Origin of the sequence: Streptomyces sioyaensis (assembly GCF_004122735.1) — a bacterium.
GTDB classification, from domain to species: Bacteria; Actinomycetota; Actinomycetes; order Streptomycetales; family Streptomycetaceae; genus Streptomyces; species Streptomyces sioyaensis.
Genome location: NZ_SDIF01000014.1, coordinates 1 through 57671 on the forward strand (window position 1 = coordinate 1; position 57671 = coordinate 57671).

A 57671-nucleotide genomic window follows, 5' to 3' on the forward strand; every position below is an offset into this window, starting at 1 on the left:
GTGCGGGAACGCGGCTCGGGTAGGGGGCTGGAGCGCGGCTCGGGTGGCGGGCGGAGGCCTTCGGAGGGCAGAGCCCGGTGCCGTGGCGGGACGGGGGCAGCGGGCCGGCCCGAGGGCAGGTCCGGTCCGGTTTGGGAGGCCGTAGACCCTGCTGGTAGCCTGGTCCACTGCGCTTCGTGCCCTCTTTCGTACGGGGCGCAACTCGAAACTCCAACGAACCTGAAAAGGCTCTTTCGTGGCGAACATCAAGTCCCAGATGAAGCGGATCAAGACCAACGAGAAGGCTCGTCAGCGCAACAAGGCTGTCAAGTCCACTCTGAAGACCGCGATCCGTCGCACCCGCGAGGCCGTGGAGGCCGGTGACCTGCAGAAGGCCGCCACCGCCCAGGCCGAGGCTGCCAAGAAGCTCGACAAGGCCGTCAGCAAGGGTGTCATCCACAAGAACGCCGCCGCCAACAAGAAGTCGGCGCTGGCGAAGAAGGTCGCGACCCTCAAGGGCTGACCTCCCCCCGGACGAAGCTCACCGGCCTGACCAGGCCTGGATCTTCATCCACCCGCAGCATCTGCAGTACCCCTGCCGACAGGGACCCAGCGGCCCCTCTCTCCGCTCCCTGACCGGTGCACCACCGCGCCGCACACGGCCTGCGTTCGCCACGCGGGTGCGGCGCACCCGGCTCGCCCGGCGTCCACCGCCGACGAAGCCACTTTCGCTTGAGACGAAGGCCCCGCCTCCCCCTTCCCCAGGGATGAGGCGGGGCTTTTGTCGTGGGGTGAGGGGTGTGGGAACCGGATGGTGGGATCCGGGTGGTGGGAGCCGGGGGTGGGGGTTGCATTTCGGGGTTGCGTTACGGGGTGTGCTGGGGGGCGGTGTTGCGAGACTGCATTGAGGGCCTTTGCCATGAGGGAAATTCTGTGCGGGATTTGTCGCGGCAGATTCCCGATACCAGGGTTTCCTGCGTGGGCATGTGTGCGGGAGGTTCGTATGAGGGCCATGAGGTAAGGGATCTGCCGTGGGGTTTCCGTTATTACGGCGCTCGCGCATCCGGGATATGGGGTATCGGACGAATTCGGCCCGTCCGAGGCATGCGGGTATCCGGGTATCGATGCATCCGGTGCGTCCGAGGTATGCGGGTGTCCGGGTATCCGATGCATCCGGCGCGTCCAGCCTGTCCGAGGTATCCGGGCGGCGGTGGTGGCGTGGGGTTGCGGGCGGAGATGGGGCGGCCGGTATTCGTCGGCTCGGCGGCCGTCGGAAAAATCTGCTTCGCAGAGTCGGTTCTGTTTTCGGTGATGTCCGCTAATCTTCGGCCATGTCCATATCGGGGGAACAAAACAATCCATACTCCCAGCCACCGCCCCATCCCTACGGTCAGGTGCCCGCGCCACAGAATCCGGTGCCCCCGCCGCAGAATCCGTACGCACAACAGCCCGCGCCACAAGGGCAGGGCGGCGGATACGGCTATCCGGCAGCCGGCATACCCTCCCCTCCTCCGGGGCCACCTGGCACACCCGTCGGGCCACTCGGCACATCCGTAGGGGCGCCCGGCGCTCCTGAAAGTGCGGGCCGCGCCAAGACCAGCTGGCTCTGGGCGATCGGCGGCGCTGTCGCCGCCTCCGCGATCTGGGCCTCCGTGCTGTTCGCCACCGGCAGCTTCTCCGACGAGCCCCGCCCCGACCTGGCGGGGTACGGCTATCGCGGCGATCTGTGTGCGGACACCTCGCTGGCCCCGTTCGAGAACGCCCACTTCAAGACCAAGGCGAGCACGTCCTCCAAGGACGCCAACCCGCAGCACAGCGGCGCCCAGCTGAACACCATGGACACCATGTCGTGCAACGTCTCGCTGGAACCGGAGAATGCCAGCAGCTCCGACTACTCCTCGACCTGGATGTACAACACCGTCACGCTGCACAAGAAGACCGACCCGGCACCTGAGTTCGCCGACGGCTACCTCTCGTACGAGAAGCAGGAGACCTCGACCCGCTACACGGTCGAGAACGTGCCGGGCATCGGTGACGAGGCCTACCTCGTGACCCGGAAGGACGACGGCAGCTCAAGCAACAGCTCGTATGTGATCCTCGCCGTCCGGGACGGCTGGGTGACGTTCCAGTCGACGTGGTCGAGTTATGCGTCGAGCAGCAGCACGGCCAGGCAGCCGACCTCCACCGAGGTGGCGACGATGCTGAAGACCAGCGCGACGGAGACGCTCAAGCGGCTGCAGAACACGCGGTCGCGGTAAGCAGTCGCCATAAGCGGTAAGCAGTCGCGGGGAGGATCGCCGGAAGGATCACCGGTAGGGGGCGCGAGAACGCGAGAAGGGGCCCGGCGGGCCGGCGGCGGCACGCGACGGCCCGCCGCGGCCCTCGGCTCGTCGCGGCCCCTCAGCTCGTCGGGTGCCGCCCCTGCCGCGCCCCCTGCCGTCCGTGGCGCCCGTACGCCCGGCCCACGGTGCGTGGCCGTACCTCCGCCGCAACGCGCCGCGCGCCACCGCTTCTTCAGCGTGAACGGGCCGCCCGGGCGATCACCACGACGGCCTTCTCCAGGGCGTACGCCGGATCGTCCCCGCCGCCCTTGACGCCCGCATCGGCCGCCGCCACCGCGCGCAGCGCCGTGGCCACGCCGTCCGCCGACCAGCCGCGCATCTGCTGGCGCACCCGGTCGATCTTCCAGGGCGGCATGCCCAGTTCGCGGGCGAGGTCGCCGGGGCGAGCGCCGCGCGGGGCGGAGGCCAGCTTGCCGATGGCGCGGACGCCCTGAGCGAGCGCGCTGGTGATCATGACGGGGGCGACGCCGGTGGAGATCGCCCAGCGCAGTGCCTCCAGCGCCTCGGCGGCCCGGCCCTCGACGGCACGGTCCGCGACGGTGAAGCTCGACGCCTCGGCCCGGCCCGTGTAGTAGCGCGCGACGACGGCCTCGTCGATCATGCCCTCGATATCGGCGACCAGCTGCGAACAGGCCGACGCCAGCTCCCGGAGATCGCTGCCGATCGCCTCGACCAGTGACTGGCAGGCCTCGGGCGTCGCCGAACGTCCGACCGCGCGGAACTCGCCCCGGACGAAGGCCAGCCGGTCGGCCGGCTTGGTCATCTTGGGGCAGGCGATCTCCCGCGCGCCGGCCTTACGGGCGGCGTCCAGCAGGCCCTTTCCCTTGGCGCCGCCGGCATGCAGCAGCACCAGGGTGATCTCCTCGGCGGGCGCGCCGAGATACGCCTTGACGTCCTTGATCGTGTCCGCGGACAGATCCTGGGCGGCTCGCACCACAACGACCTTGCGCTCGGCGAACAGGGAGGGGCTGGTCAGCTCGGCGAGGGTGCCGGGCTGCAGCTGGTCGGGGGTGAGGTCGCGCACATCGGTGTCCGCGTCGGCCGCCCGGGCAGCCACCACCACCTGCTGCACGGCGCGGTCGAGCAGCAGGTCTTCCTGGCCCACCGCGATCGTGACGGGGGCGAGCGGGTCGTCGTGAGCTGTCTTCCTGGCCATCGCGGTCCAGCATCCCACGCCCCACTGACAACCGGCCTCGGACCGCCCTCCCCCTGCCGGTTCGGACCGCCCTCCCCTGTCGGACAATGGCCAGGTGAACGATGCTTCCCCACACCCACGACACGTACGGCACGTGCTGGTACTGCCCGACCGCGACGCAGCGGAGGAGGTGTCCGAAGCCCTCACGGAGCGCTTCGGTCTCGCCGAGGAGCCGCAGCTCGTACGGGACGCCCTGGCCGGTGAGGACGACGCCGAGGACGCGCAGTGGCTGGTGGTGGTCGAAGACCCGGACGCCGTCCACGACCCGGCGCAGCTGCACGACCTCGCGGCGGAGCACGAGGGCTGGCGCGAGGCCGAGTGACCTCCGGAGCCGGGTATCCGGAGCCGGAGCCGGGTGTGGGGCGGCGGAGCCGGGTGTGCGGCGGCTGGCGGGGTGCCCAGTAGCGCGTGACGTCGCCCGGTGTCGAGCCTCAGGCCTCGGTGCCGGGCCCGGACGCCCCCGCCCCACCGACCACCGGCTCTCGCTCCATCACGATCCCGAAGTACTCGCGGTAGGCGGCGAGGACCTCGCCCGCACCCACCTCGCGCTCCTCGCGTATGCCGTCCGCCCCGGTGAACACGAGCGTACGACCGGAGAGGGTGACCCGCCCGGTCTCCGTCAGCCGGGAGCACACCAGGGACTGGGTGAAGTGCGACCGGGGCGAGGTCCGGTTCCACCAGCAGCCCACCTCGAAGTCCGCCAAGGCACGCGGGCGTTGCTCGATGCGGTACTGCGGGGAGCCGTCCCTGAGCACATCGAGATCCCCCTCCGCCGTCTCCTCGATCCGGAACACCCCGCCCGGGTCACTCTGCTCGGCACGGCTGTCCCAGCGGAGCGGGAAGTGGCTGTGCCGGCCGAAGCCGACGTCAGCGAGCCACGGCCCGTCCGGCGTCGAGACGCGCAGGACGAGGTGGTCATACGGGATCCCGGGCCCCTCGGGGCCGAACACGCGGGCGGACAGCATTTCGACCTCGTAGCCGAGTGCCCGCAGCAGCATGGCGAAGGCGCCGTTGAGCTCGTAACAGAAGCCGCCGCGCCGGGCACCGACGATCTTGTCCAGCAGCGGCTGTTCCGCGAGCTCGATCTCCTCGCCGAGGTGGAGGGAGAGGTTCTCGAAGGGGACGGTGCGCAGATGACGGAGGTGCAGCGCACGCAGCGCGTCGGCATCGGGGGAAGCGGGGCGGGCGGCGCCCATCCGGTCGAGGTAGGCATCGGCAGCAGCGGCATCCATCAGGTGTCTGTCCTCTCCGGAGCGGACCAGCGGCGGGCCCGTCCTCTTGCGGCGGACTTCCCTGACTGTCCGAGCCTACGCGGCCGGCCCGGCACCCACCGGCCGGACCGGCACGGGGCCTTCGGGAGCCGGCTGGACCCACGCGGGGTGTGCGGGCATGAGCCGGGCCCGTCCGGGGTGTCCGGACATGAGCCGGGCTCGCGCGGCTTCTCCGGTCCCTGGCTGGGCCGGCACGGCTTCTCCGGCCCGCGGCCGGGCCCGCGCGGGGGCTCCAAGCAGAAGCCGGACCCGCGAGGCCAGCCCGGTCCCCGGCCGGGCCCGCGCGGGGGCTCCGGCCCGTGGCCTGCGGCGCCAGGGTTCGATGGCCGCTCACCGTCGTGGACAGCCTGGCCGTGGTGCCCAGGATCGCCAGGGACCCGTCGGTGTCCGTACGCAGCACCCGTACGCCCTGGGCGCGCAACGCCGTGAGGGTGCCGACGGCCGGATGGCCGTACGGATTGCCGGCACCGCAGGAGATCAGTGCCAGACGGGGTGCCAACCGGCGTATCAGCAGCGGGTCCTGATGGGCGGAGCCATGGTGCGCCACCTTCAGGACATCGACCGCTCCCAGCTCCGGATGAGCCGCCCACAGCGCTCGTTGTGCAGGTGGTTCGAGGTCGCCGAGGAGCAGGATGGTCAGCCCTCGCGTATGGACGAGCAGGGTGACGCTGGCGTCGTTCGGGCCGTCGAGGGCTGCGGAACCGTTGCGGCCGTCGAGGCCGGCCGTCTGTCTGTCGGGGGCAGCCGGGCCGCCTGGGCCGGGGAGGTCAGGGGGAACGGGTGGCCACAGGACCTCCCAGCTGAGCGGCCCAAGGTGACGCCGCTCCCCCGCTGCCGCGCGGACGATCGGGACCCCGGCCGCGGCAGCCGTGGTGCGCACGAACTGCGCCTGGCCGGGCGGATCTTCCAGAGTCGTGGTCTCGATCGCGCCGACCGAGCGGCCGCGGAGCGCCCCCGGGAGCCCGTCCACATGGTCTGCGTGAAAGTGCGTCAGGACGAGCAGCGGGATGCGGCGGACGCCCAGGTCCGTGAGACAGCGGTCGATGGCACGGGGCTCCGGTCCGGTGTCCACCACCAGCGCCGTACCGTCCCCGGCAGCCAGCACGAGGCCGTCGCCCTGCCCCACGTCGCAGACCACCGCTCGCCAGCCGGGCGGCGGCCAGCCGGTGATGATGCGGGTGAACGGAGCCGGACGGCAGACCGCCAGGAGCACCGCCAGCGCACACACCGCGCAGAGCCAGGGACGGCGCAGCAACCGGCGGCCCACCGGGACCAGGACCACCAGCACGACCGCCAGCATCAGCCCACCGGCCCAGCCACCCGGCCACTCGAACTCCGCTCCCGGCAACGCCGCGCCCGCACGGGCCACCCCGGCGATCCACCCGGCGGGCCAGCCCGCGCACCACGCCAGCGCCCGGGCGACCGGCAACGCGACGGGGGCGGCAGCGAGCGCGGCGAAACCCAGCACCGTCGCAGGGCCCACGGCGAGTTCGGCCAGCAGATTGCAGGGCACGGCCACCAGCCCCACACGGGCCGCCAGCACGGCGACAACGGGTGCGCAGACCGCCTGGGCGGCGGCCGCTGCGGCGATCACCTCGGCGCCCCGGGGCGGCACCCGGCGCCGTTGCAGTGCGATGCTCCAGCGCGGTGCGAGCAGCAAGAGCGCGCCGGTCGCCAGAACGGACAGCAGAAAGCCGTAGCTGCGGGCGAGCCACGGGTCGTACAGCACCAGCAGCAGGACCGCGGCTGCGAGCGCGGGCAGGAGTGAGCGACGGCGGCCGGTGCCGATCGCGAGCAGTGTGATCAGCCCGCAGGCGGCGGCCCGCAGCACGCTCGGATCCGGACGGCACACCACGACGAAGGCCAGGGCGAGCGCGCCTCCGACCACTGCCGTGCCGCGCAACGACAGCCCCAGGCGCGGCGCCAGCCCACGGCGCTCGGCACGCGTCGCGAGGTGGGGCGGCCCGATCAACAGGGCCAGCACAATCGTCAGATTGCTGCCCGAAACGGCGAGCAGATGCGTCAGATCGGTGGCGCGGAAGGCGTCGTCGAGATCCGGCGGCACGCGCGAGGTGTCCCCCACGACGAGCCCCGGCAACAGCGCACGGGCATCGGGGCGCAGCCCGTCGCTGGCCTCGCGCAAGCCCTCCCGCAGGCTTCCCGCCAGCCGCCCCAGGACAGTCGGCGCACCGACCTTGACCGGCGGAGCATCAGCGGTCACCCGCAGCACGGCCGCAACCTGATCGGCCGGGGACAGCGGCGGCGCGGCGCGTGCCACCACCCGGATACGGGCCGAGGGCAGCAGCCCACGCCATGCCGACCACAGGCCCTCCCGGGCGGCGTCGCGGTGTGCCGGGCCCGGCTCGCGCGGGGTGGCGTCCGAGCCCGGTGGGGTGGTTTCCGAGCCCGCCGGCCTGGCGTCCGCGGCCCTCGCAGTGGCGGTCGAGTCCGGTGGGGTGACGTCCGTAGTCCTCGAAGTGACGGAATCCCGCGCGGCACTGTGGCGCTCCGCCCGGTCCGGCCCGCCGCCACCGCCACCCCCGCCGTCCCCTCCGCGCTGCTGTACGAGAACCAGGGCCGGCGTGCGGACCGCGGTGACCTTGCCGTTCGGCGCCGTGACGCGCACGGCCTCGGCCGTGAACACCAGTACCGGGGGCGTCCGTTGGGATCCCCGCACCTTGGGGCGGGTCGGCCGAGGGTCGCCGGTCACCTCCAGCTCGACCGTGACCTGCGCAAACTGCTCCGCCAGGGCCGGCAGCGGCCCGCGCCGCACATCCGATGCGTGCAACGCCGCGGATGCGGCCCCCGCCCCGGCGCACAACAGCACCGCCGCCAGGGCGACCAGCGTCCCCGCCGGTCGAACGCCGCAAGAGCGGGCACGGGGCACCGTCGTTCCTCGCCCGTCGTTGTCGGCCCGCGGCGTCACGCCGTCCCCCTCGGCCGCCCCCGGGCCACGCCCCGCCCCGTACCGCACCACGGCCACCCACCACACGCACACCGCGAGCAGCACGGCCGCGGCCACAGCCACCGCCACTCCCCCGCCGGGAACGCCCAGGCTGATCGCCGCAGCCGCCCAGGCCGCCAGCGCGGGCGCGACCAGCCGCAGATCGACCGGGCCGTCTTGATGCGGGTCCGAGGAACCGTGCCGCGATACGGCCCGGGCGTGCACGGTGGCGCGCGAACCGGTCATGGCTCCACCAAGGGGCGCAGATCGGCGAATCGGCGATCACCGATGCCGGTCACCTGGCGGAGCTGTTCCACCGACGTGAATCCACCGTGCTGGGTGCGGAATTCGATGATGTGGCGGGCCAGCACGGGTCCCACTCCGGGGAGGGAGTCGAGCTGCTGCTCGGTCGCCGAGCCCAGACTGACCGGACCGCCTGGACCGCCTCCGGCACTCGGTAACCCACTTCCCGAGCCGCCGGCCCCCGCGCCAGTGGGACCGGACCCGCCACCGGCGCCAGCACCAGCCCCGCCACCAGGTGCACCCACCACGATCTGCTCGCCATCGGTCAGCCGACGGGCCCGGTTGAGCCCACGGATGCTCGCCCCGCGCAGCACTCCGCCCGCGGCCTGCAGCGCGTCCATCACCCGCGCCCCCGGCGGCATCCGGTGAACTCCGGGATGCCGCACCTTGCCCGTCACATCGACGACCAGCTGCCGGCCCGCCTCCCCCGGCGGACCATTCGCCACCGCGGCGGCAGACGAGGACGGCAGCGACGACGAGCGCGAGGCGGGGCCGGGTGCGCCCGCGGACCGGTCGGCCGCCGGGGCCCGGACCGGCTCGGGGCGTCCGGTCCAGAAGTGCTGCACGGCGAATCCCACGGCCACCACCAGCACAAGGACCAGGGCGGCGAGCGCCTTCGGGTCGGCGCCGCACCGTAACTGCACCCAGAGCGGGAGCCGTTCGCGCACGGCAAGCCACAGCCGCTCACGGCGGCGGGCGTCCGGCGGACCGTGCTCCGGAGGCGGAGGTCCGGCCCCGGAGCCCACCCCCGTATTGCCGAAGATCGCCGCAGCCCGAGCCCGCACCCGCTCGCGTTCCCCCTCACGCCCCTGCGCCGCACCCGATGGCCTCGAAGCGCCGGAGCCCTCCGGAAGAACCGCCGCAGGGAACGAAGCCGAAGAGCCCGAGGAAGCCAACGAGACTGACGAGGACGAACGTGCCGACGAAGACGAATCCGCAGGCCACATGGAGTGAGACGAGTTCATACCGACCGACGCTAAGCACTCGGCGCGGATCTCGCCGAGCTGCCTCACATCCGGTGGACAGCGCCCCAGTTGTGGACAACTCCGTCACCCACGGGGCACTCCGCCGCACCTCTCAGCGCGGCGACACCACAACCCCCAGCAGCCCCGGCCCCGTATGCGCGCCGATCACCGCGCCGACCTCGCTCACATGCAGCTCGTGGAGCCCGGGCACCCGCTCCCGCAGCCGCTGGGCCAGCGCGTCCGCGCGCTCCGCCGCGGCGAGATGGTGCACCGCGATATCGACCTGGCCCTCGCCCGCCCGCTCCGCGGCGATCTCCTCCAGCCGGGCGATGGCCTTGGAGGCCGTACGGACCTTCTCCAGCAGTTCGATCCGCCCGTCGGCCAGTTGAAGGAGCGGTTTGACGGCAAGTGCGGAGCCGAGCAGCGCCTGGGTCGCGCCGATCCGGCCGCCGCGGCGCAGATAGTCGAGGGTGTCGACGTAGAAGTATGCGGAGGTGCCGGCGGCGCGCTTCTCCGCGGCGGCCACCGCGTCGTCCGCGTCCCCGCCGGCCTCGGCCGTCTCCGCGGCGGCGAGGGCGCAGAAGCCCAGGGCCATCGCGACCATCCCGGTGTCCACGACGTGGACCGGTACCGGCGCCTCCTTCGCCGCGAGCACCGCCGCGTCATAGGTGCCGGAGAACTCGGAGGAGAGGTGGAGCGAGACGATGGCGTCCGCGCCGGCGGCCGCGACCGTGCGGTAGGTCTCCGCGAACATCGTGGGGCTGGGCCGGGAGGTCGTCACCGGCCGGCGCTTCTGGAGCGCCTCCGCGACGGATCTCGCGGAGATCTCGGTGCCCTCTTCCAGGGCCTGGTCCCCCAGGACGACGGTCAGCGGCACGGCCGTGATGTGGTGGCGTTCGAGAGCCGTCCGCGGCAAGTAGGCCGTGGAATCGGTGACGATCGCGACATGGCGGGACATGAATGGGAGGTTATCCGGGGATCCGGACGGCGCACAGTGCGGGCCCCTCCCCAAGATCTTCCAGGTTTCCCCAAAGCTCTGCCAAGAGCCCGCCCCCGCCCCCTCCCTCCCCCTCCTCGCTCCTCATATGCCTGCCTGGAGCCTCATGTCGTCGTGCCCTCCGTCCGGGGGGCCTTCTGCCACGGGTAGGTCGGCTGGGTGCGGGGGTCCCGGGTGGTGATCGCCGGCGGGTCCTCGGGGGCCGGGCGCCGGGAGTCGCCGTTTCCGGCCGCCGCCGGCCCGCCCCCGGGCCCCTGCGGCCGTCCTTCCGGCCCCGGACGTCCCCGTACGGGTTCCCGCAGCGGGTCCGCGGCGCCGGCCTCCTCGGCCCGGGTCCAGTGCCGCAGCGCTCCTGATTCGACATCGATCTGGTCGCTGAGCGATGCCAGATCGTCGTCCGCGAATTTGCGGGCACGGTCCCGCGCGGCCCAGCGCAGCGATTCCGCGGAGTGCGTGATCCGCTCCGTGCGCTCGCGGAGCTCCGGAAGGCGGGCGGCAATGGTGGCCCGGTCGGGCTCACGTTCGAGCCGCTTGAGGTCGTCGTCGAGCTCATGGCCATGGGCGCTCAGCCGCTCGAAGAGGCCGATCGCCTCGCCGAGGGAGGGATCGTCCGCCGAGCCGGAGTGCAGCACGTCCTGGGTGGCGCGCATGGAGGTGCGCAGCGAGAGCCGCAGCTGGGCGAGCTCCCCGACCACGCCGGGCTGGGCGAGCTGCCGGGCACGCAGACCGGTGTCCTCGACGGTTCTGCGGGCCTGGGCGACCGTACGGTCCACGCCGCGCTTGGCCGCCTGCACAGCCTTGACCGCCACGAACACCCCGGCCACGACGAACAGCACGAAGAGCAGCCCCAGGACGGCGACGACAGCTTCCATGGGCTCTCCCCGGACGTATCGGCGGCGCCGGCCGTGCCCGCGCCCTCTCCCTCCACGGTAAACGGCTCGGGCAGGTCACGGGTTCCTGACGAACCCCCAACCTGCCCGTAGGGGAAACCCCTGTGGTCGCCGCTGCCGGGTGCCCGGAGCGGCCCCGGGCACCCGTCGGCGACTACGCCGGGACGATGTTCACCAGCTTCGGCGCCCGGACGATGACCTTCCGGATGCCCGCGCCGTTCAGCGCCGCCACGACGGCCGGCTCCGCCAGGGCCGTCGCCTCCAGGTCCGCGTCGGAGATCGACGGGGCGACCTCCAGGCGGGCCTTGACCTTGCCCTTGATCTGAACGACGCAGGTCACGGTCTCGTCGACGACGTACGCCGGGTCGGCCACCGGGAAGTCGGCGTGCACCACGGTGTCGGTGTGGCCCAGCTTGCGCCACAGCTCCTCGGCGATGTGCGGCGCCAGCGGGGCGACCAGCAGCACCAGCCGCTCCGCGACCGTGCGCGGGACCGGTCCGCCCGTCTTGGTCAGGTGGTTGTTCAGCTCGGTCACCTTGGCGATGGCGGTGTTGAAGCGCAGGTTCGCCATGTCCTGGGTGACGCCGTCGATCGCCTTGTGCAGGGCACGCAGCGTGGCCTCGTCCGGCTCCGCGTCGACGACGGTGACCTCACCGGTCGCCTCGTCGACGACATTGCGCCACAGGCGCTGGAGCAGGCGGTACTGGCCGACGACGGCCCGGGTGTCCCACGGCCGCGAGACGTCCAGCGGGCCCATCGCCATCTCGTACAGGCGCAGGGTGTCCGCGCCGTACTCGACGCAGATCTCGTCGGGGGTGACGGCGTTCTTCAGGGACTTGCCCATCTTGCCCAGGACGCGGCTGACCTTCTCGCCCTGGTAGTAGTAGCCGCCGTCGCGCTCCTCGACCTCGGCGGCCGGGACGGCGATACCGCGGCTGTCCCGGTAGACGAAGGCCTGGATCATGCCCTGGTTGTACAGCTTGTGGAAGGGCTCCGAAGACGACACATGGCCCAGGTCGTGCAGCACCTTGGACCAGAAGCGGGCGTACAGCAGGTGCAGTACGGCGTGCTCCGCGCCGCCCACGTACAGGTCGACGCCCCCGGCCGGCTGGCCCTCGCGCGGCCCCATCCAATACTGCTCGATGTCCGGGGCGACCAGCGCCTCGGTGTTGTGGGGGTCCGCGTAGCGCATCTCGTACCAGCACGAACCCGCCCAGTTGGGCATGGTGTTGGTCTCGCGGCGGTAGCGCTTGATGCCGTTGCCGTCGCCCAGGTCCAGGTCGACGTGGACCCATTCCTCGTTGCGGGACAGCGGGGTCTCCGGCTGGGTGTCGGCGTCGTCCGGGTCGAAGGTGCGCGGGGAGTAGTCCTCGACCTCCGGCAGCTCCAGCGGCAGCATCGAGGCGGGCAGGGCGTGTGCGACGCCGTCCTCGTCGTAGACGATCGGGAAGGGCTCGCCCCAGTAGCGCTGGCGGCTGAACAGCCAGTCCCGCAGCCGGAAGTTGACCGTGCCCTCGCCGATGCCCCGGTCGGCCAGCCACTCGGTGATCTTCGCCTTGGCCTCGGTCACGCCCAGACCGTCCAGCGAGATGTCCGCGCCGGTCGAGTTGATGATCTTCGCCGCGTACGAGGCGAAGGCGTCGTCCCAGGTCGAGGGGTCGGTGCCGCGGTCGTCCGACGGCTCGACGACGCAGCGCATCGGCAGCTCGAAGGCGCGGGCGAAGGCGAAGTCACGGCTGTCGTGCGCGGGCACGGCCATGATCGCGCCGGTGCCGTAGCCCATCAGGACGTAGTCGGCGATGAAGACCGGGACCTGCTCGCCGCTGGCCGGGTTGGTCGCGAAGGCGCCGGTGAAGACGCCGGTCTTGACCTTGGCCTCGGCCTGCCGCTCGACGTCCGACTTGGCGGCGGCCTGCTTGCGGTAGGCGGCGACGGCGTCGGCCGGGGTGGCGTGCCCGCCGGTCCATACGTCGTGGGTGCCCTCGGGCCAGGCGTCGGGGACGATCGAGCCGTTGCCGTTCCCGGCGCCGGCGACCAGCGGGTGCTCGGGCGCCAGCACCATGTACGTCGCGCCGAACAGGGTGTCCTGGCGGGTGGTGAAGACGGTGATCTTCTCCTCGCCCACGGGGAAGTCGGCCCGGGCGCCCTCGGAGCGGCCGATCCAGTTGCGCTGCTGGAGCTTGATGGCCTCCGGCCAGTCCAGCGCGTCCAGGTCGTTCAGCAGCCGATCGGCGTAGGCGGTGATGCGCATGTTCCACTGGCGCAGCTTGGCCTTGAAGACGGGGTAGTTGCCGCGCTCGGAACGGCCCTCGGCGGTGACCTCCTCATTGGCCAGCACCGTGCCCAGCCCGGGACACCAGTTGACCGGCGCGTCCGAGGCGTACGCCAGGCGGTACTCGCCCAGGATGTTGGCGCGTTCGAGGGGGCTCAGCCCGGCCCACGGCCGGCCGTCGGGGGTCTGCCGGGTGCCGGCCTCGAACTGGGCGACCAGGGTGTCGATCGGGCGGGCGGCGTCCGCCTCCGGGTCGTACCAGGAGTTGAAGATCTCCAGGAAGATCCACTGGGTCCACTTGTAGTACCCCGGGTCGATCGTCTCGACCGAACGGCGCTGGTCGTGGCCCAGGCCCAGGCGGCGCAGCTGGCGCCGCATGTTCACGATGTTGGCCTCGGTGGAGACCCGCGGGTGGGTGCCGGTCTGCACCGCGTACTGCTCGGCGGGCAGCCCGAAGGCGTCGAAGCCCAGGGTGTGCAGCACGTTGTGGCCCGTCATGCGCTGGTGACGGGCGTAGACGTCGGTGGCGATGAACCCCAGGGGGTGGCCGACGTGCAGGCCGGCGCCCGACGGGTAGGGGAACATGTCCATGATGAATCGCTTGGGGCGGGCCACCACCTCGGCATCGCCGGCCAGCTCACCGCTGGGGTTCGGGGCCTCGTAGGTCCCGTGCTCCTCCCAGTAGGCCTGCCAGCGTGCCTCGATGTCGGCGGCCAGCGCGGCCGTATAGCGGTGCGGCGCTGCCACCTCGGCAGCGGTGGTCGTCTCGCTCATCGTCCTCAAAGCTCCATCGATCGTCTCTGCCTGCGGAAACGCGCCAGATCTCCGGCACGCCGGAAACAAAAAGACCCCTCGCACAGGAGGGGACGCCGCGCCGATTCCGACGGGATCTGTGATCCGTCAGGTACTGATCAGCGCGGCCCGCTAAGCAGAAGGCGTACGGCACGCATGGCGTCAGGGTACCGCAGGGCGTACGGGGCCCGCGCCGAGGATGTCCCCAGCGCGGGCCCCGCCCCCGGTACCCCGTACTCCTGCCGCCGTGGCACCGGGGCACGGGCAGTGCGGGGAGGCGGTGCCGCGCCCCCGGCGTCAGGGGCGGTAGGAGCTCACATAGCCGGCGCCCGGCGAGCCCACGCCGGTGACGTCGTCGTAGCCGACGCCCGCGTGCAGGGAGCTGTCCTTGCCCAGGCTGCGCAGCGAGGTCGTGGTGCCCTTGCTGCTGTCGACGCCGTTGACGTAGTCCACACGGACGACGGCCAGGTCACGGCCGGCACCCAGCGGGTGGTCGGTGACGTCGTGGTACGCGGCGGTGCCGTAGCGCTGGTAGATGGCGGGGTTGGCGAAGCCGATGGCGACGCCGTGCCGGGCCTGCTGGGCCAGCGCCTGGACACCGGCGATCACCGGCGCGGCCAGCGAGGTGCCGCCGATGCGGTACTCGTCGTAGCCGAGCTTCCCGTCCGGCAGCGTCTGGGTCTGGCCGACCAGGAAGCCGGTGTTGGGGTCGGCGACCGCGGCGATGTCCGGCACGGTGCGCATCGCGCCGCCGCCGTTCGCCTTCGCGAGCCCGTCCGGGACGACTCCGCGCTGGTAGTAGGGCTGCGCCACGCTCTTGCTGGTGCCGCCGCCGGCGCCGCCGTTGAAGGTGCCGGGGAAGCCGGTCCAGTCGTTGCCGTCCTTGGACAGCAGCGCCTTCTGGGTGCCCCAGCCGGTCTCCCACTGGTACGCGTCGTGCTTGCCGACGGCCAGGGAGGTACCGCCGACCGCGGTCACCCAGGGGGAGTTCGCCGGGCTGTCGACCTGCTTGACGCCGGTCTTGGCGACCTCGTCGCCGTCGTCGCCGGAGGAGAAGTAGAAGCCGATGCCCTGCACCGCGCCCTGCTGGAAGAGCTGGTCGTAGGCGGCCGCCGCGTCCGGGGTCTCGTTCGCCTCCAGGTCGCCCCAGGAGTTGGAGACCATGTCGGCGAGGTGACCGTCGACGACCTTGCCGAGCGAGTCGATCAGGTCGTCGTCCATGCAGGAGGCACCGCCGACGTAGACGATGTCGGCGTCGGGGGCGACCGCGTGGACGGCCTCGACGTCGAGGGTCTCCTCGCCGTACCAGCCGGCCGCGCCGCACTCCTCGATGTGCGAGTAGTCCTTGGGCAGCACCTGGGAGAGCTGGCCGCGGCGGTAACGGGGGTCGCCGTTGCGGGCGGCGTACGTGTCCGCGTCCTGGGCGATGGTCGGCGCGGCGTAGGCGTCGGTGATCGCGACGGTGACGCCCTTGCCGGTCCACTTCTTCGCACCGTAGGCGGCGCGCAGCTGCGTACCGGTGTAGCCCTTGATCGCATACGGCGCCTTGCTCCCGTAGGCGGACGGCAGCTTCTTGTCCGTCTTGGAGCCGTAGTACGAGGAGAACGGGCCGGAGTTGCGGAACACGCCCTCCGGGGGCGGCAGTTCGCTGGAGTGGTGCTTGGCGAGCCGCGGCGCGTTGTCCAGACCGGTGACCGTCAGGACCGCGTCGGCCAGTGCGGCGGGCGCGGAGGCGGTGGTCGACGGCGCGTGGTAAGTGTGGCCGCTCTTGCGGTAATTGTGCAGGTCTGTGGCGAAGGCACGCTCGGCCGCGGCCGCGTCGCCCTTGACCGTCAGATAGCGCTGGGTGGTGCCGGTGACCGCCAGGCCGGACTTTTTCAGCCAGTCGGTCACCTTGGCTATCTGCTCGTGCGTGGCGCCGTAACGGGAGCGGACCTGGGCGGGGCTCAGGTACTTCCCGTACGCGGCGGAGTGCGGGTCGGACACGGCGCGGGCGTAGTCGGCGAGCCCCTTCGCGTCGCGACCGGCCAGGTAGACGCGGGCGGTGACGGCCGCGGACGCGGAGGTGGCGCCCTGGTCGGCCTGCGCGGTGGCCCACAGCGGCTTGGTGCCCTGCAGTGCGTGCCGACCGCCGTCGTGGCCCGCGGCATCGGCGGCCGGCGCGCCGAGCGCGAGCGCGCCGGCGACCAGCGGCAGCGTCGCTGCCCAGGCCAGACCGGCGCGGGCGCGCAGTGATCTGGTGCGGCTTGATCTCATGTAACCCCCTGCTGTGGCGATGCGGTGCGCTGCGGGATGCCGCGCTGCGCCGGGGCGCCAGAGGCGCGGCACCGCACGCGCGATGAATGCGTCGGATGTGACGCTCACGCGATTCGCCACTCTTTCGGTGAACCGTTCATGTCAGGGGCATGCGATCACCAAGAAGAGACCAAGGAATGGCAAGGTCTGGTCAGGAATGAGCACAGAGCGAACGATCAACTCGCCATAACGGACGCGGGGTTGACCGGATGTCAGCGCAACCCCGGGGGAACGGCGCCCGGGTGCGAGCCTCCAGACCCCCCGGACCGGACCCGCACGACGAAGCAGGCCATCCATTTCGGATGACCTGCTTCGCTCTCTGTGGAGCTAAGGAGAATTGAACTCCTGACCTCCTGCATGCCATGCAGGCGCTCTACCAACTGAGCTATAGCCCCGTATTCTGTTCCCGCCCGGTTCCCCGCTGCGGCATCGCCTACATTACACGGACCTCCCCGCCTTCTGCCAAATCGTTCTGACCGGGGCCTGGGGGCGGCGCGCGGTACTCTCGGCAGGCAGTGTCCGATTCGTCCTGGGGGGCCGTACGCCGTGACCGCGCTGGAGCTGCAACAGCCCACCGACCCCGGCGGCACCCACCCCGGCGCGGGCCTCCTCCGCCGGCACCCGACCCTGGTGGCGGCCGTCGCCTGCCTGGCCTCGTTCACGGCCTTCTGGACCGCCCAGCGGCTCGCGCACGTGACGATGATCGACCTCATGGTCTACCGCGCCGAGGGCTTCACCGTCCGCAACGGCGGGTCCCTCTACGACATGGCGGCGACCTCGGCGCACCTGCCCAACACCTACCCGCCGTTCGCGGCGCTGCTGTTCACCCCGCTCACCGTCCTGGACGTCCCGGCGATGCGCACCCTGGCCACCGCCGGCAACCTCCTGCTGCTCGTCGCCGTCGTCCACCTCTCGCTGCGGCTCGCCCGGCGGCCGCGGCGGCTGCCCCGGCCCGCCGCGGCCCTCGCGGTCTCCGCCCTGCTGGTGTGGTGCGAGCCGGTGTGGACGACGGTGCGCTACGGCCAGATCAACCTCCTGCTCACCGCGCTGGTGCTGTGGGATCTGACCCGCAAGGACACCCACCGCCTCGCGGGCGTCGGGATCGGCGTCGCGGCCGGGCTCAAGCTGACCCCGGCGCTGTTCGCCGTGCTCCTCGCGCTGGCCGGTGCCGTCCGCGCCGGGCAGCTGCTCCGCTCCGGCGCGGGGGCGCGCGCCGCCTGGAACCCCTGGCTGCGGCAGGCCGCCGTCGCCACCGCCACCTTCCTGGCCACGGTGCTGCTCTCCGCGCTCGTGCTGCCGCGTGACGCGCACCGCTTCTGGACCGAGATCGTCTTCGCCACCGACCGGGTCGGTGAGGTGGAGATCACCGCGAACCAGTCGCTGCGCGGTGCGCTCGCCCGGCTGCTGCACACCCACGATCCCGGCACCGCTTGGGTGGTGGCCGCCGGCTTGACCGCGGCCGGCGGCCTGGCGCTGGCGGTCGGGGCGCTGCTGCGCGGGGAGCGCGCCTGGGCGGCCGTGGCCTGCGCCGCGACCGCCCTCCTGATCAGCCCGATCTCCTGGTCCCATCACTGGGTGTGGTGCGTACCGATGCTGGTGCTGCTCGGCTCCGAGGCGCTGCACCGGACCGGCACCGCGACCCGCCGCCGGTGGGCGGCGACCGCCGTCCTGGGCCTGATGTTCTGTTCGTTCGCGCTGTGGTGGGTGCCGCACCGCTGGCACCACCACCAGGAACTGCACCAGAACGGCGTCCAGATGCTGCTCTCCGGCGTCTATCCGCTCGCCGGCCTGGCCGTACTGACGCTGACCGGGCTCCGGCTGTGGCGGACGGCGCGGCACGGACCCGCGCTGCACGGCCGACGGTCACCGGCTCCGCCGCTCACGGCAAGGGCGGCCGGACGCGGATCATCTGATGGGCCGCCAGCCAAGGAGGGCGGCCCCGCCGCACCCGGCCCGGCAGGCTCCGCTCAGGCCGTGGCGAAGGAGTAGAAGCGCTTCAGGGTGCAGTGCTCTTCGAGCAGCCGCCCGTAGATCGGCTCCCCGTCGAGCTCCCGGTAGGTCTCGATGGGGTCGCCCTTTATGACCAGGGCGCGGGCGCATTCCTCGCACCAGTACTGGTAGTCGGTGTTGACGGGTTCCATGTCGCGGACGATGGGCGTACCGCTGCCGCACCAGTCACATTTCCTGCTGTGGGCGCCCATCCATCAGCTCCAACTGTGGCCGCAGGCCGTACAAACGAAGGAAATGCCGCCGTTGTCGCCCAGCACCTGCGCGACATGGGAGGAACCGCACGAGGGGCACTGCAGAGCGGTCCCGTCGCGGCCACGGCACGGGGAAACGCCCCCGTCAACGGGGCAGGTGAAACGGAGCACATATTCCGGAAGCCAGTCGTACCCCTGCGCCTCGGCGACTTCGAGCAGGTCATTGACCTCCTCGAGGATGCTCGTGGGCATCGCGATCTCTCCTCCCCTGCCGGCGCCGTCCGATTCTGCCACGGACCGCCGACCGGGTCAGGCCCATCTTTTGCGCCACCCGGCGCGTTCCACCGGCCGCCACCGCACGGGGGACGGCGGGGCCACGCGGCACTCCGGAGGGCCGGCGCACAACCCGGACAACGCAGAGATCCCGCCTCCGGTCGGAGGCGGGATCATCCGGGCTGTGGAGCTAAGGAGAATTGAACTCCTGACCTCCTGCATGCCATGCAGGCGCTCTACCAACTGAGCTATAGCCCCGGGTCTTGTTCCGCTCCCCCGGGTTTCCCCGGCGGCCGCGCGAACAAGAAGAACTTTAGCCTGCGACCTGCCCAGATGTGAAATCCGGGGCGGCCGGGACCGCGGCCGGCTCAGTCGTCGTCGCCGAGCACCGGCTCCGGAAGGGTGCCGGCGTTGTGCTCCAACAGGCGCCAGCCGCGCGCGCCCTCGCCCAGCACGGACCAGCAGCAGTTCGACAGACCGCCCAGGCCCTCCCAGTGGTGGGCATCCAGGCCGAGCAGCCGCCCGATGGTGGTGCGGATGGTGCCGCCGTGGCTGACGACGACCAGGGTGCCGTTCTCGGGCAGCTTGTCGGCGTGGTTGAGCACGACGGGCGCGGCGCGGTCAGCGACCTCGGTCTCCAGCTCGCCGCCGCCTCGCCGCACCGGCTCACCGCGCTTCCAGGCGGTGTACTGCTCGCCGTAGCGCGCGAGGATCTCCTCGTGCGTCAGCCCCTGCCAGGAGCCCGCGTAGGTCTCGCGCAGGGCCGCGTCATGGGTCACGTCGAGCCGGGTCAGCACGGCCAGCTCGCTCGCCGTCGTCGAGGCCCGCTGGAGGTCGGAGGCGATGATCGCGTCCGGCCCCAGGGCGGCGAGCAGCCGGGCGGCGCGGCGCGCCTGGGACCGGCCCGCCTCCGTCAGTTCGATGTCCGTCGACCCCTGGAAGCGGCGCTCCAGATTCCAGGCCGTCTGGCCGTGGCGCCACAGGACGATGCGGCGGCCCCGGCCGGTCTTCGTGCCGTTCAGAGCAGCTCTCCGTCCTGGTCACCCGCCGTGGCATCGGCGTGCGCCGCGGCCTTGCCCCGGGTGGCCTTGGCCTCCTCGGGGAGGTCGATCTCGGGGCAGTCCTTCCACAGGCGCTCGAGCGCGTAGAAGACGCGCTCCTCGCTGTGCTGGATGTGCACCACGATGTCGACGTAGTCGAGCAGCACCCAGCGGGCCTCGCGGTCGCCCTCGCGGCGGACCGGCTTGGCGCCGAGGTCCTTGCTGAGCCGTTCCTCGATCTCGTCGACGATCGACTTGACCTGGCGGTCGCTGGGCGCCGAGGCCAGCAGGAAGGCATCGGTGATCGAGAGGACGTCACTGACGTCGTACGCGATGATGTCGTGCGCAAGCTTGTCGGCCGCGGCCTGGGCTGCGGCGTTGATGAGCTCGATGGAGCGGTCCGTGGCGGTCACAAGCGGCTTTCCGGGTTGAGGTCGGCCTCTCCGGCCGGGCGGGCAGCGGGGCCGGCTGCTGAGCGCGGCGCGCGCCCGGTCCCATGGGCGGCCGGATCGGCGGTCAAGTACCCCACAAGGGTCTCACGGACCACCGACACTCCCGGCCGGGAATCCGGTCCCGCGGGCTGCTTGCGGTGTCCGTGCTGGTCAGCGCCGGGGGGCGGGCGCCCGCCGCCGCTGCCGGGCCGGCAGCGGCGGGTCCGGGCGCCCCCGTCCGTCAGCCCTTGAAGTCCTGCCCCAGGACCACGGTGATATCGGCGTTCGAGGCGCCCTTGCCCTGCCGGACCGCGCCGGCCGGCAGACCCAGCGTCTTGGCGACCTCCGCAGCCTTGGCCTTCTGGGCGGCGTCCGCGTAGGTGACCTGGGACGTGGCCCGGGCCGCGCCGTCGGTGCCGCCGTCGACGAAGCTGTAGCCGCCGTTGACCAGCGACACCTGCGCCTTTCCGGTGGCGGCCCGGGTGCCGGTGGCGTTGCGGACCGCGACCCGGGCGGTGGTGTCGGGCGCGGTCTTCTTGACCGTGCCGCCGAGCACGTCCTTGACCACGCTCGCCGCCGTGGTCGGGCTGAGCGTGCCGTTGCCCAGTACGGGCAGCACGGTCGTGCGGTAGGCACCGGTCTTCGCCAGCTCCGCCCGCTGCGCCAGCGAGCTGCCCAGCTGGGCCTCGGTGAGCGGCGGGTCGAGCACCTGGAGCAGCGCCTTCACCGTGGCGGTGGCGCCGTCGGCGTCGCTGGAGACCTTCTTCAGGGTCGCCTGCATGACCTGGCCGAAGCGCTGCAGTTGCTTGGTCTGCGGCTCGCCCGGCGCCTGGTAGGTGGCGTAGGCGACGGCGGCCTGGCCGCCCAGGTCCTGGGCGCTGCCCTGCTTGACGACCGGGGAGTCGCCCTTCTTGGCGCCGGGCACGGTGGCGTCGGTGTCGAGGGTGATGCCGCCGACCGTCTCGACGAGGTTCTCCAGATACGGGGTGTCCAGCCGCCAGCTGGCCTTGAGGTCGGCGCCCAGGAGGCTGTTGAGGGAGTCCCGGGTCGGCTCGGTGCCCTCGTCCTTGACGGACTTGCCGAGTGTGGTGGTGGAGCCGTCGTCCTTGGTGACGACGAGGTTGTTGGGCAGGAGGACGGTGGTGCCCTTGTGGGTGGTCTCGTTGTCCACCAGCAGCGCCGTCGAGCTGTTCCCGCTCTTGGTGTCGCGCAGGTGGACGACGAGGACGTCGCGCTTCTGCCCGGCGGCCGCGGCCGCCTTGCCGGCGCCCGGACCGGCCAGTCCCGGCAGCTTGCCCGCCCACCACAGGTAGCCCACGCCGCCGGCCACCAGCAGGGCCAGGACGACGGACAGCGCGACGATCCGGCTGCGGCCGCGCCGCTTGGCCTCCTCGCGCCGCTCGGTGCGGCTCTCGGTGAACTTCAGCCAGTCGATGACGTCTTCGGAGTCCTCGTCCGGCTCCTCGATGAAGGAGAACTGCTCGGTGCGGTACTCCGGCCCGTCGGCGGAGCCCTGCGGGGCAGCGGGCTCCGCGGCATCGTCCGGGGCGCGGCGCTGGGCCGGCGGCCGCCGCGGCCCGTCCTGCCGCGGCGCGGCGGGCTCGGCGGGCCCGCCGTAGGGGGGCTGCTCCGTATAGGACAGCTGGTCGTACGGGGACTGCTGGGCCTGCTGCGGGATCCACTCCTGCTGGTGCGCCGGCTGCTGGGCAGCGGCGTAGGGGTCGTACTGCTGCGGGGCGCCGGGCGGGGCCTGTACCTGCCGGCTGCCGTAGGTGTCGTAGTCGTACCCGGTCTGTCCCTGGTACGCCTGGTGCCCCTGCTGACCGTGCGGGGCCTGGCCGCCGGCCTGCCCGCCGTAGGGGTCGTAGCCCTCATAGGCGGACGGGGCGGCCGGCTGTCCGTACGCGTCGTAGTGCTGCTCGTACGGCGCCGCCGCGGCATCGGGGTACACCGGCCGCCCGTAGGCGTCGTAGGTGTAGCCCGGCTGCCCTTGCTGCCCCTGGGCATACGGGTCGTGGGCGTACGGGTCCTGCGGCCCGTAAGGATCCTGTCGGTCGCTCACCGGTGCCCCTTTCCGTCAGCCCCGTCAGCGGTCGTTGCGGTACAGCTGTTTTTTGTCGATGTAGCGCACCACACCGTCCGGTACCAGGTACCAGACCGGATCCCCCTGGGCGACGCGCGCCCGGCAGTCGGTCGAGGAGATGGCCAGGGCCGGCACCTCGACCAGGGACACCGCCCCCTCGGGCAGCCCGGGGTCCGCGAGGACGTGGCCGGGCCTGGTCACCCCGATGAAGTGGGCAAGTGACACCAGCTCCGCCGCATCGTGCCAGGTCAGGATCTGGCTGAGGGCGTCGGCGCCGGTGATGAAGAACAGATCCGCATCGCGGTGCTCCGCCCGCAGATCACGCAGCGTGTCTATCGTGTACGTCTTGCCGCCGCGGTCGATGTCGATACGGCTGACGGAGAACTGCGGGTTGGACGCGGTCGCGATGACCGTCATCAGATACCGGTCCTCGGCCGGCGACACCGTCTTGTGGCTCTTCTGCCACGGCTGTCCCGTCGGCACGAAGATGACCTCGTCGAGGTGGAACTGGCTGGCCACCTCGCTGGCGGCGACCAGGTGTCCGTGATGGATCGGGTCGAACGTGCCGCCCATCACTCCGAGTCGCCGCTTCACGGGCCCTGTGTGCTCTCCCATGCGTGCAGACCCTACTGGGCGGCGCGCGATGCCGGGGGCCGGGTGCCGCGGCTCAGCGGTCGCGGTTGAAGCGGGTGGTGATCCAGAGCAGGAGGAGCAGGACAAACAAGGCGCCGCCGCCGGTCACGAAAGGGCTGAGGCTGGCGTGACCGCCCTCGTGGCCGGGTTCGGCGGCCAGGGAGACCAGGGAGTGTGCGGTGGAGTGCAGGCTCATCGTCGGCAGGACCAATCCGGGCTGGGGTCGGGCAGAGACTTCCACCACATCGTATGCGGCCGCTCACCGCGGGCCCACGGCGACTCCACCCGGAGGCGCCCGAGCAGGGCCGGCCCGGCGTCAGTCCTGGCGGTAGCCGCGCAGCAGGAGCCAGGCGAGCAGCACCGCGCCCACGACGCCGACGATGATCACGGTGCGCAGGATCCAGCCCGGTCCGCTGTCCCTGGCGGTCTCCTGGGCTGCGGCGAGCAGCACGCTCGGATGCGGCATGACGGTGCGCTCCCTCGGATACCGGCCCGTGCGGTCTTTTGTACGGGCCTGTGCGGTCATTGGTGCGATCGCCAGCGTACGCCCGAGCATCCAATCCACTGTCGGCGGCGTCCTCTAGGCTGAAACACACGCAGTCGAACAGGGGGAGGCCCCAATGACGGAGAGCCCAGACGGCAGCGCCAACGTACCGAGCCGGGACCGGCGGCGATTCCCCGGCATCTCGTCGCGGTCGTACGAACACCCGGCGGACCGCTCGGCGCTGGTGGCGCTGCGCAAGCTCAGCGGGTTCGACACCGTCTTCAAGACGCTCAGCGGCCTGCTGCCGGAGCGCAGTCTGCGGCTGCTGTTCCTCTCGGACTCGGTCCGGGTGAGCGACCAGCAGTTCACGCACCTCAACGACATGCTGCGGGACGCCTGCTACATCCTGGACCTGGAGAAGGTCCCGCCGATGTACGTCAACCAGGACCCGCAGCCCAACGCCATGTGCATCGGCCTGGACGAGCCGATCATCGTGGTGACGACGGGCCTGGTCGAGCTGCTGGACGAGGAGGAGATGCGGGCGGTCATCGGCCACGAGGTCGGACACGCGCTGTCCGGGCACGCCGTCTACCGCACGATTCTGCTGTTCCTGACCAACCTGGCCACGAAGGTCGCCTGGATCCCGCTGGGCAACGTCGCGATCATGGCGATCGTCACCGCGCTGCGCGAATGGTTCCGCAAGTCGGAGCTGTCGGCGGACCGCGCCGGACTGCTGGTCGGGCAGGATCTGCAGGCCTCGATGCGCGGTCTGATGAAGCTGGCCGGCGGCAATCATCTGCACGAGATGAACGTCGACGCCTTCCTCAAGCAGGCGGACGAGTACGAGTCCGGCGGCGACCTGCGCGACTCCGTGCTGAAGATCCTCAACCTGCTGCCGCGCAGCCACCCGTTCACCACCGTGCGGGCGGCCGAGCTGAAGAAGTGGGCGGCCAGCCGCGACTACCAGCGGATCATGGACGGTCACTACCCGCACCGGGACGAGGACGGCGACACCTCGGTCTCCGACTCCTTCCGGGACTCCGCGGCGCATTACGCCGATTCGGTGCGCAACAGCAAGGACCCGCTGATGGGTCTGGTGCGCGACATCGCGGGCGGCGCGGGCGACTTGGGCGGCAAGCTGCGCGACACGGTCTTCCGCGGCGGTTCACGGCCCGGCGGCGCCAACGGCACCGGTGGAGCCAACGGATCGGACCGCCCGGACGACGCCTAGGGCTTTCCGCCCCCTGACGCATCGGACAGGACAGGCGCTAACGGACCGGATGGCTCGGCCTCGGCTCGGCGGCGGGCGCCAGCTCACCGCAGAGCGAGGGGTTGACCCGGTCCCTGGCAAAGGGATCGGTGCCCGTGGGCCGGTCGTTGCCGGCGTGCTGTCCCGCGAACAGCGGGTGCAGCGCGTCGGCCGGCTGCGAGGAGCAGGCCAGCGGCCCCGCCTGCAGGCTGCTCTGCAGCACCTCCAGGCGGTGGTCGGTGAGGTTCTCGCGGCTCAGCCGGAAGTGCATCTCGCGCCGCACGGTCACCAGCGAGGCCGCGCCCGGGGTGGGCTTGCCGACGCCCTGGCCCGGTGCGGAGTGCTGCCCACCGGAGACGGGCCGTACGGCGTAGACGAAGGTGTAGTCGGCGGTGACATCGAGTGCGTCCGGGCTCAGTTCGGAGGCGCTCAGGGTGCCGTCGACCCGGACGTCGTGGTCGGCGAGCCGGGTCTGCTTCGGGTCGAAGCGGACCAGCCAACCGGTCGCCGCGTCCCGGCCGTTGTCGTCGGGGTGCGCCAGGCTGCGGTCGAACTGGTCGAGTTGCCCGGTGTCGAGCAGCAAGCGCACCGGCCGCACCGAACCGCCGGTGAGGGTTGCCGGGTCCAGCGAGGAGCGGACGAGGTAGTCCTTCGCCACGGTCAGGGCGGCGACGACCTGGCCGCCGGAGAAGTGCTCGGTGCGGGCGACCGCGGGCAGGTTCACGCCCGCGGCGCCGATCCGGTAATTCGCCGCGGCGCTGTGCGCGAAGAGGTCCTGCGGTGTCGCGCCCGGGACGACTCCCCTCGGTGCCAGCGGCACGACCGTGGACCGCAGCGGCTGCGCCCGGAGCGTGTCCGGGTTCTTGTAGGGGTGCCGGATGCCCATGTAGACGGCGGTGCCGAAGGCGAGAACGATCAGCAGCACCAGCAGGACCGCCTGCCGGGAGCCGCCCAGCCGCCGCCAGGCATGCCGGGTTTTCACCGCCGGTGAATGGTGTTCGCCGAGCCGCTCGTCCGCGGAGAATTCCTGCAGTCGCGCAGCACGAACGAACGATTCGTCGAAGACGACGGATCGGTATTCGTCCTCACCACCACCCGGGGCGCCGTTGGGCGTCCCTTCGGGAGGGTCACCTGGCCCGGTCATACAACAAGAGTAGGTCTGCCGGGGCAAACGTAAACGCGGGGGAGCCGGGCAACTTCGCCGGCGGGTTCCCGTTTCAGGTGTCCGTTTTGCGGGCACCGCGGCGCGGCGTTCAGTGCGGCCTGGGCGCCGCTGAGAACGACGGATGCGGGGAATCGGCCGACGGCAGCGACGGCAGGCCCGGACGGGCCGTACGGACGCTGTCCGTGCCCGTGGCGGGGGCGTCCACCCCGCTGGAGGTCGGCGCCGGTGCCGGGCGCTGGGTCCGCCCGGAGGAGCCGCGGTAGACGGCGCTGAAGGCCAGCGCGACCAGCCCGATGCCCATCACCACGGCCAGCACCCAGGCGACCGGCCGGTGCCAGCGGGTACTGCGGTAGGGGCGCAGCGCACCGCCATAGGGGCCGTACGGCCCGTACGGCGCGTCATCGCCGTACTCACCGTCATCCTCGTACTCTCCGTAGTCGCCGAATCCCTCGTAGTCGTCGGCCCGGCGACTGCGGAAGGCGGGGTCGTCCGGGTCGTCGCCCTCGGGGCCGAAGCCGGGTCCGGAGCGGGCCGCCTCGGCCTCGGCGCGCGCCTCGGCGGCGGCCAGCATCCGCTCGACCGCCGAGGGCTCGTGAATCTGTGCGGACCGGACGAATTCCTCGTCGAAGACCACGGAGGCGAATTCTTCGTCCGCTTTTCCGTGGCTCCCGTGGTGGTGCTCGTCGGGCTCTTCACCGTCCGGGAACGGCTTGCCCCCCACGTCGTCCGGCACCCGTCCAGGTTAGCCCCGGCGGCTCCTTTTGGGCAGAGAGAACGGGGAATCCGGGGGACCCGTCAGCGGGTGTGGCCGTCGCCCGTGACGATGTACTTCGTCGAGGTCAGTTCCGGCAGCCCCATGGGCCCGCGGGCATGCAGCTTCTGGGTGGAAATGCCGATCTCCGCGCCGAAGCCGAATTGGCCGCCGTCGGTGAAACGGGTCGAGGCATTGACCGCGACGGTGGTGGAATCCACCAACTGGGTGAACCGGCGGGCGGCCGCCTGCGAGGTGGTGACGATGGCCTCGGTGTGGCCGGAGGTCCACTTCCGGATGTGCGCCACCGCCGCGTCCAGGTCGGGCACCACGGCGGCCGCGATGTCGTACGAGAGGTACTCCGTCGCCCAGTCCTCGTCGGTGGCGGGGGCGACCAGCCCGGGGCCCGCCTGCTGCCAGGCCGCGTCGCCGTGCACGATCACCCCGGCCTGGGTCAGCGCCTCCAGGGCCCGCGGCAGGAACTTCTCGGCGATCCCGGCATGCACCAGCACCGTCTCGGCGGCGTTGCAGACGCTGGGGCGCTGGGCCTTGGAGTTGACGAGGATGTCGACGGCCATGTCGAGGTCGGCGGCCTCGTCGACGTAGACGTGGCAGTTGCCGGTGCCGGTCTCGATCACCGGCACGGTGGACTCCTCGACGACCGTCCGGATCAGGGACGCGCCGCCGCGCGGGATCAGCACGTCCACCAGGCCGCGGGCGCGCATCAGCTCGCGGACCGACTCGCGGGTCTGGCCGGGCACCAGCTGCACCGCGTCGGCGGGCAGCCCGGCGCGCTGGACGGCGTCCCGCAGCACGTCCACCAGGGCGCTGTTGGAGGCGTACGCCGAGGACGAGCCGCGCAGCAGCACGGCGTTGCCGGACTTCAGGCACAGGGCCGCGGCGTCCACCGTCACGTTGGGCCGGGCCTCGTAGATGATCCCGATCACTCCGAGCGGGACCCGGACCTGCCGCAGGTCGAGGCCGTTGGGCAGGGTCGAGCCGCGCACGACCTCGCCGACCGGGTCGGGCAGCGCCACGACCTGGCGGACGTCCGCGGCGATGGCCGCGATCCGCTCGGGGGTGAGGGTGAGCCGGTCGACGATCGACTCGGCGGTGCCGGCCTCCCGCGCCGTGGCGATGTCCTGGGCGTTGGCGGCGACGATCGTGTCGGTCCGCTCCACCAGGGCGTCGGCGATGGCGAGCAGCGCGGCGTCCCGGGCCGTCCGCGGCAGCGGCGCCAGGACGGCGGCCGCCTCCCTCGCCCGGCGGGCGGTGTCGAGGACGGCTGAGGACTGCGATGCGCTGCTGGTCATGGCCGCAGCCTATCGGGCGGGCACGCTGCGGCCAGCGGGTATCTCACAGCGCGGGACGCACTCGCCCGCCAGTCAGAAGGGGTGGACGCCCACCGGTGCGGCCGGTGGCGGTCCGTAGCCCTCGGCGAGGCGCTGGTGGTAGGTCTCGCGGTCGATGACTTCCAGCCCGACGATCTCCCACGGCGGCAGCTTGGCCGTGGCGCGGTGCTCGCCCCACAGCCGCAGCGCGACCGCCGCGGCATCGTGCAGGTCGCGCGCCTCCTCCCAGTAGCGGATCTCGGCGTGGTCGTTGGCGTAGCGGCTGGTCAGCAGGAAGGGGTGGTCGTGGGCGAGCTGTTCCAGCGCCCGCCGGACCTCCTTCAGCGGGGACTCGGCACCCGAGACGCTGAGGGTGATGTGCCACAGCCGGGACGCCTCGCGGCGCTCGCCCCCGGCCGGGTACGGCGCCGGCCCGCCGCGCTCGGCGTACCGGTCGTCCGGCCGGCCGGCGTCCTCGCCGGTGCCGACGCTGGTCAGTGTGCGCTCCGCCGTTCCTCGGGGCAGCGCCCCTGGGCGCCCTCGTCTCACCGGCGGCCTCCTGTGATGCGAATCGCTCCGCCCTCGGGGGTACGGAACCGTCGTACGTCGGCGTGTGCTCGTGTGCGCTGCGGGCGCCGTTCCCCAAGGCGCCCGTGCAACAAAGTTGACCAGCCCGCGGCCCGTCGCGGGGGCATTTTTGCGAAGGTCTCGGTGGAAAGGCTGGTCTGCGCCCCGCACCGGTGACCGTGTTCGAGGGCCGCGGCGGCCGTCGGCCGACGGGCCGCGTCAGTGGTGCATCAGCACCAGATCGTCGCGGTGCACGACCTCCCGCTCGTAGGCCGGGCCCAGCTCGCGGGCCAGATCGCGGGTCGAACGCCCCATCAATCGGGGGATTTCCCGGGCATCGAAATTGACGACGCCGCGGGCGACCGCGCGGCCGTCGCCGTCCCGCAGCTCGACCGGGTCCCCGGCCGTGAACTCGCCCTCCACGGAGGCGATTCCGGCCGGGAGCAGCGAGGAGCCCCGTTCGACGACGGCCCGTACGGCCCCGTCGTCCAGCACCAGGGCGCCGCGCGGCGTGGAGGCGTGCGCCAGCCACAGCAGCCGGTCGGCGGAGCGGCGGCCGGTGCGCAGGAAGTGCGTGCCGGTCAGCCCGCCGGCCAGCGCGTCCGCGGCGTGCACGGCGGAGGTCAGCACGACCGGGATGCCGGCCGCGGCCGCGATCCGGGCCGCCTCGACCTTGGTGACCATGCCGCCGGTGCCGACGCCGGCCCGGCCCGCGCTGCCGATGGAGACCCCCTCCAGGTCCCGGGGCCCGCGCACCACGCCTATCCGGGAGGTGCCGGGGGTGGCCGGATCGCCGTCGTAGAGGCCGTCGACGTCGGAGAGCAGGATCAGCAGGTCGGCGCGGACGAGATGGGCGACCAGGGCCGCCAGCCGGTCGTTGTCGCCGAACCGGATCTCGTCGGTGGCGACGGTGTCGTTCTCGTTCACGATCGGTACGGCACCCATGGCCAGCAGCTGGTCGAGGGTCCGGTAGGCGTTGCGGTAGTGCGCCCGGCGGCTGGTGTCGTCGGAGGTCAGCAGGACCTGGCCGACCCGGCGGCCGTAGCGGGCGAAGGAGGCGGTGTAGCGGGCGACCAGCAGGCCCTGGCCGACGCTGGCGGCGGCCTGCTGCCGGGCCAGGTCGCGGGGCCGCCTGGCGAGCCCCAGCGGCGCCAGACCGGCCGCGATGGCACCGGAGGAGACCAGCACGATCTCCTTGTCCTGGTGCTTGGCCAGCACATCGACCAGCGCGTCCACACGATCGGCGTCCAGCCCGCCGGCTGCCGTCGTCAGCGAGGAGGAGCCGACTTTCACCACGATCCGGCGGGCGTCCTTCACGTCCTGCCTTGCGCCTGCCACCTGCATACCCCTGTGCTCGCTGTTCCCGCCGCCGTACGGAGAATTCTGTCCGATCCGCACCACGGCCCTACGGGCGCAATCTACGGCAGTGCGGCCCGCGCGTGCTGCGCGATATCCCCTGGCGGACGGCGCGCGGAAGGGGAACGGGCCGGACCGGCGAGCGGCACGGCGCGGCCGAGCGGGCAGAATGGGGGCCGGACATCCGGCCCGCGCCCCCGGGCCGGGGTGCCCCTCCCTGTGGCCCATGCGGTTATCCATAGACGGAAGCCGAGGCCACGGGGTTGCGTTCGATTGGTCCGTTTTCGCGGTGATCAGAGCCACAGCAGATTGTCACCAGGGCCAACGAGGTCATACGGTCGGGTGTCCATCGGTCCCGTTTCGCCGCTCCGGCGGTGTCGCAGCGCGGGACCCGGCCGCCCCGCTCGGCCTCCCCCCTGACCTTCGTGCTGCCAGGAGCCCTCCCCCGTGCCTTCCGCCGGAATCGTCCCCCGCCGAGCCGTCCAGCTCGCGGCACTCTTCGCGATGATGGTCGCGTTCACCGCACAGCTCGTCGGTGCGCTGTTGCCCGTCATCCCGCTGTTCATCGCCGCATCCGTGGTCAACCTGGGACTCGACCTGGTCCTCCAGCACAAGCAGCCCGGCCTGCTCGCGGTGCTCGGCCGGATCCGGTTCGACGTCACCGTGCGCCAGCTGCTGCGCGACATGCTGATACTGGTCGGCCTGCTGCACATCGACGGCATCAACCCGCTGGAGGAGCAGGCGCCGCTCACCATCACGCTGCTCCTCTTCTACGGCACCCACTTCGTGTGCCAGGCGGTGGCGGTGCTGGTCCGCCGGACCCGCAGCATGCCGTTCGTGACCCGCAACATCGACGCGAGCGCGCTGCGGCTCTGCGACGCCCCGCCGCGCATCCTCTCCCGCCAGACGGGCCGGCGGCTGCTGCGCTTCTCCGTGCCCACCACGGCCGGCATGATGCTCACCTCGATCACCACCGACGCGTACTGGGGCGGCATCGGCCTCTCCGTCTCCCTGGCGCTGTCCGCCGGCGGCACGCTCTACCTGGGCACCTGGCTGCTGCCCAAGAAGCGGGTGGCGAACGAGAAGCAGGCCCTGGAGTGGCTGGACAACTGGCTGGCGGAGTACCAGCCGACGGTCGGCATGTACTTCTCCGGCGGCGCCTCCTCCGCCTACCAGGCCAACATGTGGCTGAGCACCCTGGCCGCCCTGGACGGCAACCCGATCATCGTGCTCCGCGAGCGCTTCATGGTGCAGAAGATCGAGGCCACGGACGTGCCGATCGTCTGCATCCCCAAGGTCGCCAACCTGATGCGGCTGGAGCACTCCACGCTCAAGGTGCTGCTGCACCCGGCGAACTCCGGCAAGACCTCGCAGATCCTGCGCATCCCGTCCATCAAGCACGCCTTCACCAACCACGGCGAGAGCGACAAGCTGTCCTCCTGCAACCCGTACGCGAAGGCGTACGACGAGGTGTGGGTCGCGGGCCCGGCGGCCCGTGACCGCTACCAGCTCGCCGACATCGGCGTCGAGGACAAGGACGTCATCGAGGTCGGCCGCCCCCAGCTGGCCCCGATCCGGCCGTACGCGGGCGCCCCGGCGGGCCGCCCGGCCACCGTCCTGTACGCGCCGACCTGGGAGGGCTGGGACGGCAACCCGGGCAACACCTCGGTGATTCTGGCCGGCGAGAACATCGTCCGCGAGCTGCTCGCCGACGAGAACGTCCGGCTGCTGTACAAGCCGCACCCGATGACCGGTTCCGTGGACCCGCGCGCGGGCGCCGCCAACTCCCGTATCCAGGCGATGATCGCGGAGGCCAACGCCGGCCGCGGCGGGGCGCGGCCCGGCCCGGAGGCCGCCGCCGAACTGGCCCGCCGCGCCGAGGAACTGGACGCGCTGACCACCTCCGCGTTCCGCAAGAGCGCGGACGAGCTGGAGCGGATGCGGCTGCAGGGCACCCCGCAGGAGGGCCGGGCCGCCGCCGTGGACGCGGCCGTCACCGCCTGGGAGGCGGCGTACTGGAACTCCTTCCCCGAGTGGGAGCACCGCATCATCACCACCGCCCGCCCCGGCATCTTCAGCTGCTTCAACGAGGCGGACGTGCTGATCAGCGATGTCTCCAGCGTGGTGTCCGACTACCTGACGAGCGAGAAGCCGTACGCCGTCGCCAACACCTCGGGGATGAGCGAGGACGACTTCCGGGCGAACTTCCCGACCGTACGGGCGGCGACCATCCTCACGCCCGACGCGAGCGGCGTGGCCGGTCTGCTCGACGCGGTGCGCAACCCGGAGAAGGACACCCTGGCCGCGGAGCGGGCCGAGCTCAAGGAGCACCTGCTGGGCCCGTCGGACCCGCCCTCGTCGGTCCGCTTCAACCAGGCCGCGCTGGCCCTGGGCGCCAAGGCCGACGAGCGGCGCGTCCGGATGGAGAGCCGGCTGTCCGGTATCCCCGGCCAGCGCTCCCAGGACGACGTGAGCGACGCCGGGACGGCCGGGCACGAGACCAGCGGCGCCTCGGACACCACGGCCGCCGTCTGAGCCCACAGCGGCCGCCGACGCTGCGTCGGCGGACCCGAGCACGGGGAAGGCCCCGGGAGGAGATCCTCCCGGGGCCTTCCCCGTTCCTGCCTGCCGCGAGTGGCCGTTCCCGCGCCCGTCAGAAGGGCCGGAAGCGCTCGTACTCCTCGGAGGCCTCGTCCCGCTCCGCGTCGCGGTCCCGGCGGCGCTGCGCGGCCGGCCGGGGCGCCTCCAGGCGGTGGTCCTCGCCACGCCGGCCCAGCATCTCCGCGCCGGCCGCCATGGTCGGCTCCCAGTCGAAGACGACGGCGTTGTCCTCGGGGCCGATCGCGACCCCGTCCATGGCGCGCGCACCGGCCTTGAGCAGGGCGTCCTCGACGCCGAGCCGGCTGAGCCGGTCGGCGAGGTAGCCGACGGCCTCGTCGTTGTTGAAGTCGGTCTGGCGCACCCAGCGTTCGGGCTTCTCGCCGCGGACGCGGTAGAAGTGCTCGCCCTCCTCCGTGACCGTGAAGCCCGCGTCGTCCACGGCCTGGGGGCGGATCACGATCCGGGTGGCTTCCTGGACGGGCTTGGCGGCACGGGCCGTCGCCACGATGTCGGCGAGGGCGTAGGACAGCTCCTTGAGACCCAGGTGGGCGACGGCCGAGACCTCGAAGACGCGGTAGCCGCGCTCCTCCAGATCGGGGCGGATCATGTCGGCGAGGTCCTTGCCGTCGGGGATGTCGACCTTGTTCAGGACGACCACCCGGGGCCGGTTCTCCAGACCGCCGTACTGGGCCAACTCCTCCTCGATGAGGTCGAGGTCGGAGACCGGGTCACGGTCCGACTCCAGGGCCGCGGTGTCCAGGATGTGCACCAGCACCTCGCAGCGCTCGACATGGCGCAGGAATTCCAGGCCCAGGCCCTTGCCCTGGCTGGCGCCGGGGATCAGGCCCGGGACGTCCGCGATGGTGTAGACCGTCGAACCGGCCGTCACCACGCCGAGGTTGGGCACCAGCGTCGTGAACGGGTAGTCCGCGATCTTCGGCTTGGCCGCCGAGAGCACCGAGATCAGCGACGACTTGCCGGCGCTGGGGTAGCCGACCAGCGCCACGTCCGCGACGGTCTTCAGCTCCAGCACGATGTCGCGGGCCTCGCCGGGCTCGCCGAGCAGCGCGAAACCGGGGGCCTTGCGGCGGGCGGAGGCCAGCGCGGCGTTGCCGAGGCCGCCGCGGCCGCCCTGGCCGGCGACGAAGGTGGTGCCCTGGCCGATGAGATCGGCCAGGACCTCGCCGTTGCCGTCGAGCACGACCGTGCCGTCGGGCACCGGCAGGACCAGGTCCTTGCCGTTCTTGCCCTCGCGGTTGTCACCGGCGCCGGGCTGGCCGTTGGTGGCCTTGCGGTGGGGGTGGTGGTGGTAGTCGAGGAGGGTGGTGACGTCCTGGTCGACGACCAGGATCACATCGCCGCCACGGCCGCCGTTGCCGCCGTCCGGTCCGCCGAGCGGCTTGAACTTCTCACGGTGAACGGAGGCACAGCCGTGGCCTCCGTTACCCGCGGCGACGTGCAGCTCGACGCGGTCCACGAAGGTGGTCATGGTGGGGGTGCCTCCAGAAAACGACGGGTGCGCGGATGCCGCGCCAAGAACTCTGTACTGCGGGGTGTGGCGGTGCTGCGGGGGGTATCCGCATCAACGCGCCAAGGGCGGACCGGCCTTCCCGCTCTCGCGGGAAAAGGCGGTCCGCCCTCGGAGTGCTGCTGTGGCGTGGAACGCGTCCGGGCCGGAATTACTCGGCGACCGGGACGATGTTCACGACCTTGCGGCCACGGTGGGTGCCGAACTGCACCGCGCCGTCCGCAAGGGCGAACAGGGTGTCGTCGCCGCCGCGGCCGACGCCCGTGCCCGGGTGGAAGTGGGTGCCACGCTGGCGGACCAGGATCTCACCGGCGAGGACGGCCTGACCGCCGAAGCGCTTCACGCCGAGCCGCTGAGCATTGGAATCGCGACCGTTCCGAGTGGACGATGCGCCCTTCTTGTGTGCCATGTCTCCTCAGTCCCTTACTTCGCCGGAGCGTCGATGCCGGTGATCTTCAGCGCCGTGTGGAGCTGGCGGTGGCCGATCCGCTTCTTGTAACCGGTCTTGTTCTTGTACTTCTGGATCCGGATCTTGTCGCCCTTGTGGTGGTCGACGACCTCGCCCTGGACCTTCACGCCGGCCAGGACCCACGGGTCGCTGGTGACCGAGTCGCCGTCGACGACCAGCAGCGTGGAGAGCTCGACGGTGTCGCCGACCTTGCTGGTGGAAATGCGGTCAACCTCGATGACGTCGCCAACAGCAACCTTCTGCTGGCGTCCGCCGGTGCGCACGATCGCGTACACGCGGAACTCTCTCTCGCTAGGAATCGGATCCTCTGATGCCAGCCGCTCACACGGGCTCGGGATAGGGCCCGTGAAATCCGAGTGGACGAGCGGCCTCCCTCGGCGGACCGAGAGGTGTGTGCTCAGGGGTTTGGTGTCACAGACACCGACGGTCAAGGTTACGGGGCCTTGACCAGGGGGTCAAACCGGCCCCGGACCGCGGACGGTCCGGGGCACGGCCCGCTCAGTCCTCCGCGGAAGCCGACACCGAGGCCACCGGGGCCTGCTCGGCGGCCGCGGTCTTCTTGGCCGCCGCCTTCTTGGTCGTCGTCTTCTTCGTGGTGGTCTTCTTCGCCGCGGCCTTCTTGGCGGTGGTGGTGGTCTTCTTCGCCGCCGCCTTCTTGGCCGTCGTCTTCTTCGCCGCGGTCTTCTTGGCGGTGGTCTTCTTCGCCGCCGCCTTCTTCGCGGTCTTCTTGGCGGCGGGCGCCGCCTCCGCCTCGGCGGGGACTTCGGCCGAAGCCGGTTCCGCCGCGGGTGCGGTGATGACCACGGTCGCCGCGGAGTCGTCGGAGACCTCCGGCGAACCCGCCGGAGCGGTCGCCTTACGGGTCGCCCGACGGCGCGGACGGGCCGGCGCGGGCTCCGCGGCCGGCGCCTCGGCGACCGGCTCCGGGACCTGCTCCGGCTCGGGCACGGCCACCGGCTCGGCCGGCAGCACGATCTCGGCGGTCTCCTCGGCGGCCTTGGGGGCGCCCGCCGGAGCGGACACCTTCCGGCTCACCCGGCGACGGCCACGGCCGCGCCCGGCGGCCGCCTCGGCCTCCGCGGGGCTGCTGAACCACTCGTCCGCCTCGGCCACCGCGGGCTGCAGCTCGGCCTCCGTCACGGCGACCGGCTCCAGCTCCGGCTCGCCGCCGTCCGGGGTCGGCTCGACCGTCTCGACCTCGTGGACATGCGGCTCGGGCTGGGCGCCCTTGCCCTTCTTCTTGCGCTTGCCACCGCCGCCGGCCACCGTCGGCTGGTCCATGTGGACGATGACGCCGCGGCCGTTGCAGTGCACACACGACTCGGAGAAGGACTCCAGCAGGCCCTGGCCGACCCGCTTGCGGGTCATCTGGACCAGGCCGAGCGAGGTGACCTCGGCGACCTGGTGCTTGGTGCGGTCCCGGCCGAGGCACTCCAGCAGGCGCCGCAGCACCAGGTCCCGGTTGGACTCCAGCACCATGTCGATGAAGTCGATCACGATGATGCCGCCGAGGTCGCGCAGCCGCAGCTGACGCACGATCTCCTCGGCCGCCTCCAGGTTGTTCCGGGTGACCGTCTCTTCCAGGTTGCCGCCCTGGCCGGTGAACTTGCCGGTGTTGACGTCGACCACGACCATCGCCTCGGTCCGGTCGATCACCAGCGAACCACCGCTGGGCAGCCAGACCTTGCGGTCCAGCGCCTTCATCAGCTGCTCGTCGATGCGGTACGTCGCGAACACATCGACGTCCGACGTCCACTTCTGCAGCCGGTCGGTGAGGTCCGGGGCGACGTGCGCGACGTAGCCGTGGATGGTGCCCCAGGCCTCGTCACCGCTGACGATGACCTTGGAGAAGTCCTCGTTGAAGATGTCGCGGACGACCCGGACGGTCATGTCCGGCTCGCCGTAGAGCAGCGTCGGCGCGTTGGAGCTGCTGCTCTTGGCCTTCTTCTGGATCTCTTCCCACTGCGCCTGCAGCCGCTGGACGTCGCGCGCCAGCTCCTCCTCGCTCGCGCCCTCCGCGGCGGTGCGGACGATGACGCCCGCGTCCTCGGGGACGATCTTCTTGAGGATCTGCTTCAGCCGCGACCGCTCGGTGTCCGGGAGCTTGCGGCTGATACCGGTCATCGAGCCCTCGGGCACGTAGACCAGGTAGCGGCCGGGCAGCGAGACCTGGCTGGTGAGCCGGGCGCCCTTGTGACCGATCGGGTCCTTGGTGACCTGCACCAGCACCGACTGGCCGGACTTCAGCGCGGACTCGATACGGCGCGGGCCGTTGGCCATGCCCAGCGCCTCGAAGTTGACCTCACCGGCGTACAGCACCGCGTTGCGGCCCTTGCCGATGTCGACGAAGGCGGCCTCCATCGACGGCAGGACGTTCTGCACCTTGCCGAGGTAGACGTTGCCGACGTACGAGGTCGCCTGCTCCTTGTTGACGAAGTGCTCCACGAGCACGTTGTCCTCAAGGACGCCGATCTGGGTGCGCTCGCCGCTCTGGCGGACGACCATCACCCGCTCGACGGCCTCGCGGCGGGCGAGGAACTCCGCCTCGGTGATGATCGGCACCCGGCGGCGGCCCTGCTCACGACCCTCACGGCGGCGCTGCTTCTTGGCCTCCAGACGCGTCGACCCCTTGATCGACTGCACCTCGTCGGCGCTGGTGCCCTCGTCCTTCTTGCGGGGCTCGCGGACCTTGACGACCGTGCGCTCCGGATCGTCGGCGCTGCCGGCCTCGGGCTCGGCGGCGTCACCGGTGCGCCGGCGACGGCGACGGCGACGACGGCTGTTGCTGGAGCCGCCGCCCTGCTCCTCGTCCTCCTGCTGCGCCTCAGGCTGCTCGGCGGCCCGCTCCTCGTCCTCCTCGGACTCCGCCTCCGCGGTCTCGCGCTCCTCGGCGGACTGCTCCTCGGCGCCCTCGGCGGCCTCCCCGCGACGGCGGCGACGGCCACCACGGCGGCGACGGCGCGAGGGGCGGTCCGCGGACTCCTCCTCGCCGTGACCGGCCTCGGCCTGCTCGGCCTCCGGCTCGGCCGCTGCTTCCGTCTTGGGCTGCGGCTCCTCGGCCGGGGCGGCGGCCACCTGCTCGGGCTGCTCGGCCTCGGCCTGGGCACCCCGGCGGCGACGGCGGCGCGGCCCGGCGGGCTGCTCCTCGACGGCCTGCCCGGCGGCGGCCTCCTCCTGACGGGCCGCGGCATGGGCGGCGGCCGCGCTCTCCGGCGTCTGGAACATCGGCTCGGTGAAGACCGGCGCCTGGAAGACGGCGGTCGGCGGGCGCTGGGCCCGGCGGCGGCCGCGCGCGGGCGCCTCCGCCGCGGGCTCCGCGGCCTCCTCGGCGGGCTGCGGGGCGGCGGCCGGCTCCGCGGCGCGCTCGCCACGGCGGCGGGCCCGGCGGCGGGGGGTCTCGGCGGGCTCGGCCGCGGCGGCCGGGGCCTCCTCGGCCGCCGGCTCCGGGGCCTCCTCGGCCGGCTGCGGGGCGCCCGCGGCGGCGGTGGCCTTACGGGTCGCCCGGCGGCGGGTACGGGCCGGCGCGGCCTCCTCGGCGGGCGCGGGGGCCGCTTCCTCGGCGGCGGGGGCGGTGCTCTTGGCCGTTGCCGCGGTCTCGTCGGCGGCCTCGGTCTGCGGGGTGCCGGCGGGGGCGGTGACCTTACGGGTCGCCCGGCGGCGGGTACGGCGCGGTGCCGCGTCCTCGGCCTCCTGGGCGGCGGCCGGGGCGGCCTCCGCGGCGGCTTCGGCGGGCGCGGGCGCCTCGGCGGCCACCGGCTCCGCGGCGGCCTCGGCCTGCGGGGTGCCGGCGGGGGCGGTGACCTTGCGGGTCGCCCGGCGGCGGCCGCGGCGCGGCGCCTCCTCGGCCTGCGGCGCCTCGGCGGGCGCCTCGGCGGCGGGGGTTTCGGCGGCGGCCGGCTCGGCCGGAGCCGTGGCGGGCTCGCCGGACACCGGCTGCGGGGTCCCGGCCGGGGAGGTGACCTTACGGGTCGCCCGGCGGCGGGTACGGGCGGGCTTGGCCTCGTCGCCGCTGGTGACCGCGGAAGCCGTGGTCTCCTCGGCGAGGGCCGCGCCGGGCCCGGCGGAGGCGGTGGTGCTCACCACCGCGGCCTCGGCGGCGCCGGCGCCCGTGGGCGGACCGGCCGGCCGGGAGGCGGCACGGCGCCGGGGCGGCAGGGTGTCGCTGGGTGAATGGTTGTCGTCGGCGCCACCGTTCCGGGAATTCGTGGAACGGGTGGGCTCAATGGGCTCGAGCATGCGGGCGGTTCTCCCGTCACGCTCCCGGGCGCCGCGCCTGATTCCGGTCGCGGTCCGCGTGATGAGCGCGGTCCCGCTGTCCGGGGCGTGGGCGCCGCACGGGAGCTGTCGTCTCGCTCGCCGGCTCCCTTTGGGCGGGGACCGGCGAAAGTCTCCTGGTCAGTGCGTCTGCCGGACCGGGGTGGCTCCCTGGCTGATCGGCGACGCAACGACGGCGGTCCTACGCAGTACCTTCCCCGGCTGCCGGGGAGACCCCACTCGTCGCCTTCGCGGCACTCAGCCCGGCGGCCGTGGATGGGGCGGCCGTGGCAGCGTCGCGGTCGGGCGCTAGCGGGTCAGTCACCGCGCCGGTCTCCTCATCGAGCAGCCCCTGCGCCAGCCTGGTCACCGCAGCGGGGACCGGCGGCGCCAGGTCGGCCGTAGCTCGGAGGCCGGACAGGACGTCGTCGGGTCGCACGGCAGGTGTCAGATGCCGAACAACCAGCCGCAGTATCGCACAGGCTTTGCCGTCGGGCCTATCGTCCACAGAACCGGCGGCCTCCAGCCGCGTCACCGCGGCCCGTGCGTCGAAGGTCCGCATGCCGTTCTTGGTACGGCGCTCGACCTGCACCTCTTCGGCGGCGAGGAACGCCTCGACGGCGCGCCCGGCCTCCTCGGCGGCGACCCCGTCGAGCCGGATCTCCCACACCGAGGCCTCCAGCCGGTCGGCCAGGCCGGAGGTGTGCGCCTCGACGGCGTCGATCACATCGAGCCCGTCCGGAAGCGAGGTGTCGAGCAGCTCGCGAAGCGTGTCCGGATCGCGGCGCTCGGCGAGCTGGATCTCCAGGTACTCGGCCTCACTGCCCGTGCCGGTCGGGGCGGCGTTGGCGTACGACACCTTGGGGTGCGGGGTGAAGCCCGCCGAATAGGCCATGGGGACCTCGGCGCGGCGCAGCGCCCGCTCGAAAGCGCGCTGGAAGTCGCGGTGGCTGGTGAACCGGAGGCGGCCGCGCTTGGTGTAGCGCAGTCGGATGCGCTGCACCGCCGGTGCGGGCGGCGGGCCTTCGGGCTGTCGCTTGCCCAGTGTTACTTCTCCTTGTGTGAGGGCGCTGCTGGACGCCACCCCCGTCTGTACGGGGACGGCCCGGAGGACGCCGTCCAGCGTCGCCCGGCCCGGATCACCCCCGCGCGGGGGTGGACACGTCGCGCCCGGACGTCTCACCTAGAGTACGTGCCCCGGAACCCCCTGGTTCCCGCCGGGGCACCACGGCCCTCGCCGGCCGCGGCTCCCGGGGCGCCCCGAACAGGGCCCGCCGGATCTCCCGGCGGGTCTGCCGCACGGTCTCGCGCGCGGCCCGCAGCGCCTGCCGCACCGGCCGCCACAGGCCGTCCCGGATCACCTGCCCGACCGGCGTGAGCACCGTGCGGTACACCCAGCGGACCGGTTCGACGAGGGTCCACCGCAGCACCGCGGCCAGGAACCGGCCGAGGGCCCGGGACACGATCCCGGCGGCCCGCCAGCAGTGCCTCAGCGCCGCCCCGATTTCCCGGGCGAGCACCGTCACCACGGCGGCCAGCGCCCGCCCGGCCGGTCCCAGCACATACCGCCACAGGGCGGCCGCCGGCACGACCACGCTCCACCGGACGAGCGCGCCGAGCACCGCGCCGAGGCTCCGCGCCAGCCAGGCGAGACCGCGCCCGAGCGGCGCCAGCACGTAGGTGCCGAGCCACCGGGCGGGCACCACGACCAGATACCGCACCAGCCACCCCACGACCGCGCCGATCCCCCGGCCGGCCGGCGCCAGCACCCACCGCCACAGCCAGGCCGCCGGCGCGACGACGAGGGTGTGCCAGAGCCACCGGAGCGGGGCGACGACGAGGGTGTGCCAGACCCAGGCCAGCGGACGCACGACCAGGGTGTGCCAGAGCCGGGCCAGGCCGCGGCCGAGCGGACACAGCGCGGACCGGTGGACGGCCCTGGCCGCTGCGGTCAGCACGTCCCACACCAGCCGCACCGGCACCACGAGCACCAGCACCACGATCCGCACCGGCACCCGGACCACCGTGGTCACACAGCCTTCGCCCGGCTCGTACCGGGCCGGCCCCCGTTCGCTGCCGGTGGGCTCCATCCGCCTCTCCCCCTTGTGCTTCGGCGCGTTCAGCCGCGCCGGTGCGACTCCTGCCCGGCGGCGGTGGCGGCCGCGTGGATCCAGTAGCGCAGCTTCTCCGCCCGCTGGTCCTCGAAGACCCCGCCGCAGGCCTCGATGACCTTACGTGAGCCGATGTTGGTGTCGTCGCAGGTGACCAGCACCGGGTCGATGCCCAGTTCGTGATGGGCGACCGGCAGCGCGGCGCGCAGCATCGCGGTGGCATGACCGCGGCGACGGGCACCGGGACGTACGGCGTAGCCGATGTGGCCGCCGTAATCGAGGAGCGAGGGGGTGAGGCCGTGCCGGAAGGTGACCCGGCCGAGGTAGCTGCCGTCCGCCACCCACCACCGGGTGGACTTCGCGACCACGCCGTCCTCGCGCTCGTCCCTCGCGACCCCGCCGGTCAGCTCCACGTACGCGGCGAACCCCTCGGCACTGCGCCAGCGGGCGGCCCAAGTCCGCAGCTCACCGGCCAGGTTGGAGTGCGGTACGGCCTCCGCGCCATCGGCGCGGAATTCCTCCATCGCGGCGAGGAAGGAGGCGTGGACATCGACGGTGGGGGCGATGAGCTGCGGTTCTGCCATCGGCTCATGGTGCCCGAGCACGCGACGGCCCGGCCACGCGGGGTGCGCGGGCCGGGCCGAAGAGGCGTACGGCAGGGGCTACTTGACGACGGTCAGCGGCAGCAGCTTCTTGCCGGTGGGGCCGATCTGGATGTCGAGGTCCAGCTGCGGGCACACGCCGCAGTCGAAGCACGGGGTCCAGCGGCAGTCCTCGACCTCGGTCTCGTCGAGGGCGTCCTGCCAGTCCTCCCAGAGCCAGTCCTTGTCGAGACCGGAGTCCAGGTGGTCCCAGGGCAGGACCTCCTCGTACTCGCGCTCGCGGGTGGTGTACCAGGCGACGTCCACGCCGAACGCGGGCAGCGTCTCCTCCGCGGCCTTCATCCAGCGGTCGTAGGAGAAGTGCTCGCGCCAGCCGTCGAAGCGGCCGCCGCCCTCGTAGACGGCGCGGATGACCGAGCCGACGCGGCGGTCGCCGCGCGAGAGCAGGCCCTCGACGATGCCGGGCTTGCCGTCGTGGTAGCGGAAGCCGATGGAGCGGCCGTACTTCTTGTCACCGCGGATCTTGTCGCGGAGCTTTTCGAGACGGGCGTCGGTCTCCTCCGCCGACAGCTGCGGCGCCCACTGGAACGGGGTGTGCGGCTTGGGGACGAAGCCGCCGATGGAGACCGTGCAGCGGATGTCGTTCTGCCCGGAGACCTTGCGGCCCTCGGCGATGACGTTGACCGCCATGTCGCCGATCTGCAGGACGTCCTCGTCGGTCTCGGTCGGCAGACCGCACATGAAGTACAGCTTCACCTGCCGCCAGCCGTTGCCGTAGGCGGTGGAGACGGTCCGGATCAGGTCCTCTTCGGAGACCATCTTGTTGATGACCTTGCGCATCCGCTCCGAGCCGCCCTCGGGCGCGAAGGTCAGGCCCGAGCGACGGCCGTTGCGCGTCAGCTCGTTGGCAAGATCGACGTTGAAGGCGTCGACCCGGGTCGACGGCAGCGACAGGCCGATCTTGTCTTCCTCGTACCGGTCGGCGAGGCCCTTCGCGATGTCGCCGATCTCGGTGTGGTCCGCGGAGGACAGCGACAACAGGCCGACCTCCTCGAATCCCGTGGCCTTCAGGCCCTTGTCCACCATCTCGCCGATGCCGGTGATGCTTCGCTCCCGTACGGGGCGCGTGATCATGCCGGCCTGGCAGAAACGGCAGCCGCGGGTGCAGCCACGGAAGATCTCGACCGACATCCGCTCATGAACGGTCTCGGCCAGGGGGACGAGCGGCTGCTTGGGGTAGGGCCACTCGTCCAGGTCCATGACGGTGTGCTTGGACACCCGCCACGGCACGCCGGAGCGGTTCGGCACGACGCGGGAGATCCGCCCGTCGGCCAGGTACTCGACGTCGTAGAACTTGGGGACGTAGACGCTGCCGGTCTTGGCGAGGCGGAGCAGCAGCTCGTCGCGCCCGCCGGGGCGGTCCTCCTGCTTCCAGGCGCGGATGATCTCGGTGATCTCCAGCACCGCCTGCTCGCCGTCGCCCACGACCGCGCAGTCCAGGAAGTCCGCGATCGGTTCCGGGTTGAAGGCCGCGTGGCCGCCGGCGAGGACGATCGGGTGGTCCTCCGTGCGGTCCTTGGCCTCCATCGGGATGCCCGCCAGGTCCAGCGCCGTGAGGAGGTTGGTGTAACCCAGCTCGGTCGAGAAGGAGACACCCAGGACGTCGAAGGCGCCGACGGGGCGGTGCGCGTCGACCGTGAACTGCGGGACGTGGTGCTCACGCATCAGCGCTTCGAGGTCCGGCCACACGCTGTAGGTGCGCTCGGCCAGCACGCCCTCGCGCTCGTTGAGGACCTCGTAGAGGATCATGACGCCCTGGTTGGGCAGACCGACCTCGTACGCGTCCGGGTACATGAGCGACCAGCGGACGTCGCAGGAGTCCCAGTCCTTGACGGTGGAGTTCAGCTCACCGCCGACATACTGAATGGGCTTCTGCACATGCGGGAGCAGGGCCTCTAGCTGTGGGAAGACCGACTCGGCAGACATCTGGAACCTTCGTGAGCTGGCAGGGGCGACTCTCAAGCGTAACCGCTCGGAGCCACCCCCCAGCACGGCGACCGGACACCCCCGCGGTGGCGGGGAGCACAGGTCACGGCCGGAGCGCGGCCCGGTGCTTACGGCGCGAGGCCTTCCGCCACACGTCCGGCAGCGCCCGTTCCCGGTCCGCCGCCAGGGCCTCCTCGCGCCCGTGGAGCAGGCCGAAGGTGAAGCCGCCCTCGCCGGCCTGCTGAGCCTGGGTCGCCAGCTCGCGCAGTGCGGCGCGGGCCACGACGCTGTCCTGGTGGTCGCCGAGCAGCTGCTGCACCCGCTTGACGCGCCGGGCGAACTTCTTCGCCGGGCGGCCGAGCGCGGGGCGGGCCGCCTCGGCCGCGTACCGGGCCCGCTTGGCCGCCTTGCGGGCGCCGTGCAGCGCCTCGTCCCGCTCCTGTCCGGCCGGGGCGGCCAGCGCGGCCTCCATGCGGCCGGCCAGCCGCCGGTAGTCCTTCAGCACGGCCTGGGCGACCACGGCGGGCGCCGGGCGGGCGGCGGCCGGGCGCAGCGGCGGTGCCTCCAGGAACGCGTGCAGCGTCTTCAGCAGGGAGAGGTAGCGGGGCCCGTCCAATACGGCCAGCAGGTGTCCGCGCGCGCCGGCCCGGCGCCGCTCGGACCAGATGCGCAGCCGGGCGTCCACGGGGCCGAGCCGCAGCTCCCGGGGCACCCCGGCGAGCCCGGCCCGCAGCCGCTCGGTGAGTACCTCCCGGTCGCGCTCCACGCCCAACTCCGCCGCCAGCCACTTGAGTTCGATGCCGATGGGCAGGGTGACGCCGCGGTCGAGCACCTTGGTGTACGAGCGGAAGGCGCTGCGCAGCCGGCGGGTGGCGACCCTCATCTGGTGGACCGAGTCGGGCAGATCGCGGCGTACCGCCGGGTCCAGCTCGATGATCGTCCGGACCTGCTCGCGGGCATAGCGCAGGACGACGTCGCCGGCGGTGTCGCCGCGCTTCCCGGAGCCCTTACGGGATCCCTTGCCGGAGCCGTTGGTGGTGCCCTCGGCGGGGCGTCCGTCCGGCCCGTGACCGTGCCCTGCCGGCGCCTCGCGCCGCAGGCCCGTCTCGGCCAGCGCCCGCGCCAGCTTCGAGGCGGCCGAGGCGGGGCGCACCCCCGCCGCGGTCAGCTTCCGGCCGACCGCGTCCAGCAGCCCGGGGGCGCCGTCACCGGCGAGCTCGACCTCGATCTCGTGCCACCGGGCCTTGGCCGGCGCCGATTTCGCCTTCCGGGGCCCCGCCGCGGCCCGCCGCGCGCGCACCGCGTCCACCGCGATCTCGGCGAGCGGCGCGCCCTGGGCGTCCCGCAGCACCTGGACGGTGCGGTGGGTGCGCAGCCGTACGACGGGGACCAGCTCGCGGTCCAGCAGCCGGGAGCGCAGGAGCGCGGTGAGTTCCGGGGGCGGGGTGTCGGACAGCGGGGCTCGCACTTCGTCCCGCACGCCGGGCGCGACCGGCAGCTTCAGATGCCACCCCGCGTCCCTGCCGCCGGTGCGCCTGCGCAGGGTGATGCCCTCCGCGGCCAGGCACAGGCCGGCGGTGTCGTAGTAGACGGCGTCCAGGTCCTCGGTGCCCGCCTCCGCCACGGTGACAATTGCGTCGACCCCGGCCAGGTCGGGCAGCCGCGTGGACTGGTCGGCCTCGTACTTCCGCTCGATCTCCCGCACGGTGTCCGCCATGCCTCGAATGTAGTCATCCCGCCCCGCCCGGGACCACCCATCGGAGCGCCGAAGCCGCCGCCCGGTGGCCGGTATCCGCTCGGGCGGGTAGCACGCACCGCGGACGGTGACTTACGGTGTGTGACGAATCGGCCACGCAGAGTGGCACCGGCCGCGCACTCGACCCCTTCGGGGAGGGAGACACCCGTGCACCCCCAAGCCGCCCCCGTCACCCGGGCACCCCTCCACGTCTCGGCGGGCGCCCGCCCGTATCTCCTGACCACACCGAGCGAACCGACCGCCCCGAAGACCGCCCGCGACTTCGTCCGCGCGGTGCTGCGCCCCACCCGCCTCGGCCCGCTCCTCGACACCGCGGTGCTGCTCACCTCGGAGGCGGTGACCCGCTGCCATCTGCACACGCCGCGGTCCGCGGACATCCTGCTGCGGATCCTGACCGCCGGGCACGGCCTGCGGATCAGCGTCCATGACACGGCGCCGGTGCGCATTCCGCGGCCGGCCCCGCCGGAGGGTGAGCAGGGAGCCGATCACGGGCTGCTGCTGGCCGGCCACCTCGCCGACGCCTGGGGGACGACGCCGTGCGAGGGGCCGCGGGCCACCGCGCTGTGGTTCGAGCTGTATCTCGGGCCGTGACGGCGCTCAGCGGGAGGCCGACAGCGGCCGCTGGACGCGGATCGACTGCAACAGCCCTATCGCGATCCAGACCGCGAACATGGAGGTGCCGCCGTAGGAGACGAACGGCAGCGGGAGGCCGGTGACGGGCATGATGCCGAGCGTCATGCCGATGTTCTCGAAGGACTGGAAGGCGAACCACGCGATGATGCCGGCGGCGGCGATGGTGCCGTAGAGCTCGGTGGACTCGCGGGCGATCCGGCAGGCGCGCCACAGCACGATGCCGAGCAGGACGATGATCAGGCCCGCGCCCAGGAAGCCGAGTTCCTCACCGGCGACGGTGAAGATGAAGTCCGTCTGCTGCTCGGGGACGAACTGGCCGGTGGTCTGGCTGCCGTGGAACAGGCCGGAGCCGGTCAGCCCGCCGCCGCCGATCGCGATCCGGGCCTGGTTGGTGTTGTAGCCGACACCGGCCGGGTCGAGGCTCGGGTTGGCGAACGCGGCGAAGCGGGCGATCTGGTAGTCGTCGAGCAGACCGAGCTGCCAGATGGCCACGCAGCCGACCACGCCCGTGCCGACCAGCCCCAGGATCCAGCGGTTGGAAGCGCCCGAGGCGAGCAGGACGCCGAGGATGACGGCGCCGAGCACCATGACCGAACCGAGGTCGGGCATCAGCAGGATGACGGCGACCGGCACGGCGGCCAGGCCGAGGGCCTGGACGACGGTGCGGTGGTCGGGGTGCGGGCGGTCGCCCGCGTCGACCCGGGAGGCCAGGATCATCGCCATGCCGAGGGTGATGGTGATCTTCGCGAACTCGGCGGGCTGGAGCGAGAATCCGCCGGGGATCGCCAGCCAGGAGCGCGAGCCGTTGATGGTCGCGCCCAGCGGGGTCAGCACCAGCAGCGCCAGCACGACCGACAGGGCGTACAGGATCGGGATCGCGCCGCGCAGGGTGCGGTGGCCGAGCCAGATCGTGCCGGCGGCCAGCGCCAGGCCGATGCCGGTGTTGAGGAGATGGTGCAGGAAGAAGAAGTACTCGTCGTCGTGGTTGAGCGCGGTGCGGTTGCGGGTGGCGGAGAAGACCAGCACCGAGCCCATGAGCGACAGCGCCAGACAGGACAGCAGCAGCATCCAGTCCAGCTTGCGCACCACCGAGTCACGCGCCGTCAGCTTGCCCCAGGTGCCGAGCTCGGGGGTGTAGCGCCGGATCGAGAACGCCCGGGAGGTGTGGCTGGTCGTCATCGTGGGCTCTCCGATGCGGACGGCGACGGCGACGGCGGGGCGTACGGCTTGATGGGCTGGGCCTCGATGGAGCCATCACCCTCGATCTTGGGCAGCCTGGCCTCCGGCCTCGGGAGCAGGGCGGCCTTCGGGTCGATCCCGCCCTTCTCGTCGACCCCGTAGAGCGCGTTGTAGATGTTGCGCACGGCGGGGCCGGAGGCGCCGGAACCCGTACCACCCTGGGAGATGGTCATGACGATCGTGTAGTCCTTGGTGTACGTCGCGAACCACGAGGTGGTCTGCTTGCCGTAGACCTCGGCCGTACCGGTCTTGGCGTGCATCGGGATCTTGTCCTGCGGCCAGCCGCCGAACCGCCAGGCGGCGGTACCCCGGGTGGCGACGCCGGCGAGGGCGCCGTCCATCTGCCCGAGGGTCTTCTTCGACACCGGCAGCTTGCCGTGCGCGTGCGGCTGGATCCGCTGGATGTGCTTGCCGTCGGGGCTGACGATGGCCTTGCCGACGGTCGGGTCGTAGAGCGTGCCGCCGTTGGCGATCGCGCCGTAGATGGTCGCCATCTGGATCGGGGTGACGAGGGTGTCGCCCTGGCCGATGGCGTAGTTGATCGAGTCGTAGGCGTGCAGCTTCATGCCCTCCAGGCAGCCCTCACGGGCGAGCTTGGTGCCGAAGTCCTTCTTCTTCGGCCAGGCCTTGGCCTGCTCGCACCAGCCGGCCTTGTTGGCCCGCCAGAACGCGTTCTTCCACTTGCGGTCCGGGACCCGGCCCCTGACCTCGTTGGGGAGGTCGATCCCGGTCTCCTTGCCGAGGCCGAACTGGTGGGCGGTCTTGTAGAACCAGTCGTTGGGGTCCTTCTTGGGCTTGTCGCCGCCGTCCTTCTTCCACTCCTCGTGCGAGAGCCGGTAGAAGACGGTGTCGCAGGAGACCTCCAGCGCCCGGCCCAGGCTGATGTCGCCGTGGCCCTCGCCCTCGAAGTTCTTGAAGACCTGGCCGCCGATGCTGTACGAGCTGGTGCAGGGGTAGTGGCCGTTGAAGTCGTAGCCCGCGTTGACCGCGGCCGAGGTCGAGATGACCTTGAAGATCGAGCCGGGGGCGGCCTGTCCCTGGATCGCGCGGTTCAGCAGCGGGTAGTTGGAGTCCTTGCCGGTGAGGTGGGCGTAGTCCTTGCCGGAGATCCCGCCGACCCAGGCGTTGGGGTCATAGCTGGGGTTGGAGGCCATCGCCACCACCCGGCCGGTCTTCGCCTCCATGACGACCACGGCACCCGAGTCGGCCTTGTAGTTGGTGCCGGTGTTCTTGTCGAAGTTCTTGCGGGCGTCCTTCATGGCCTGGTCCAGCTGCTTTTCCGCTATGGCCTGCACACGGGCGTCGACGCTGGTGACGACGCTGGCCCCGGCCCGGCCCTTCTCGCTGTTGGCCTGGCCGATGACCCGGCCGAGGTTGTCGACCTCGTAGCGGGTGACGGCGGCCTTGCCGCGCAGCGCGCTGTCGTACGTGCGCTCCAGACCGGACCGGCCGATCTGGTCGGAGCGCAGCAGCGGCGAGCGGGTGTCCTTGGCCTTGTTGATCTCGGCGTCGGTGACCGGCGAGAGATAGCCCAGCACCTGCGCGGTGTTGGCGTTGCCGGGGGCGGCGTAGCGGCGGACGGCGGTGGGCTCGGCGCTGATGCCGGGGAAGTCCTCGGAGCGCTCCCGGATCTGGAGCGCCTGCTGGGTGGTGGCCTCGTCGGTGATCGGGATCGGCTGGTAGGGCGAGCCGTTCCAGCAGGGCTGCGGCGTCTTGGAGTCGCAGAGCCGGACCTTGTTGCGGATCTCCTTCTCGGACATCCCGAGCACCCTGGCGAGCCGGCCGAGCACAGCCTTCCCGTCGTCCTTCATCTTCAGCAGGTCGGTGCGGCTCGCGGAGACCACCAGACGGGTCTGGTTGTCGGCCAGCGGCACGCCGCGGGCGTCGAGGATGGAGCCGCGGGTGGCGGGCTCGACGACCTGCTGGACGTGGTTGCTCTTGGCCTCGTCGGCGTACTCCTGGCCATTGCGGATCTGCAGATACCAGAGCCGGCCGCCGAGGGTGACCAGCAGGGAGAAGACCAGGATCTGGATCGCGATGAGCCGGACGGTGACCCGGGAGGTCCGGGTTTCCGGGAGATTACTCATGGCGCGCGGCGCCTCCATGAGAGGTGGTGGTCGGAAGGAGACGGGAGGGCGTCACAGTCGCTTGACCCCCTTGATGCGGCCCACCTTGTCGCGGGCGGACTTGCCGAGCAGACTGCCGCGCTGGCTGCCGATGCGGGCCCCGGCGCGCAGGGACTTCATGGCGCCGCGGCTGGCCTTGAGGCCGGTGCCGGTGGTGAGCCAGCCGTACCCGAGGTCGCCGGCGGAGCCGCCCGGACTGCCGGAGCCGTCACCGGCCAGCAGATCGCTGTCCGTGCGGCGCGCCAGCGCCATCACCAGCGGGACGGTGAAGGGGGCCAGCAGCAGGTCGTAGAGGGTGGCGCTGAGCAGCAGACCGACGATGCCGACGTGCCGGGCGGCGGTGTCGCCGACCAGCGCGCCGACGCCGGCGTACATCAGCGTCGAGCCGATGGCCGCCCCGATGACGACGAGCAGCGGCAGCGTCGCCGAGCGGTGCCGGCCGGAGTCCGGTCTGGTCAGGCCCGCGGCGTAGCCGATGACGCAGAGCACCAGCGCATAGCGGCCGATGGCGTGGTCGGACGGCGGGGCGAGGTCGGCCAGCAGCCCGGCGAAGAAGCCGACGAGCGCGCCGCCGACGTGGCCGTAGATCAGCGCCAGGCCGACCACGACGAGCAGCAGCAGGTCCGGTACCGCGCCGGGCAGTTGGAGCCGGGCCAGGATGGTGACCTGGATGACGAGGGCGACGACCACCAGCGGGGCCGAGAGCAGGATCCGGTTGATGCGCATCGGTCAGCTCCTGGGAGAAGCGCTCGCGGAGGGGGAGGCCGTGACGGTGACCGTCGGCGTCGGCTTGGGCTTGGCGGGCCGGGGCGGCAGCACGGTGTCGCGCGGGTCCTCGCGGGGCGGCTGGACCACGACGCCGACGATGTCGAGCTGGGAGAAGGCGACGTACGGCCGGACCTGGAGGGTGCGGGTCAGATCGCCGTTGAACGGCTCGACCCGGACGACCTTGCCGACCGGGACGCCGGGCACGAACGGCTTGTCCTTGCTGGACCCGAAGGTGACCAGCCGGTCGCCCTTCTTGATGTTGGCCCGGCCGTTGAGGAGCTGCACCCGCAGCGAGCGGACGCCCTGCCCGTTGGCGAAGCCGATCTCGTTGGTCTTCTCCATGCGGGTGCCGACGGTGAAGTCGGGGTCGGCGGCCAGCAGCACGGTGGAGGTGCTGGGGCCGACGGTGGTGACCCGGCCGACCAGGCCGTCGCCGTTGAGCACGGTCATGTCGCGGGCGATGCCGTCGCGGCTGCCGGCGTCGATGGTGATGGTCCAGGAGAAGCCCTGGGCCGAGCCGATGGCGATGACCTGGGCGCCCTTGATGGCGTACTGACCGGTGCCCGCGGTCTTGAGGATCTTGTCGAGCTCGGCGGCGCGGCTGCGGTTGCGGTCGGAGGAGCCGAGCTTGGCCTTCAGCGCCTCGTTCTCGTGCTCCAGCGTGCTGATCCGGTCGTGCCGCCGCCCGGAGTCCCGTACGGCGCCGACGGCGTTGCCGACCGGGTCGACGGCGCGGGCAACACCGTTTTCGACCGGCCCGAAGGCGGAGGCGGCGGCGTGCCGGGCACCATCGAGCGGGGACTGTTCGCCGCCGCGGATATCGACCGTGATCAGCGCGAACGCGATCGCGACCAGCAGCACCAGCAGCAGCCGGCTCTCTCGTGTGTCCCTCACGTGCGGCGGCCGTGTCCTTCCTCGTAGGACCGGCCGGCTGCGGGCCCCGCCGGTCTCGTTCGGGAGTTGAGCGTTGTGCCTGATGTGACGGTGCCGGATGGTGAAGCGTCAGGCGCCGTGTCTGTCGGGATGTGTGCCTGTATATCAGCGATCCGGCGGACGGATCGGCCGCTGTCGCCGTACGGCCCGGCCGCCGCGGACGCCGGGACGGCCGCGGGTCGGGTCGGGTGGTCGTTACCTGCGCGGCTGGGAGTCGAGGACCTGCTGGAGCGCCTCGAACTCCTCGACGCACTTGCCGGAGCCCAGCGCGACGGAGTCGAGCGGGTCCTCGGCGATGTGGATGGGCATACCGGTCTCGCGGCGCAGCCGCTCGTCGAGGCCGCGGAGCAGGGCGCCGCCTCCGGTGAGCACGATGCCGCGGTCCATGACGTCACCGGACAGCTCCGGCGGGCACTTGTCGAGGGTCGTCTTGACCGCGTCGACGATGGAGTTGACCGGCTCCTCGATGGCCTTGCGGACCTCGGCGGCCGAGATCACGACGGTCTTCGGGAGGCCGGAGACCAGGTCACGGCCGCGGATCTCGGTGTGCTCGTCCTGTTCGAGGTCGTACGCCGAACCGATGGTGATCTTGATGCTCTCGGCGGTGCGCTCGCCCAGCAGAAGGCTGTACTCCTTCTTGATGTGCTGGATGATCGCGTTGTCGAGCTCATCGCCGGCCACCCGGATGGACTGGGCAGTGACGATGCCGCCGAGCGAGATGACCGCGACCTCGGTCGTACCGCCGCCGATGTCCACGACCATGTTGCCGGTGGCCTCGTGGACCGGAAGACCGGATCCGATCGCGGCGGCCATCGGCTCCTCGATGATGTGCACCTGGCGCGCGCCGGCCTGGGTCGAGGCCTCGATGACCGCACGGCGCTCGACTCCGGTGATGCCGGAGGGCACACACACCACGACCCGCGGGCGGGCCAGATAGCGCCGCTTGTGGATCTTGAGGATGAAGTAGCGGAGCATCCGCTCGGTGATCTCGAAATCGGCGATCACGCCGTCTTTCAGGGGCCGTACGGCGACGATGTTGCCGGGCGTACGCCCGATCATCTTCTTCGCCTCAGCACCCACCGCGAGAATGCCGCCGGTGTTGGTGTTGATGGCCACGACCGACGGCTCGTTGAGAACGATTCCGCGGCCCCTGACGTACACCAGCGTGTTGGCGGTCCCGAGGTCGACAGCCATGTCACGGCCGATGAACGACATGTTGTTCCCCATGAGGATACGTCTGGCCTTCCCAACTGGAGCGAATGCTTACTGGAGGTCGGCAGGAGGTGATGCGCTGCGAGGCGCGGAAGCCTCCATGGTAGTTCGTAGTGCGCCCACTCGAACACGTCGGGAGGCTGTTCCGCCATTGTCAGCCGTACACGTACCCGGCCCCCTCAATGGTGACGTCGTGTCGCGGTGATGCGTTCCCCCGATCGTGTCGTATACACCAAAGGGCGACCGATGATTTTCTCGGTCGCCCCTGGTCACGAGGGGTGTACAGCTGACGATACGTCAGGAAATCCCGGGGAAGAAAATCTTGATCTCGCGCTCGGCGGACTCTTCGGAATCCGAGGCATGGATCAGATTCTCCCGGGTGATCGTTCCGAAGTCCCCACGAATGGACCCACTCGGCGCGGCAATCGGGTCAGTCGGACCGGCCAGCGCCCGCACGCCCTCGATCACCCGCTCGCCCTCGACGACCAGCGAGACCACCGGGCCGGAGGACATGAACGCGACCAGCGGCTCGTAGAACGGGCGGCCGACGTGCTCGGCGTAGTGCTGTTCGAGGAGGGCCCGGTCGAGGGTCCGCATCTCCAGCGCGCTGATCGTCCAGCCGGCCTTCCGCTCGATCCGGCCGAGAATCTCGCCGATCAGACCGCGCTGGACGGCGTCGGGCTTGAGGAGGACGAGGGTGCGCTGGCTCACGGAGGGACTCCCTGGATATGAACAATGGTCAGCGGGTGCACTGAGGCTACAGGGGCGCTGCCACCGGCCTTCACCCGCCCACCCGGCAGGCCGCGCGGGGGATCACGGCCGTGCGGCAGCGGATCACGCCCGTGTGGACGTGACCTCGCCGCAGCGCCGGAGGGTCAGCCCGCCGTCGGCGCCTCGGCCGCCCAACGGGCCTTCGCCTCGTCGATCTTGCGACCGAAGTGGACCGACGCCCACCACAGGGCCGCGAAGACCGCGCCGAGAAAGAACATCGTCGGGACCACGAAGCCGCTGGCGATCAGGGCGAACTGCAGCAGCCAGCCGAGCTGGACACCACCCGGACGGGTCAGCATCCCGCACAGCAGGACACTCAGCAGCATCGCGATCCCGCTGACCGTCCAGATCGTGGCCGTCGGGAGGGCGGACATCTGCATCGCCACCAGCCCGGCGAAACCGATCACGAAGAATTCACCGATGAGGGTGCTGGCACACAGCGTGCGCATGGTCAGCCCCTTCCCATCAGCAGCCGGGCCTCGCCGACCGTGATCACCGAGCCGGTCACCAGCACACCCGCGCCGGAGAACTCGCCCTCCTCCTCGGCGAGGGTGATCGCCGCCTCCAGCGCGTCGTCGAGCCGCGGCTCGACCTGGACCCGCTCGGCGCCGAAGACCTCGACCGCCACGGCCGCCAGCTCGTCCGGATCCATCGCACGATGGCTGGAATTACGCGTCACCACGATCTCGGCGAAGATCGGCTCGAACGCCTCCAGGAAGCCCCGTACGTCCTTGTCCGAACTGGCGCCGACGACGCCCACCAGCCGGCTGAACCCGAAGGCCTCGGTGACCGCCTCGGCGGCCGCCCGCGCACCGGCCGGATTGTGCGCCGCGTCCAGCACGACCGTGGGGCTGCGCCGCACGACCTCCATCCGGCCCGGCGAGGTCACGGCGGCGAACGCGGAGCGGATGGTGTCGATGTCGAGGGTGCGGGCGTGCTCCGAGCCGACGCCGAAGAACGCCTCGACCGCGGCGAGCGCCACCGCGGCGTTGTGCGCCTGGTGGGCGCCGTACAGCGGAAGGAAGATCTCCGGATACTCGCCGCCCAGCCCGCGCAGGGTCAGCATCTGACCGCCGACCGCGACCTCACGCGAGGTGACCCCGAACTCCATGCCCTCCCGGGCGACCGTGGCGTCCACCTCGACCGCGCGCTTGAGCATCACCGACGCCGCGTCCACCGGCTGCTGGGCCAGCACGACCGTGGCGTCCTTCTTGATGATCCCGGACTTCTCGCCGGCGATCTGCTCGGGCGTCTCCCCCAGGCGGTCGGTGTGGTCCAGCGCGATCGGGGTGATGACGGCGACATCGCCGTCGATCACGTTGGTCGCGTCCCAGGTGCCGCCCATGCCGACCTCGACGACCGCGATGTCCACGGGGGTGTCCGCGAAGGCGGCGTACGCCATCGCCGTCAGCACCTCGAAGAACGACAGGCGGTACTCCTGCTGGCCGTCGACCATCTCCACATACGGGGCGATGTCGCGGTAGGTCTCGATGAAGCGCTCGGCGGAGATCGGCGCGGCGTCCAGGCTGATCCGCTCGGTGATCGACTGGACGTGCGGGCTGGTGTAGCGGCCGGTGCGCAGATCGAAGGCGGACAGCAGGGCCTCGATCATCCGGGCGGTGCTGGTCTTGCCGTTGGTGCCGGTGATGTGGATGGACGGGTATGCCCGCTGGGGCGAACCGAGGATGTCCAGCAGCGCCTCGATGCGCTGCACCGAGGGGTCGAGCTTGGTCTCGCCCCAGCGGCCGGCCAGCTCCTCCTCGACGGCGCGCAGCGCACGGTCGACCTCGGGGTCGGCCGGCCGGGCCGGGATCCCGTCCCCCTGCGGCGGCCCGGCCTGGGCACGCAAGGTCCGGCTGCCGGCCTCGATCACCGCGAGATCGGGGTCACGGTCGGTCTCCGCCTCGACCAGTTCGTCGAAGGCGTCGTTCGGGTCGGGGTCGTCGTTTTCGGGGCGCTCGCTCACGCCGACCAGTCTACGAGGCCCCTCTGACAGCGGTGCGCTGTGCTGCCTGTGCCGATACCGAGCAGTTACCCCTGGTGCCGGCCGGCCCGGCCGGGGCCCGGACCCGCGGGCGTACGCCGGCGCCACCCCCCGCCTACGGCAGCGCCGCCTTCATCATGGCCCGTGCGATCGGGGCCGCCAGGCCGTTGCCGGAGACCTCATTGCGGGCGGCGTGCCCGTCCTCGACCATCACGGCCACCGCCACCTGGTGCCCCTTACCGTCCTCGGCGTACGAGACGAACCAGGCGTAGGGCGTACCGCTGTTGTCGACGCCGTGCTGGGCGGTACCGGTCTTGGCGCCGACGGTCCGTCCGTCGATCTTCGCGCCGGACGCCGTGCCCTTGTCCACGACCGTCTGCATCGCCGACCGCAGCTGCTCGGCGGTACGCCCCGACATGGCCTTGCGGTACGTCTTCGGCCCGTTCTCCTGGACGGTGTTGCCGCCGCCGTCGGTCAGCTTGTCGACCAGCTGCGGGGTCTTCAGGTCGCCGCCGTTCTGGATCGCCGCGGTGACCATCGCCATCTGGAGCGGGGTGGCCTGGTCGTCGAACTGGCCGATCCCGGACAGCGCGGTCTGCGCCTCGTCCATGTCACCGGGGTAGACGCTCTTGGCGGCCCGTACCGGGGTGTCGACCTTGCCGTCGTTGAAGCCGAGCTTCTCGGCCTGCGCCTTCACCTTGTCCTTGCCCAGGTCGACGGCCATCTTCGCGAAGACGGTGTTGCAGGAGTACTGGAGCGCGGTGCGGATGTTCGCGTTCTTGCAGGGCGCGGAGGCGTTCTCGTTGGGGAGCTTGGTGCGGGTGTGCGGGAGGGTGTACGGGTCGGGGCTGTCGGTGGGCTCGTCCACCGAGGAGTACAGGCCGTTCTCCAGCGCGGCCGCGGCGACCACCAGCTTGAAGGTGGAGCCCGGCGGCAGCGGCTGCCGCAGCGCCCGGTTGACCTGGGGGTCGTCCGGGTCGGCGGACATCTGCTGCCACGCCTTCTGGTCGGCGGCCGACGACCCGGAGAACTTCCCGGGGTCGTACGACGGCGTGCTGACCATGCCGAGGATCCGCCCGGTGGCCGGGTCCATGGCGACGGCCGCGCCCTTCTTGCCGCCCAGCGCCCGGTAGCCGGCCTGCTGCACCTTCGGATCGATGGTGGTGGCCACGTCGCCGCCCTTGGCCCGGTTACGGGTCAGCGCGTCGGCAGGGCTCTGCAGCCGGCTGTCGGAGCCGTCGAGGAGGTCGCCGTAGAGGCTCTCCAGCTGGTTGCTGCCGTAGATCTGCGAGCTGAACCCGGTCACCGGCGCATACAGCGGGCCGTCCTTGTAGGTCCGCTTGTACTTGAGCGTCGAGGACGTGGCGGCGGAGCCGGTGACCGGCTCCCCGCCGACGAGGATGTTGCCCAGCGGCGCGGAGTACTTGCCGATCGCCACCCGCGGATTGTGCGGGTCCTCCTTGTAGTCGCTGGCCTTCGCGCCCTGAATCCAGGTGGCCCAGCCCATCAGCGCGAGGATCAGCGCCAGACAGAAGACCGCGGCCCGTCGCAGGGGTTTGTTCATGGGGCGCGGCTCCTCCGTACGGGACGTGCGATGCGGCCGGAACGTCGGTATTCCGGCATTCCGGTACACCGTGCCTCGGCTTCATGAGAGCCCGATGAGAACGGCCGTCGCGCGCCCGACGGGACAACGCTCCGCCGAGTTTCGCCCTCTTCCACGGCGGGTTGTGGGCAGCCCCGGATGATCAACACGGCAGCGGACCGGGAAGGCAGGAGCTGAAGAGGAGTGCCGGCAATCAGTCAGCGGATGCATTTGATCCTGCTCACCGCCTGGACCGTGCTGTGGTTCGTCCTCGTGGAGCCGCACGGCGGATTCTCCTGGCACTATCTGCGCGCCGGCGGCCAACTGATCTACCAGGACCCCTCCGGCAACGGCACCGGCGGGCTCAATCTCTACGCGCACCACCCCGAACTCCAGATGGGTCCGCTCAGTTTTCTGACGGCCGGCCTGTTCAACCCGTTCCCCGAGGCCACCGGGCAGTTTCTCGCCGCGGCCCTGATGTCGCTGCTCGGCCTGGTCATCCTGGTGCTGGCCGGCCGCAGCGCCGCCTACCACTTCCTGGGCACCGGCACCAACCACCAGCGGCTGCGGCAGCGCGTGCTGATCGCCGGGCTGGCCTTCATCCCCATGTGGATCGAGGTCGCGGTCCGCTTCGGGCATCTCGACGACGTCCTTGCGCTGTTCTTCACCGCCCTCGCGGTCCGCGCCGTCACCCGCGGCGACGCCGCCCTCACCGGCGTCTGCCTGGCCCTGGCGATGGATTCCAAGCCCACCGCCCTCGCCTTCCTCCCGCTGCTGCTCGCCCTGCCGCGCGAGAAGTGGCTGCGGGCCGGCCTGTGGTGCGCGGGCCTGGTGGCCGTCGCCTGGCTGCCGTTCTTCGTGGGCGACTCGCAGTCCTTCGCCGCGGCGCAGTTCGCCATCCCCAACCAGCCGGCGTCCGCCCTGCGCTGGCTGGGCGTCGGCGACCCGAAGACCCCCGGCTGGGACCGCCCCGCCCAGGCCGCCCTGGGGCTCGTGCTGGGCGCCCTCGCCGTCTGGCGCGGCCGCTGGGCGGCGGTGGTGCTGCTGGGGGCCAATGCCCGGATCGTCCTCGACCCGAGCGTCTACACGTACTACACGGCGTCCGTGCTGCTCGGCACCCTGCTCTGGGACGTGATCGGCCAGCGCCGGCTGGTGCCCTGGTGGAGCTGGCTGGGCCTGCTCGTCCTCTACGGCAGCGTCTTCGCGGTGCCCGACGACGCCGCCCGGGGCTTGATCCGGCTGGCGTTCGTGGCCGTCTCGACGGCGTACGTCCTGCTCTGGCCGGTACGGGAACGCGGGCGGCGGGG

Annotated in this window: 46 protein-coding genes, 2 tRNA genes and 1 pseudogene (1 of these 49 running past the window's edge); 8 read left to right on the forward strand and 41 right to left on the reverse strand. The window is 72.0% G+C overall.

All coding sequences use genetic code 11. The features are described from left to right. Window positions 1-235: 235 nt before the first annotated feature. Both rpsT and EST54_RS07415 read left to right on the forward strand, forming a co-directional pair. On the forward strand, window positions 236-502 hold the full coding sequence (gene rpsT, locus EST54_RS07410) for a 30S ribosomal protein S20 (protein ID WP_006605677.1): 267 nt from the start codon (window positions 236-238) through the stop codon (window positions 500-502). Window positions 503-1631: 1129 nt separating this feature from the next. Continuing rightward, window positions 1632-2237 carry a hypothetical protein gene (locus tag EST54_RS07415; protein ID WP_244942463.1) on the forward strand — a complete coding sequence of 202 codons (606 nt, stop codon included), beginning with the start codon at window positions 1632-1634 and terminating at the stop codon, window positions 2235-2237. Between the two features lie 256 nt (window positions 2238-2493). On the opposite strand, the gene holA is transcribed toward EST54_RS07415, so the two are convergent. Continuing rightward, complete coding sequence (gene holA, locus EST54_RS07420; RefSeq protein ID WP_129246290.1) at window positions 2494-3477, reverse strand: DNA polymerase III subunit delta; 984 nt, start codon at window positions 3475-3477, stop codon at window positions 2494-2496. A gap of 94 nt (window positions 3478-3571) precedes the next feature. On the opposite strand from holA, the gene EST54_RS07425 reads away from it, so the two are divergent. Continuing rightward, window positions 3572-3838, forward strand: coding sequence for a hypothetical protein (locus tag EST54_RS07425; RefSeq protein WP_129246292.1), 267 nt, complete (start codon window positions 3572-3574; stop codon window positions 3836-3838). A gap of 109 nt (window positions 3839-3947) precedes the next feature. Here EST54_RS07425 and EST54_RS07430 read toward each other — a convergent pair whose 3' ends face one another. The 8 genes and pseudogenes from EST54_RS07430 to EST54_RS07465 all read right to left on the reverse strand — a co-directional run bounded on the left by EST54_RS07430 (window position 3948) and on the right by EST54_RS07465 (window position 16640). Next, a complete protein-coding gene (locus EST54_RS07430) occupies window positions 3948-4748 on the reverse strand; it encodes an arylamine N-acetyltransferase family protein (RefSeq protein WP_129246294.1) in 801 nt (266 codons plus the stop codon). Between the two features lie 628 nt (window positions 4749-5376). Beyond that, window positions 5377-7977, reverse strand: a pseudogene (locus tag EST54_RS07435) (ComEC/Rec2 family competence protein); the annotation flags it as partial. Continuing rightward, window positions 7974-8819: a helix-hairpin-helix domain-containing protein gene (locus tag EST54_RS35250; protein WP_307825342.1), complete on the reverse strand. Its 846-nt coding sequence runs from the start codon at window positions 8817-8819 to the stop codon at window positions 7974-7976. The pseudogene EST54_RS07435 and the gene EST54_RS35250, both read right to left, overlap by 4 nt. Window positions 8820-9111: 292 nt before the next feature. Then, window positions 9112-9957, reverse strand: a complete 846-nt coding sequence (locus EST54_RS07445) for a DegV family protein (protein WP_129246296.1) — start codon at window positions 9955-9957, stop codon at window positions 9112-9114. A 143-nt stretch (window positions 9958-10100) separates the two neighbouring features. After that, window positions 10101-10868: a hypothetical protein gene (locus EST54_RS07450; RefSeq protein WP_129246298.1), complete on the reverse strand. Its 768-nt coding sequence runs from the start codon at window positions 10866-10868 to the stop codon at window positions 10101-10103. A 172-nt stretch (window positions 10869-11040) separates the two neighbouring features. Next, window positions 11041-13932 (reverse strand): leucine--tRNA ligase, encoded by a 2892-nt coding sequence (locus EST54_RS07455; protein WP_129246300.1) that lies wholly within the window; start codon window positions 13930-13932, stop codon window positions 11041-11043. Between the two features lie 315 nt (window positions 13933-14247). Continuing rightward, the gene (locus EST54_RS07460; RefSeq protein ID WP_129246302.1) at window positions 14248-16206 is read right to left on the reverse strand and encodes a S53 family peptidase; all 1959 of its coding nucleotides are present in this window, start codon (window positions 16204-16206) and stop codon (window positions 14248-14250) included. A 361-nt stretch (window positions 16207-16567) separates the two neighbouring features. Further along, a tRNA-Ala gene (locus EST54_RS07465) sits at window positions 16568-16640 on the reverse strand. Between the two features lie 151 nt (window positions 16641-16791). On the opposite strand from EST54_RS07465, the gene EST54_RS07470 reads away from it, so the two are divergent. Continuing rightward, on the forward strand, window positions 16792-18234 hold the full coding sequence (locus EST54_RS07470) for a glycosyltransferase 87 family protein (RefSeq protein ID WP_244942464.1): 1443 nt from the start codon (window positions 16792-16794) through the stop codon (window positions 18232-18234). On the opposite strand, the gene EST54_RS07475 is transcribed toward EST54_RS07470, so the two are convergent. The 9 genes from EST54_RS07475 to EST54_RS34540 form a co-directional block, all read right to left on the reverse strand. Next, window positions 18213-18446, reverse strand: a complete 234-nt coding sequence (locus tag EST54_RS07475; protein WP_006605665.1) for a hypothetical protein — start codon at window positions 18444-18446, stop codon at window positions 18213-18215. The two genes, EST54_RS07470 and EST54_RS07475, sit on opposite strands and share 22 nt — an antisense overlap. A gap of 3 nt (window positions 18447-18449) precedes the next feature. After that, the gene (locus EST54_RS34395) at window positions 18450-18698 is read right to left on the reverse strand and encodes a hypothetical protein (RefSeq protein ID WP_129246304.1); all 249 of its coding nucleotides are present in this window, start codon (window positions 18696-18698) and stop codon (window positions 18450-18452) included. A gap of 206 nt (window positions 18699-18904) precedes the next feature. Continuing rightward, a tRNA-Ala gene (locus EST54_RS07485) sits at window positions 18905-18977 on the reverse strand. Window positions 18978-19087: 110 nt separating this feature from the next. Next, window positions 19088-19741 carry a histidine phosphatase family protein gene (locus EST54_RS07490; protein WP_129246306.1) on the reverse strand — a complete coding sequence of 218 codons (654 nt, stop codon included), beginning with the start codon at window positions 19739-19741 and terminating at the stop codon, window positions 19088-19090. Continuing rightward, window positions 19738-20172, reverse strand: a complete 435-nt coding sequence (gene rsfS, locus EST54_RS07495) for a ribosome silencing factor (protein ID WP_129246308.1) — start codon at window positions 20170-20172, stop codon at window positions 19738-19740. The genes EST54_RS07490 and rsfS overlap by 4 nt, the downstream gene beginning before the upstream one ends. 259 nt (window positions 20173-20431) lie before the next feature. Next, window positions 20432-22252, reverse strand: a complete 1821-nt coding sequence (locus EST54_RS07500) for an LCP family protein (RefSeq protein WP_129246310.1) — start codon at window positions 22250-22252, stop codon at window positions 20432-20434. 24 nt (window positions 22253-22276) lie between these two features. Then, complete coding sequence (gene nadD / locus EST54_RS07505; protein ID WP_051006918.1) at window positions 22277-22888, reverse strand: nicotinate-nucleotide adenylyltransferase; 612 nt, start codon at window positions 22886-22888, stop codon at window positions 22277-22279. Window positions 22889-22940: 52 nt separating this feature from the next. Beyond that, complete coding sequence (locus EST54_RS34535) at window positions 22941-23102, reverse strand: hypothetical protein (RefSeq protein ID WP_167511502.1); 162 nt, start codon at window positions 23100-23102, stop codon at window positions 22941-22943. A 120-nt stretch (window positions 23103-23222) separates the two neighbouring features. Continuing rightward, window positions 23223-23372: a hypothetical protein gene (locus EST54_RS34540; protein ID WP_167511503.1), complete on the reverse strand. Its 150-nt coding sequence runs from the start codon at window positions 23370-23372 to the stop codon at window positions 23223-23225. Window positions 23373-23526: 154 nt separating this feature from the next. On the opposite strand from EST54_RS34540, the gene EST54_RS07510 reads away from it, so the two are divergent. After that, complete coding sequence (locus EST54_RS07510; protein WP_129246312.1) at window positions 23527-24621, forward strand: M48 family metallopeptidase; 1095 nt, start codon at window positions 23527-23529, stop codon at window positions 24619-24621. Window positions 24622-24658: 37 nt separating this feature from the next. Here EST54_RS07510 and EST54_RS07515 read toward each other — a convergent pair whose 3' ends face one another. The 5 genes from EST54_RS07515 to proB form a co-directional block, all read right to left on the reverse strand. Next, window positions 24659-25783, reverse strand: coding sequence for an SCO2583 family membrane protein (locus EST54_RS07515; RefSeq protein ID WP_129246314.1), 1125 nt, complete (start codon window positions 25781-25783; stop codon window positions 24659-24661). A gap of 109 nt (window positions 25784-25892) precedes the next feature. Beyond that, a complete protein-coding gene (locus EST54_RS07520; protein WP_129246316.1) occupies window positions 25893-26537 on the reverse strand; it encodes an SCO2584 family spore wall biosynthesis protein in 645 nt (214 codons plus the stop codon). A 62-nt stretch (window positions 26538-26599) separates the two neighbouring features. Then, complete coding sequence (locus tag EST54_RS07525; protein WP_129246318.1) at window positions 26600-27868, reverse strand: glutamate-5-semialdehyde dehydrogenase; 1269 nt, start codon at window positions 27866-27868, stop codon at window positions 26600-26602. A gap of 72 nt (window positions 27869-27940) precedes the next feature. After that, window positions 27941-28435 carry a hypothetical protein gene (locus EST54_RS07530; protein ID WP_006605653.1) on the reverse strand — a complete coding sequence of 165 codons (495 nt, stop codon included), beginning with the start codon at window positions 28433-28435 and terminating at the stop codon, window positions 27941-27943. A gap of 237 nt (window positions 28436-28672) precedes the next feature. Then, complete coding sequence (gene proB, locus EST54_RS07535) at window positions 28673-29791, reverse strand: glutamate 5-kinase (protein ID WP_129246320.1); 1119 nt, start codon at window positions 29789-29791, stop codon at window positions 28673-28675. A 465-nt stretch (window positions 29792-30256) separates the two neighbouring features. Between proB and EST54_RS07540 the strand changes: the two genes are divergently transcribed. Further along, window positions 30257-32344 (forward strand): hypothetical protein, encoded by a 2088-nt coding sequence (locus tag EST54_RS07540; RefSeq protein WP_129246322.1) that lies wholly within the window; start codon window positions 30257-30259, stop codon window positions 32342-32344. Window positions 32345-32462: 118 nt separating this feature from the next. On the opposite strand, the gene obgE is transcribed toward EST54_RS07540, so the two are convergent. The 9 genes from obgE to EST54_RS07585 all read right to left on the reverse strand — a co-directional run bounded on the left by obgE (window position 32463) and on the right by EST54_RS07585 (window position 45077). Further along, entirely contained in the window at window positions 32463-33899 is a 1437-nt protein-coding gene (gene obgE / locus EST54_RS07545) for a GTPase ObgE (protein WP_129246324.1), read from the reverse strand. Window positions 33900-34089: 190 nt separating this feature from the next. Then, window positions 34090-34347 carry a 50S ribosomal protein L27 gene (gene rpmA, locus EST54_RS07550; protein ID WP_006605649.1) on the reverse strand — a complete coding sequence of 86 codons (258 nt, stop codon included), beginning with the start codon at window positions 34345-34347 and terminating at the stop codon, window positions 34090-34092. Window positions 34348-34361: 14 nt separating this feature from the next. Continuing rightward, window positions 34362-34682, reverse strand: coding sequence for a 50S ribosomal protein L21 (gene rplU, locus EST54_RS07555; RefSeq protein WP_006605648.1), 321 nt, complete (start codon window positions 34680-34682; stop codon window positions 34362-34364). Window positions 34683-34905: 223 nt separating this feature from the next. Continuing rightward, window positions 34906-38643, reverse strand: coding sequence for an Rne/Rng family ribonuclease (locus tag EST54_RS07560; protein ID WP_129246326.1), 3738 nt, complete (start codon window positions 38641-38643; stop codon window positions 34906-34908). Between the two features lie 220 nt (window positions 38644-38863). Continuing rightward, window positions 38864-39664 (reverse strand): TIGR03936 family radical SAM-associated protein, encoded by an 801-nt coding sequence (locus EST54_RS07565; RefSeq protein ID WP_129246328.1) that lies wholly within the window; start codon window positions 39662-39664, stop codon window positions 38864-38866. Between the two features lie 136 nt (window positions 39665-39800). Then, complete coding sequence (locus EST54_RS07570; RefSeq protein WP_129246330.1) at window positions 39801-40751, reverse strand: hypothetical protein; 951 nt, start codon at window positions 40749-40751, stop codon at window positions 39801-39803. A 29-nt stretch (window positions 40752-40780) separates the two neighbouring features. Continuing rightward, window positions 40781-41356 carry a GNAT family N-acetyltransferase gene (locus tag EST54_RS07575; protein WP_129246332.1) on the reverse strand — a complete coding sequence of 192 codons (576 nt, stop codon included), beginning with the start codon at window positions 41354-41356 and terminating at the stop codon, window positions 40781-40783. 78 nt (window positions 41357-41434) lie between these two features. After that, window positions 41435-43360 carry a TIGR03960 family B12-binding radical SAM protein gene (locus EST54_RS07580; protein WP_129246334.1) on the reverse strand — a complete coding sequence of 642 codons (1926 nt, stop codon included), beginning with the start codon at window positions 43358-43360 and terminating at the stop codon, window positions 41435-41437. A gap of 103 nt (window positions 43361-43463) precedes the next feature. Beyond that, the gene (locus EST54_RS07585) at window positions 43464-45077 is read right to left on the reverse strand and encodes a CYTH and CHAD domain-containing protein (protein ID WP_129246336.1); all 1614 of its coding nucleotides are present in this window, start codon (window positions 45075-45077) and stop codon (window positions 43464-43466) included. Window positions 45078-45263: 186 nt separating this feature from the next. Here EST54_RS07585 and EST54_RS07590 point away from each other — a divergent pair, with 186 nt between their 5' ends. Next, window positions 45264-45707: an ATP-binding protein gene (locus EST54_RS07590; protein ID WP_129246337.1), complete on the forward strand. Its 444-nt coding sequence runs from the start codon at window positions 45264-45266 to the stop codon at window positions 45705-45707. Between the two features lie 6 nt (window positions 45708-45713). Here the strand turns inward: EST54_RS07590 and rodA are convergent, their stop codons facing one another. The 9 genes from rodA to EST54_RS07635 form a co-directional block, all read right to left on the reverse strand. Next, window positions 45714-46928 (reverse strand): rod shape-determining protein RodA, encoded by a 1215-nt coding sequence (rodA, locus tag EST54_RS07595; RefSeq protein WP_129246339.1) that lies wholly within the window; start codon window positions 46926-46928, stop codon window positions 45714-45716. Continuing rightward, on the reverse strand, window positions 46925-49075 hold the full coding sequence (gene mrdA / locus EST54_RS07600) for a penicillin-binding protein 2 (RefSeq protein ID WP_129246341.1): 2151 nt from the start codon (window positions 49073-49075) through the stop codon (window positions 46925-46927). The genes rodA and mrdA overlap by 4 nt, the downstream gene beginning before the upstream one ends. A 51-nt stretch (window positions 49076-49126) precedes the next feature. Continuing rightward, a complete protein-coding gene (gene mreD, locus EST54_RS07605; RefSeq protein WP_129246343.1) occupies window positions 49127-49840 on the reverse strand; it encodes a rod shape-determining protein MreD in 714 nt (237 codons plus the stop codon). Window positions 49841-49843: 3 nt separating this feature from the next. Continuing rightward, window positions 49844-50776, reverse strand: coding sequence for a rod shape-determining protein MreC (mreC, locus tag EST54_RS07610; RefSeq protein WP_129246345.1), 933 nt, complete (start codon window positions 50774-50776; stop codon window positions 49844-49846). Window positions 50777-51010: 234 nt separating this feature from the next. Beyond that, the gene (locus EST54_RS07615) at window positions 51011-52030 is read right to left on the reverse strand and encodes a rod shape-determining protein (RefSeq protein ID WP_003985182.1); all 1020 of its coding nucleotides are present in this window, start codon (window positions 52028-52030) and stop codon (window positions 51011-51013) included. Window positions 52031-52324: 294 nt separating this feature from the next. Continuing rightward, the gene (gene ndk / locus EST54_RS07620; RefSeq protein ID WP_129246347.1) at window positions 52325-52738 is read right to left on the reverse strand and encodes a nucleoside-diphosphate kinase; all 414 of its coding nucleotides are present in this window, start codon (window positions 52736-52738) and stop codon (window positions 52325-52327) included. 164 nt (window positions 52739-52902) lie between these two features. Beyond that, window positions 52903-53247, reverse strand: coding sequence for a DUF4233 domain-containing protein (locus tag EST54_RS07625; protein ID WP_129246349.1), 345 nt, complete (start codon window positions 53245-53247; stop codon window positions 52903-52905). Between the two features lie 2 nt (window positions 53248-53249). Beyond that, window positions 53250-54764, reverse strand: coding sequence for a bifunctional tetrahydrofolate synthase/dihydrofolate synthase (gene folC, locus EST54_RS07630; RefSeq protein WP_129246351.1), 1515 nt, complete (start codon window positions 54762-54764; stop codon window positions 53250-53252). Between the two features lie 133 nt (window positions 54765-54897). Continuing rightward, complete coding sequence (locus tag EST54_RS07635; protein ID WP_129246353.1) at window positions 54898-56346, reverse strand: peptidoglycan D,D-transpeptidase FtsI family protein; 1449 nt, start codon at window positions 56344-56346, stop codon at window positions 54898-54900. 243 nt (window positions 56347-56589) lie between these two features. Between EST54_RS07635 and EST54_RS07640 the strand changes: the two genes are divergently transcribed. Further along, on the forward strand, window positions 56590-57671 hold the 5' portion of the coding sequence (locus EST54_RS07640; protein ID WP_129246427.1) for a hypothetical protein. Its footprint extends 136 nt past the window's final position; 1082 of the gene's 1218 nt are visible here — the first part of the coding sequence; its start codon is at window positions 56590-56592; its stop codon lies beyond the right edge, outside the window.

What these genes read in the sequence shown, in the direction of transcription:
- mreD (WP_129246343.1), bottom strand. Translation starts at nt 49,840, where the DNA reads ATGCGCATCAACCGGATCCTGCTCTCGGCCCCGCTGGTGGTCGTCGCC.
- EST54_RS07625 (WP_129246349.1), bottom strand. Translation starts at nt 53,247, where the DNA reads ATGCGCACGCTGTGTGCCAGCACCCTCATCGGTGAATTCTTCGTGATC.
- EST54_RS07475 (WP_006605665.1), bottom strand. Translation starts at nt 18,446, where the DNA reads ATGGGCGCCCACAGCAGGAAATGTGACTGGTGCGGCAGCGGTACGCCC.
- EST54_RS07450 (WP_129246298.1), bottom strand. Translation starts at nt 10,868, where the DNA reads ATGGAAGCTGTCGTCGCCGTCCTGGGGCTGCTCTTCGTGCTGTTCGTC.
- EST54_RS07445 (WP_129246296.1), bottom strand. Translation starts at nt 9,957, where the DNA reads ATGTCCCGCCATGTCGCGATCGTCACCGATTCCACGGCCTACTTGCCG.
- EST54_RS07580 (WP_129246334.1), bottom strand. Translation starts at nt 43,360, where the DNA reads ATGTCTGCCGAGTCGGTCTTCCCACAGCTAGAGGCCCTGCTCCCGCAT.
- EST54_RS07560 (WP_129246326.1), bottom strand. Translation starts at nt 38,643, where the DNA reads ATGCTCGAGCCCATTGAGCCCACCCGTTCCACGAATTCCCGGAACGGT.
- EST54_RS07455 (WP_129246300.1), bottom strand. Translation starts at nt 13,932, where the DNA reads ATGAGCGAGACGACCACCGCTGCCGAGGTGGCAGCGCCGCACCGCTAT.
- EST54_RS07510 (WP_129246312.1), top strand. Translation starts at nt 23,527, where the DNA reads ATGACGGAGAGCCCAGACGGCAGCGCCAACGTACCGAGCCGGGACCGG.
- EST54_RS07430 (WP_129246294.1), bottom strand. Translation starts at nt 4,748, where the DNA reads ATGGATGCCGCTGCTGCCGATGCCTACCTCGACCGGATGGGCGCCGCC.
- EST54_RS07460 (WP_129246302.1), bottom strand. Translation starts at nt 16,206, where the DNA reads ATGAGATCAAGCCGCACCAGATCACTGCGCGCCCGCGCCGGTCTGGCC.
- rpmA (WP_006605649.1), bottom strand. Translation starts at nt 34,347, where the DNA reads ATGGCACACAAGAAGGGCGCATCGTCCACTCGGAACGGTCGCGATTCC.
- obgE (WP_129246324.1), bottom strand. Translation starts at nt 33,899, where the DNA reads ATGACCACCTTCGTGGACCGCGTCGAGCTGCACGTCGCCGCGGGTAAC.
- holA (WP_129246290.1), bottom strand. Translation starts at nt 3,477, where the DNA reads ATGGCCAGGAAGACAGCTCACGACGACCCGCTCGCCCCCGTCACGATC.
- EST54_RS07615 (WP_003985182.1), bottom strand. Translation starts at nt 52,030, where the DNA reads ATGTCGTTCATCGGCCGTGACATGGCTGTCGACCTCGGGACCGCCAAC.
- EST54_RS34395 (WP_129246304.1), bottom strand. Translation starts at nt 18,698, where the DNA reads ATGCCCACGAGCATCCTCGAGGAGGTCAATGACCTGCTCGAAGTCGCC.
- EST54_RS07525 (WP_129246318.1), bottom strand. Translation starts at nt 27,868, where the DNA reads ATGACCAGCAGCGCATCGCAGTCCTCAGCCGTCCTCGACACCGCCCGC.
- EST54_RS07635 (WP_129246353.1), bottom strand. Translation starts at nt 56,346, where the DNA reads ATGAACAAACCCCTGCGACGGGCCGCGGTCTTCTGTCTGGCGCTGATC.
- EST54_RS07575 (WP_129246332.1), bottom strand. Translation starts at nt 41,356, where the DNA reads ATGGCAGAACCGCAGCTCATCGCCCCCACCGTCGATGTCCACGCCTCC.
- EST54_RS34535 (WP_167511502.1), bottom strand. Translation starts at nt 23,102, where the DNA reads ATGAGCCTGCACTCCACCGCACACTCCCTGGTCTCCCTGGCCGCCGAA.
- EST54_RS34540 (WP_167511503.1), bottom strand. Translation starts at nt 23,372, where the DNA reads ATGCCGCATCCGAGCGTGCTGCTCGCCGCAGCCCAGGAGACCGCCAGG.
- nadD (WP_051006918.1), bottom strand. Translation starts at nt 22,888, where the DNA reads ATGGGAGAGCACACAGGGCCCGTGAAGCGGCGACTCGGAGTGATGGGC.
- EST54_RS07585 (WP_129246336.1), bottom strand. Translation starts at nt 45,077, where the DNA reads ATGGCGGACACCGTGCGGGAGATCGAGCGGAAGTACGAGGCCGACCAG.
- mrdA (WP_129246341.1), bottom strand. Translation starts at nt 49,075, where the DNA reads ATGAGTAATCTCCCGGAAACCCGGACCTCCCGGGTCACCGTCCGGCTC.
- EST54_RS07570 (WP_129246330.1), bottom strand. Translation starts at nt 40,751, where the DNA reads ATGGAGCCCACCGGCAGCGAACGGGGGCCGGCCCGGTACGAGCCGGGC.
- EST54_RS07515 (WP_129246314.1), bottom strand. Translation starts at nt 25,783, where the DNA reads ATGACCGGGCCAGGTGACCCTCCCGAAGGGACGCCCAACGGCGCCCCG.
- rodA (WP_129246339.1), bottom strand. Translation starts at nt 46,928, where the DNA reads ATGACGACCAGCCACACCTCCCGGGCGTTCTCGATCCGGCGCTACACC.